This is a genomic window from Burkholderia sp. YHN3-13, assembly GCF_055810675.1.
Genome location: NZ_JBVVNQ010000008.1, coordinates 1 through 54811, shown reverse-complemented (window position 1 = coordinate 54811; position 54811 = coordinate 1). Strand labels below are relative to the sequence as shown.

Here is a 54811-nt window from a genome sequence, read left to right as displayed (position 1 = left end):
CGACGTCGACCATCCCGCACGCATGGATCACGCGCACCGCGAGTTTCTCGAGGTCGGGCGGAACGCGCGACAGGTCGGCCTCGGCGCGGATCGTCGCGAACGACTGGCGGTAGATTTCCTGCCCGTCGCGAATGTAGTCAAGCATCGGTGGTGTCCTGGCTGTGCCGCGCGTCCGTCAAACGGGCCGCGGCCTGGTCAATCGTCAGATGGCGCGCGAGCGGGGCGCCAAGGCCCGCGGCCGCGTCGCGCCGGTAAAGGTCGTAGTGCGCGGGCGCCACCGCGACGAGCGTGTGCGCCGCGGGATGCGGCAGCGCGCAGTGGCGCTCGCAGCCGGTCAGGTGCACGTCGACCGGATGGCCGATGCGCGCGGCGAGGGCGAGCGCGTCGTGTTTCGTGTCGGCCCGCGCTTTCGCGCAGCCCGTGCTGCCGGTGCAGGCGACGAGGGTCGCCAGCGGGTCGGACGATGCGCAGACGAGGCCGAGCGACGCCAGTGCCGCCAACGTGGCCGGGGCGCGTTCGTTCGGCACGCCGTGGAGAAACACGCCTTGCCACGGCGTCATCGACAACGTGCCGTCGCCGTCGGCTTCGGCCAGCGCGGCGAGCCGTTCCAGTTGTGTCGCGTCGAGCCGCCCGAGCACGCATTGCGCGCCGACGCTGCAGCATGCCGCATCGCGCGACGCGCGCATGCCGAAACGCAGCGCCGGGTCGGTGCGCGTGCGCCGCCAGCCGGCGAGCGCGGGATCGGCCGTGAGCGGGAAGGGCAGGTAGTGCTGCGCGCGTGCGAGCAACGCGCATTCGCCGGCGGTCGCGAGCACGGCGCGCATCCGCGTGACGTCGGCCGGCGCGAGATCGAGGAACGCGAGCAGCAGTGCGCGAACCAGTGCGACGGCCTGATCGGGCGACACGTCGACCGATGCGGGCCGGTCGTCCCGCGCGGCCGGCGGGCAGCCGGCCAGCCCGGCCGCGACGCGTACCGCGCCGTCCGCGCGGCGCCAGGCGGCCAGCCAGATGTCGTGCGGGTGATCGAGCGCCGCAACCGCTTCGCCGCCGTCGAGCTGGATCGAGAATTTCGGCGACAGCTCGCCGCGGCGCGGCTCGCCGGCCAGCATGTCGAGCAGCGGCATCGCGAGCGCGCGGCTGTCGACGAGCGCGGCGGGATCGTGCCCGGCGAGCGGGCTGAGCAGGAGGTTGCGGACGTCGTCGCTCGCGGCGAGCGCGGCCGTCTCGTCGACCGCGCCTGCGGCTGCGTCGACGCGCGGGCCGAGCCCCGCCTCGAGCAATGCGCGCGTCAGCGCATCGGCGGCGCTGTCGCGAATGCCGCGCAGCTGGAGATTCGCGCGATTGGTCGCGTCGATCGCGCCGGAGCCGTACGCGCGGGCGGCGGCGGCAATCGCACGCGCCTGGCGCGCATCGAGCCGGCCGCCCGGCAGCTTGACCCGGCACAGCCCGCCATCGGCGGCCGCGACCACGCGCACGAGCCCCGGGCAGGCCGACGGGCGCACGACGGGCGACGCAGGAATCGAATCGGGGGCGGAACTCAACGGGATACCGGGACAGTGTCGCGCCGCGGCCAACGCATCGGTACACCCCGCCCGACGCCGACTGGCACGCACGCACTTTCTGGCCGGCAGGTCTCCTGGCTGACAGGTCGGCGCCGGCTCCCGGCCTTCCCGGTGAAACCAGTGGCATGAGGGGGAGATCGGCTCGCTGTCTACAGTTGCGGGGGCAGCCACAGCGGCGCGCGGCGCGCCCTGTGTTCCCTCTTCGGCCCCGAAGGGCACCGGCGAACGAACGGCCGTAGGATACCCGATTTCGGCACCGGCCCGACATCGGCCATGTGCGTCGCAACCGTGTCGCAGCATGGCTGCGACGACCTGCGCGCGGCAGCGCGGATGGTACGATTGGCGGCTCGGCACTGGATCGGCGACACGCCGGTGTCCGCGACGATGAAACTGGGCGGGGCCAGCTGTTCGCCATGCGGATCGCGCGGGCCTGGCCGACACCGCTGGCGCGTCCCGCGCCGGGCAGTCGGCGCCGACGGCAATCGCCGGATCGACGCGCGGCGGCGCAACGGCCGCGCATCGCAACACACTGGATGAAATCGAACGATGGGGAAGGGTGCATGACGGCGTGGCTGACGGTAGTGGGCATCGGCGACGACGGTTACGCGGGGCTCGGGCGCAATGCGCGACGCGCGCTGCTCGGCGCGACGCGCGTGGTCGGCGCGAAGCGGCATCTCGACATGCTGCCCGCGCGGTTGCCGGCCGCGCGCGAAGCGTGGCCGTCGCCGTTCGATCTCGCGGGCGTGCTCGCGCGGCGCGGCTCGCCCGTCTGCGTGCTCGCGAGCGGTGACCCGATGCTGTTCGGCGTCGGCGCGACGCTCGCGCGCCAGCTTTCTCCCGACGAATGGCGCGTGCTGCCCGCGCCGTCGTCGCTGTCCCTCGCGGCCGCACGCCTCGGCTGGGCGCTGCAGGACGTCGGCGCGGTGTCGCTCGTCGGCCGTCCGCTCGCGACGCTCGCGCGTCATCTGCTGCCGGGCCGGCGCCTGTTCGTGCTGAGCGCCGACGGCCGCACGCCGGCCGCCGTCGCGGCCGAACTCGCCGCACGCGGCTTCGGGCCGACGCGCATCAGCGTGTTCGAACATCTGGGCGGCCCGCTCGAACGGCGCGTCGACGGCCTCGCGCAGGACTGGAAAGTCACCGAAACGGCCGCGCTCAATCTCGTCGCGCTCGACTGCCGGGCCGGCCCCGACGCGCCGCGCCGCGCGCTCACGCCGGGCCTGCCCGACGATGCATACCGCCACGACGGCCAGCTCACCAAGCGCGACTTGCGCGCGATGACGCTCGGGCGCCTCGCGCCCGCACCCGGCGAGCTGCTGTGGGACGTCGGCGCGGGCAGTGGCTCGATCGGCATCGAATGGATGCGTGCGCATCCATCCTGCCAGGCGATCGCGGTCGAGGCGCATGCGGAACGGCAGCGCTTCATCGAACACAACCGCGACGCACTCGGCGTGCCGGGCCTGCAGCTCGTCGCGGGCCGCGCGCCCGACGCGCTGGCAGGACTCGCCACGCCCGACGCGATCTTCATCGGCGGCGGTGCGACGGCGCCCGGCGTGCTCGACGCGTGCTGGGCCGCGCTGAAACCCGGCGGCCGGCTCGTCGCGAATGCGGTCACGCTGCAGGGCGAGATGGCGCTCGCCGCGTGGCGCGACGCGCACGGCGGCACGCTCACGCGCGTGTCGCTCGCGCATGCGGAACCGCTCGGCCGCTTCGACACGTGGCGCCAGCCGCTGCCCGTCACGCTGTACGACGTGCGCAAGCCCGACGCGGCCGACAGGGTCGAGGCGGCCGATGCGATCGACATAGCCGGCGCATCGAACCCGGCGAACGCAACGGACGCGTGATGCGCGACGAAACCCCCGAACAGCCCGCGCCGCTGCGGTTCGGCTACACGACCGGCAGCTGCGCGACCGCGACGTCGCTCGCGGCCGCGCGGCTGCTGCTCGCGGGCCGGGCGGACGACGCGGTCGAGATCGTGCTGCCGAAAGGGCAGCGCGTGATGATGCGGCTCGAGTTCTGCCGCCTCACGGCCGACGGCGCGGAAGCCGGCACGATCAAGGATGCCGGCGACGATCCGGACGTCACGCACGGCGCGCTGATCTTCGCGCGTGTCGCGCTCGCGGCCGCGGCCGGCGTGCGCTTTCACGCGGGGCCGGGCGTCGGCACGGTCACGCGCGCGGGGCTGACGCTGCCGGTCGGCGAACCGGCGATCAACCCGGTGCCGCGCCAGATGATGACGACGCATCTGGAGGCCCTCGCAGCCGAGCACGGCTACGCAGGCGGCTTCGACGTGACGATCGGCGTCGAGGGCGGCGAGGCGCTCGCGCTGAAGACGATGAACCCGCGCCTCGGCATCGTCGGCGGGCTGTCGATCCTCGGCACGACGGGCATCGTGCGGCCGTTCTCGTGTTCGGCCTATATCGCATCGATCCACCAGGGGATCGATGTCGCGCGCGCCAACGGCATCGCGCATATCGCCGCGTGCACGGGCAACGCGAGCGAGGACGCGATGCGCGCACACTACGGCCTGCCCGACATGGCGCTGATCGAGATGGGCGATTTCGCGGGCGCGGTGCTCAAGCACCTGCGCCGCGCACCGGTCGCGCGGTTGTCGATGTGCGGCGGATTCGGCAAGCTCAGCAAGCTCGCGGCGGGCCATCTCGACCTGCACAGCCGCCATTCGAGCATCGACCTGCCGCTGCTCGCGCAATGGGCGGCAGAAGCCGGCGCGAGCGAGGCGCTGCAGGCCGCGATGCGCGCCGCGAACACGAGCCAGGAAGCGCTGAAGCTCGCCCTGGCCGACGGCGTGCCGCTCGGCGATCTCGTCTGCGCGCAGGCGCTGCGGGTCGCACGCGACATCGTGCCGCCGTCGGTCGCCGTCGAGATGTTCGCGATCGACCGGCAGGGCCGCTTCGTCGGGGAAGCGCGATGAGCATGCGCATCCTGCTGCTCGGCGGCACCGGCGACGCGCTGAAGATCGCACGCGCGCTCGGCCCGCATCACGTCTACAGCCTGGCCGGTCTCGGCAAGGTGCCGGACGACCTGCGCTGCGACGTGCGCGTCGGCGGCTTCGGCGGGGCCGCCGGCCTGGCCGCGTATCTTCGCGACGCCGAGATCAGCCTCGTGATCGACGCCACGCATCCGTATGCCGCGCAAATCAGCGCGAACGCCGCTGCCGCGACGCGCGACGCGGGCGTACCGCTATGGGCGCTGCGCCGCGCGCCCTGGACGCCGCAACCGGGCGACGACTGGCGGATGGTCGACGACTGGGCCGGCATCGAGGCCGCGCTCGCGCCGTTCAGGCGGCCGCTGTTCACGCTCGGCCGCGAACCGCTCGCGCACCTCGATACGATCCCGCCGCACCAGTTCTGGCTCGTGCGCTGCCTCGACGCGCATCCCGGCAATGCGCATGCGCAGGTCATCGCCGCGCGCGGGCCGTTCACGCTCGACGGCGAACGTGCGCTGTTCGCGCTGACGGACATCGACGTCGTCGTCAGCAAGAACAGTGGCGGAGCGGCCACCGAGGCCAAGCTCGATGTCGCGCGCGAACGCAGGGTGCCGGTCGTGATGCTGCGCCGGCCGTCGCTGCCCGATGCCGACCGGGCGTTCGATTCGGTCGCGGCACTGCTCGACGCACTCGATCCGGCCGCGCGCGTTTGACGCCGCGCAGCGGATCATCCAACGTATTGACGGAGAATTTTCGATGACGGTGTATTTCATCGGCGCGGGGCCCGGCGACCCCGAGCTGATCACGGTGAAGGGCCAGCGCCTCGTGCGCACGTGCCCGGTGATCCTGTATGCGGGCTCGCTGGTGCCCGCGGCCGTGCTCGACGGTCATCGCGCGGAGCAGGTCGTCAACACGGCCGAGCTCGACCTCGACGCGATCGTCGCGCTGCTCGCGGACGCGCATGCGCAAGGGCGGGACGTCGCACGCGTGCATTCGGGCGACCCGTCGCTGTACGGCGCGATCGGCGAGCAGATCCGCCGGCTGAAGGCGCTCGGGATTCCGTACGAAATCGTGCCGGGCGTGACGGCGACGGCCGCGTGCGCGGCGACGCTCGGCGTCGAGCTGACGTTGCCCGGCGTCGCGCAGACGGTGATCCTCACGCGCTTCGCGGGCAAGACCACGATGCCGGAAGGCGAGGCGCTCGGTTCGCTCGCCGCGCACCGCGCGACGCTCGCGATCCATCTCGGCGTGCGCCATCTCGCGCGCATCGTCGACGAAGTGCTGCCGCACTACGGCGCGGATTGCCCGGTCGCGGTGATCTATCGCGCGAGCTGGCCCGACGAGGAGCGCGTGACCGGCACGCTGGCGGACATCGTCGACAAGGTGCGCGGCACGCAGATCGAGCGCACCGCATTGATCCTGATCGGGCGCGTGCTCGATGCCGACGGGTTCGCGGATTCGACGCTGTACGCGAGCGCGGGCTGATCACGCCGGCCCGGCGGACGGGCCGCTCAGGCCTGCGCCGTCTGCCGCGCCAGCCGCGGCGCAAACCCGGCCGCCAGCGCGAACAGCGCGACACACAGGCACGCCATCGCGATCCACGCGGGCGTCAGGTCCGCGAGATGCTGGCGCACGAGCCCGGCCGCGAACGGGAACAACCCGGCGACCAGATAGCCGACACCCTGCACGAACCCTGTCAGCGATGCAGCGTCGGCCGGCGTTGCCGCATGGTCGACCGTGACGATCAGCGACAGCGGAAACAACGCGCCGATCCCCGCGCCGAGCAGCAGCGCGGCCGGCAGCGCGAACGCGTCGGGTGCGGCCAGCATCGCCAGCAACCCCGCGAACAGCGACGCGATCGCCGCATGCAGCGCGGGCCGGCGATCGGGCAGGCGGTCGATCGTTGCCGAGATCGTCAGCCCCGCGATAACTTCCGCGAGCGTCACGCCGCCGAGCAGGCTGCCGGCCGCCGTCGGCGACCAGCCGAGCCGCATGTAATACGGCGGCAGCCAAGCGAGCACGAGCGTGTAGGCGCCCGTCGCGATCCCGAAGAACAGCGCGAGCCGCCACGCACGCGCCGAACGCGACGGTCGTGCATTCGACGTCGAGACCGGCCCGGCGGCGAAGCCGTCGCCGCCGCGGCTGGCGAGCGGCCATGCGAGCGCGGCCACCGCGGCCGGCAGCGCCCAGCCGGCCAGCGCGGCGAGCCAGCCCCAGCGCGCCGCGGCGAACGGCGCGACCACGCTCGCCAGCACCGCGCCGCCCATGATCGACGTCGAATAGACGCCCATCGCGCCGCCGATGCGCGTCGCGAAATGCGCCTTCACGAAACCGGGCAGCAGCGCCTGCACCGTCGCGATCCCGACGCCCGCGCAGCAGGCGCTCGCGAGCAGCAGCCACGCGTGCCGCGCGCCGATGCGCGATGCGCAGGCCAGCCCGATCAGCGCGACGCCGAGCCAGACACCGCCCGCGATGCCGGTGACGCGCTGCAGGCGCCGCGCGCCCAGTGCGCCGAGCCCCATCAGCAGGATCGGAATCGTCGTCAGCAGGCTGGCCGCGCCGTCGCCGATACCGGTCGTGCGCTGGATCATGTCGAGCAGCGGGCCGACCGCGGCGAGCACGGGACGCAGGTTCAGCCCGACCAGCACGATGACGGCCAGCCGCCAACCCGGGGAAGTGAAGCGATTCATCGACGAGGCCCTCGATATCGGTGCGCGGCTGCCGTCGAGACGCCGCGCGTTTTTCAGGTAAAGTATCTCGACATCAAGATAAATACCGATTTATCTCGACGTCAAGATAACTGGTGAGCCGAGGAGGGTTAATGGATCGAGCCGCGCATGCGCTCGCGCAATGGCGCGCCGAGCGTCCGGATCTGGACGCGTCGTCGATGGTCGTGATGGGGCGGCTGCAGGAAGCCGCGCTCGTGATCGCGCGCGACCGTCTCAATCCGCTGTTTGCGCGCTACGGGATGCAGCCGGGCGAATTCGACGTGCTCGCGACGCTACGGCGCAGCGGCGCGCCGTTCGCGCTGACGCCGACCGCGTTGTACGACGCGCTGATGATGTCGTCGGGCGGCATGACCGCACGCATCGACCGTCTGCAGAAGGCCGGCTGGGTCGAGCGGCGGCCGAACCCGGCCGACGGGCGCGGCACGCTCGTCGCACTGACGGATACGGGTCGCGCGCTGATCGACGATGCGGTCGTTGCCCACATCGAGAACCAGCGCGCGCTGCTGGCCGCATTGTCGAAGGCGGAGCAGGCGCAGTTGTCGCACCTGCTGGGAAAGCTGCTGGCCGGTCTCGAAGGTGCGGCGCCGGAGGCTTGATGCGGGCGCCCGGTGCGGGCGACAAAGGCATCGTGGACGTCGCTTGCCGACCCGGAGCGGACAGCCGAACGGACATGAGGCCTGTGGCCGCTTTCGATGTGAGTGCGACATTCGGATCGATACCCCGAAAATGCGGCCGCACCATCCATCATAGCTGATCGTAGTAACGAATAAGATCTTCGCCCCTACTGCGGCCATAAGGATTGCCAGTCACGGTGTTGAAGTACTCACTAAAGTGCCGAGCCAGTTCGCGTCTAGTTCTAGGAACGGAGTCCAGAGAAGTACGCCATGTATGAAACAGTCGAATGACTTCGTATGAACCAACATACGCTGGTCCAAGGTGAGATTCGGTCGCTGTGGCGACCGATTCAGCCAACTCTAGATAACTCTGAATGTCCTTATCCTCAATATTCGGAAGTGGCTGCACGAGGCTACTTTCGGAAAATTTCATCACCTTTATATCACGACCGAATGAGTGACCGGCATCGTTTCGCAGCGACCGAAGACGCTCCAATCGGCTTAATTGTCCCGAGAATGGGCATGGGCCGAACAGGCGAGTATAGGCGGAAATACGTGCTTGCCAATCCCCTCGCACCAAAGGTTCAGTATGGACATAGAAATCATATTTGTTATTTGCTTTTAATAGGGTTGCGCCATCTATCTGAATCGTTCCCCCAAATACAAGTGCAGGGCGAGATTCCAATGCGGCAGTCGCTACCTGCGCAAGATATGTTTCAAGATAGCCGCAAATTGCAATTACCGCTGCCATCTGAGTCCACTTGTTAAAGCCGGCATAGTTGTCGGCCCACTCTCCTAGCGTGGTTGCCATGCGCTGAGGTTCATTCTGCAAAGAAAAAAGTACCGAAGCCTGATCTCCCCGCTGAAATGGGCGTGTAGACGCGTATGCGAATTTGGAAGCGGCCCGGTTAGCCCAGAAGATGTGGTTAAAGTGTGTATGGTGACGCTTGAAGAGTCTCCATGAAAGGGTTCGCTCAAAGAATGGGACTTGGCGATTGAATGTCATCTGTTGGATTATTTTAAGTTTTTCGCAAGATTAAACGTTCAGCATTCGCCAGTCCACTACCATAGGCGCGCGACTGGTTGCAAATGCCTCCGCGGCAAACGACAGAACGGCGGCCAAATACAACGCCATCTGACGGGTCGCCTTTCTCGAACTTCAAGCGTGGACTGTGTTTTTACAAGGCCTCGGCCGCGCTTTGCGCGGACATCTCCCGCTCCAAAACAGTCACGATCCCGCACTTCCCATGCCACAATATCTCAAGAACGATCCCGCTGCCTGAGTTTCGGTCACGGCAACTACCTTTGCGAGAGGCATGGAATGGAGAAAGAGCGACTGGAGGAGATTCTGGCGACCGTCTACGCCTTGCTGGAGGCAGAGGGGATGTCCGAAGCCGCCAACCTTGTACGAAAGCACCCCGCTCGGGCCGAGCAGACAGGTTACGACAACTGGAACGGCGGAACCGAGATTTGGGAAGTACAGATCGAGATCCCGACGCAGGAGTTCGCCCGACTCGGCACCAAACGAACACAGTTAGAGGAACAAATATCCGCAAGGTTAAAGACAATACTCGAGCAAGACACCCAGGACTGGTATTCGGCCAAAATCGTTCCAGAAAAGGTGCTCCGAAAGGATTGGAGGGTAGCGGGCCTCGATTTGCCAAGGCAAATCAGAGTCAACATTTTGGATGGGTTACGTCTCGATGACGTGGCTTGGTTTGGTAAGCTCGACGACGTGGAGTTTCTGAGTCGACTGTTCGATCTGCAGCAGCTGCCTTCTACGGATAGTCGCTTCAAAGACGCCGCCGGAGATATTTGGCAGCACTGCATCAACAATAATGACTGGGATCGCGACTGGCTATTTTCCGACACTCGCTTCAATCTTATCGATGGCCCGGCGGATGGCTTCTTACGGTTTTTGTGCGAGGTAGTGCATCCTCTTGTGCGGTCAGATAGAGAGGAAGTTGTTAAGCTGGTTTCTCATTTCAACGAGCAGTTGCGCCAAGCTGATTGGGAACTGTACGAAGAAGAGCGTATCGCCGGCCGCCCGCGATTTGCTTACCGTCAAATTTCCCATAGTGGCTCGCGGGCAGTATCACGTGCTCGAACTGTGGCTGATGCACTCGACGCGGGTTGGATGGCGAAAGAAATCGAACGCTTGGAACATGCCGTGGACCGCGACCCAGCGTTAGCAATTGGAACCGCGAAAGAACTTATCGAAACCTGCTGCAAAACGCTTTTGACGAAGCGGGGTGTTGAGTTCACAAAGTCAGAAGATCTTGGAGATCTGACCAAAAAGGTCGCGAAAGAACTACAACTCGTTCCCGAGGGGATCACTGATGAAACGAAGGGCGCCGATAACATTCGACTTATCTTACGCAATCTCACGCAACTCACAAACAATCTAGCCCAATTGCGAGGGCTGTACGGCACTGGCCACGGACGTGACGGTCAGCATCGAGGTCTACAACCGCGCCACGCCCGCCTTGCGGTAGCTTCGGCTGTTGCATTCATCGATTTCGTTGCCGAGACGTACCGTTATCGGGAATTTACGAAGCAATGACGCTACTAACCGCAGCTGAACGAACACAAACGACACAGAAAACCACCATTCGCTCTTCGAGGCATACGAATGTCCGTTCACTAACGTTGATCCGACATTCGATTGTCTGTGTGGTGACGTGGTCCACGGTCCGCTCCTGGCCGAACGCCGACATTCCTCCCCGACGTCCCCCCGGAACTCCACGAAGAACAAAAAAAGCCCGCCGCACAATGCGGCGGGCTTGAGCGACACAGCGGCCACCTGCAGCGGGCCGCCCAGATTCAGCCGCGTGCCGGGATATTGAGCCCGCGTGCGACGGCCGGGCGGGCAACGAACGCGTCGAGCGCGCGTGCCACATTCCGGAATTCACTGAAGCCGACCAGGTCGCCTGCTTCGTAGAAGCCGACGAGATTGCGCACCCACGGGAAGATCGCGATGTCGGCGATCGTATAGGTGTCGCCCATCACCCACTGGCGGTTCGCGAGATGCGCGTCGAGCACGGCGAGCAAGCGCTTCGACTCGGCGACGTAGCGATCGCGCGGACGCTTGTCCTCGTAGTCGCGGCCGGCGAACTTGTGGAAGAAGCCGAGCTGGCCGAACATCGGCCCGATGCCGCCCATCTGGAACATCACCCACTGGATCGTCTCGTAACGGCCGGCGGGATCCTTCGGGATCAACTGGCCGGTCTTGTCCGCGAGATAGATCAGGATCGCGCCCGATTCGAACAGCGGCAGCGGCTTGCCGTCGGGGCCGTTCGGGTCGATGATCGCCGGGATCTTGTTGTTCGGGTTCAGCGACAGGAATTCGGGCGAAAACTGGTCGTTCGTGTCGAAGCGCACGAGGTGCGGCTCGTATGGCAGGCCGGTTTCCTCGAGCATGATCGACACCTTGACGCCGTTCGGCGTCGGCAGCGAGTAGAGCTGGAGACGGTCGGGATGCTGGGCCGGCCACTTTTGCGTGATCGGGAAGGCGGACAGATCGGGCATGAAGGTTCGCTCGTCGAAGGGAATGTTCCGCGCTCCGTCCGTACTGCCGCGCGCTCCGATGGACCACGCACGGCGGCGGGCCGGGGCGCGCCGAAAACGCCCACTGTAGCCGATCCCCGGAATCGATGCAGGCGTCGGCCGACCCCGCACGCAGGCAGCCGTTAGCGTTCGATGACGCAAACACGCGCACCGGCCTCACTTGCGCGTCGACGGACATGGTGGGGCAGGGCATCTCGATTCCGCGCGTCGCCGACCTTGAAGACCTCATGGTCGACATGGCCGACGCGAGCGTCACGAGCGAGGAACGGGCCGAATATTTCCATGCGCTCCGGGAATTGTCGCGGCCGCGCTGAAAGCGTTCTCTACCGGATCATTCAGATGGCAGGCCCGTGGCGGTCGTCCAGCATGAGTCGATCCGCCGCGCGACATATGATGTCCTAACACGTATCGCGTCACGCGGCATGGCGATCCCCGAAATAGTCTCTTCCAGTCGGATCGTATCTCGGCGGAAGGGTTTTGTCAGGGAAAGTCCCGTCCCGCGCGCCACGGTTTTTTGTTGACCGACATCGTATAACGCCGTCATGATTTCCTGAAAAGAAAGGTCCCATCCACCGACCGAAGTGAGGAGACATGAACACCACCACGATCGCTCGCCGTGTCCGCCGGATCGCACTCGCACTGGGTTTCTCACTGTCTGCCGCGGCGGCCGTTGCGGCGCCCGTGTCGCTGAACATCGTCGACGTCGCGGGCAACCTCCAGCTCACGCAGAAGGCCATCGAGGCGTTCCGGGACAAGAACCCGACCCTCGTGTCGAACGTCACGTTCACGAATGCGCCGGCGCCGCAGCTGCCGGGCAAGATCAAGGCGATGCAGGCGGCGGGGCGCGCCGACATCGACCTCGTGCTGACGGGCACCGACGCGCTGGCCGCCGGCATCGAACAGAACCTGTGGCTCAAGCTCCTGCCCGACAATGCAGCCGCGTTCCCCGGCGTGCTCGACAGATACGCGCCCGGCCCGCGCAAGATGCAGGATCTCGCGCAAGGCTTCGGCCTCGAAGTCACCTACATGCCGGCCGGTCCGCTGCTCGAATACAACCCGGCGAAGGTCGGCAACCCGCCGAAGACGCCCGATCAACTGCTCGCCTGGTGCAAGGCGCACCCGAACAAGCTGATCTATGCGCGGCCGGCGAACTCCGGCCCGGGCCGCACGTTCCTGATGGGGCTGCCGTACGTGCTCGGCGACAAGAATCCGCAGGACCCGATCAACGGCTGGGACAAGACCTGGGCGTTCCTGAAGGCGCTGAACGACTGCGTGCCGTACTACCCGGGCGGCACGTCGGCGGTGATGAAGGAGCTCGGCGAAGGCACGCGCGACATGACCGTGACCGTCACGGGCTGGGACATCAACCCGCGCGCGCTCGGCATCGTGCCGACCGAGTTCCGGATCCAGGCATTCGACGACATGACGTGGGTCAACGACGCGCATTTCATGGTGATTCCGAAGGGCGTGCCGAAAGACAAGCTCGACGTGCTGTTCAAGCTGATGAACTTCCTGCTCGAACCGGCACAGCAGGCGATGACCTACGACGACGGCTATTTCTATCCGGGCCCGGCGGTGAAGGGCGTGACGCTCGAGATGGCGCCCGCGCACAGCCAGGACGTGGTCCGCAAGTTCGGCCGCCCCGAGTACGCGAAGCTGCTCGCCGATCGCCCGCACGTGCAGCCGCTCAGCGCACAGGCGATGGTCGCCGCGTTCCAGAAGTGGGATCGCGAGATCGGTTCGCAGAAATCGAAGTGACGCCTGAACCGGCGGGCGCCGCGGCGCCCGCGTCGAGGGAGTTCCCTGCAATGAAGCACAGTTTCGAACGGTTGCGGCTCGACGGCGTGTGCCGCAGTTTCACCAATGCGCAAGGGGCGCAGGTCGCCGCGCTGAACGGCCTCGATCTCGAGATCCGGCGCGGCGAGTTCATCGCGCTGCTCGGCCCGTCGGGCTGCGGCAAGTCGACCGCGCTGAACTGCATCGCGGGGCTGCAGCCGCTGACGCGCGGCGGCATCTGGCTCGACGACACGCGCATCGACGTGCTGCCGCCCGAGCGCCGCGGCTTCGGGATGGTGTTCCAGAACTACGCGCTGTTTCCGCACATGTCGGTGCTCGAGAACGTCGGCTTCGGCCTCAAGATGCGCGGCGTGCCGAAGCAGGAAACGCGGCGGCGCGCGCAGCAGGCGCTCGAACTCGTGCAGCTCGTCGGCCATGAGGGCAAGCTGCCCGGGCAGCTGTCGGGCGGCCAGCAGCAGCGCGTCGCGATCGCGCGCGCGATCGTGATCGAGCCGCCGCTCGTGCTGATGGACGAACCGCTGTCGAACCTCGACACGAAACTGCGCATCGAGATGCGCGCCGAGATCCGCCACATCCACACGCAGCTCGAGCGCGCGACGATCTATGTGACGCACGACCAGGACGAAGCGCTGTCGATGGCCGACCGCATCGTCGTGATGAAGGAGGGCGTCGTGCAGCAGGTCGCGTCGCCGAAGGACGTCTACACGCGCCCGCGCAACCTGCACGTCGCGCGCTTCATGGGCTACCGCAACGTACTGCCGTTCACGCTCGAGGGGATGGCCGGCGACGACGTCCGGGTCGCGGCCGGCGGCGTCAGCCTCACGGGCGTCCCGATGGCCGGCTTCGATACGAAGGACGTCGTGGTCGCGCTGCGCCCCGACGACATCGAGCGCGCGGACGAAGGCAGCCACAACGCGTTCGACGCGACCGTCGAAACGGTCGAATACGGCGGCCGCGACTCGCTGCTCCGTGCGGTCACGCCGTTCGGCGCGATCTGGGCGCGCGTCGCCGGCGATTTCGCGCAAGGCGAGCGGTTGCGGCTGCGCGTCGCGCCTGCCCGGACGCTCGTCTACGCGGCGGAGCGGGCATGAGCACGCTCGCGTCCGGCGCGCCGCGCGACGCGAAGGCGTGGCTCGTCACGCCCGCGCTCGCGTTCATCGCCGCGCTGTTCGTCTATCCGTTCGCGTACGGCCTCGTGCTGTCGTTCCAGCCGATGAACGGCGGCGGCGCGCTCGCGAACTACGTGCAGTTCTTCACCGACACCGCGATGTGGCCGACCGTGCTCGTCACGCTGAAGCTCGCGGTGCCGGCGACGCTGCTCAACGTCGGCATCGCGGTGCCCGTCGCGTTCGCGCTGCGCCGCCACTCGCCGTACCAGAAGCTCGTCACGACGCTGCTCGTGATTCCCGTCACGCTCGGCACGGTGCTCGTCGCCGACGGGATGCTCACGTATTTCGGGCCGAACGGCTGGTTCCCGCAGGCGCTGCAGGGGCTGCACCTGTACACCGACGAGGTGCGCCTGACGCACAACTACTGGGGCGTGCTGCTGTCGCTGATCGTGTCGGGCTTTCCGTTCGCGTTCCTGCTGATGCTGTCGTACATCAGCGGCATCGACCCGACGCTCGCGCGCGCCGCGGCCACGCTCGGCGCGAACCCGTGGCAGCAGTTCCGGCAGATCTACCTGCCGCTGCTCGTGCCGGGGCTCACGATGGCCGCGTGCCTGTCGTTCGTGCAGGCGTTCTCGGTATTTCCGTCGGCCGTGCTGCTCGGCGCGCCGGCCGGGCCGACGCGCGTGATCTCGATCGCGGCCGCCGAGGCTGCGTTCGAGAGCTACGACTATTCGCTCGCGTCGGCGATCGCCATCGTGATGGGTTTCGTCCAGCTGCTGGTGGTCGCGTCGATGCTCGGCGCGCGCCGCTTCTTCTACACGGGCGCGGTGACGGGAGGCAAGGGCTGATGGCGACCGACAATCATGCCGCGCGCGCATGGCCGCCGAAGCACGACGCGCCCGATGCACGGCCCGTCGACGCAAGGAAACCGCACCGGATGAAAGGCAACCTCGCCGGCCGCGCCTGGAAGGCGCTCGTCTGGGGGCTGATGGCGTTCTTCCTGCTGAACGTGCTGCTGCTGATCGCGACCGTCGCGGTGAACTCGGTCGCGACGCGCTGGTTCGGCACGCCGCTGCCGCAAGGCTTCACGCTGCACTGGTACGCGAAGGCCTGGGCGGACTTCCAGCTCGCGAGCGTGCTGTGGGTGACCGTCGAAGTCGTCGGCGCGGTCGTGCTGCTGTCGATCGCGCTCGGCGTGCCGGCGGCATATGCGCTCGCGCGCGTGCGGTTTCGCGGCAAGCGCTTCGCGCTGCTGGTGTTCCTGCTGCCGCTGATGGTGCCGCCCGTCACGTACGGGATCCCGATGGCGACCGTGATGTACAAGATCGGGCTCGCGGGCACGCTGCCGGGCGTGATCCTCGCGAACCTCGTGCCGGCGCTGCCGTTCGTGATCCTCGTGATGACGCCGTTCATCGAGCAGATCGATCCGAACCTCGAAGCCGCCGCGCGCATCTTCGGCGCGAACACGTGGCGCTATTTCCGCTACGTGCTGCTGCCGCTGCTGGTGCCCGGCATGCTCGCGGCCGGGCTGCTCGTGCTGGTGCGCACGATCGGGATGTTCGAGCTGACGTTCTTCACCGCGGGGCCGAGCACGCAGACGCTCGTCGTCGCGCTGTATTACGCGGTGTTCTCGACTGGCGTGCGCGCGCCGCAGTCGATCGACGCGATGGCGATGATCTACATGGCCATCACGCTCGTCTGGGTCGTGATCGCGCTGCAGTTCGTGAGCCCGACGCAACTGGTCAGCCGCGTGAAGCAGGAGCGTCAGTAGACGAGGGGGCAAGCGGTCGCGCGCGGCATCCGTGCAATTGGTTACAAATGGATACCGCGCCCGGAACGCGGACGTTGCAGACTACGCGGCGTTCCACTCGATCGACGGATCTCCATGAAGTTTCAAACGCTGCTGACACTCGCCGGCGCAACGACGCTGCTGGCCGCCTGCAACCTGCTCCACGACGGTCCCGGATCGAGCGACGTCGACGCGGCCGTGCGCCGCGCGCTCGAAGCGGAAAACCACGGCGGCCTGAACGCGCTGTTCGGCCAGCCGCTGCCTGTCTCGGCCGATGTCGTCTCGGCCAAACCCGACGGCGACTGCAAGAAGCTCGGCGATCGTACGTACGCGTGCGACGTCGTCGTCACGTGGCGCAATGCCGACTACTCGCCGTCGCGCGCGAACCTGACCTTCGTGAAGGCCGCCGACGGCTCGTGGCAGACGTCGGGCGTCGATGCGGCACTCGTGACGGGCACCGCGAAATCGCTGATCGACCATATCGGCAACGCGTGGCCCGGCAATGCGGCAAGCGGCGCGTCGGCGCCGCAGTGATGGGCCGGCGGCACGCCTTCGGCGCCCTCTGCCGGTACGCGGCCGCGTCCTGATCGGCCTCGCGGTCTCGCTGCTCCCCTCCCCAAAAAGGGCGCGAACACTGGCCCGATTCCGATCGAAGGCATCCTCGGTATGCGGGCCGGCTTATAGGGAAAACCCTTATTTCGAGATATAATGGCGGCCTAAGAGAAAGGTCGGACCATGCCTGAACGCTTCCAAACCCTTGAAAAATTTGTGTTTTCCCTCGTCGTGATGTCCGCCGTGGTGTGCTCGGCATTCCTCGCGTACGAGCGTCACCCCGAGATCAAGATCGCGCTGCACGAAGGCGAAGCGCTGATGCGCGAGAGCGCGAAGTACTCGGTGATCTGCTCGCCGTCCAAGGTCGATCCTTGCGTCGAGATGTCCGCGTACTGAGCGGTTTTGCGGGCGTGCCCTGCATCGTCGGCGGTCTGAATCCCTTGAAGCCGCGCTCACCGGGTATCCGGAAACCGGCCGCAAGACAGGGCGGATGCACGAACCCGCCACGAGCCGAGTCGCTGGCGTAAGCAGCCCCGAATCCAGCCGGCCCCGCTTCGAGCAATCGAGCGGGGCCGTTCCGTTTCTGCCCGCCTCACACGACATGCCGCGGCGCGCCGCCGGCGAACGCGGCCACGTTGTCGACCAGCTGGTCGGCGAGCGCCTGCATCGCCTCGTCGCTCGCCCACGCGACGTGCGGCGTCAGGATGAACGCCGGATGCGACAGGATCGCGTGGAACGGATGCGCGGCCGGCAGCGGCTCCTGTGTCACCACATCGAATCCCGCACCCGCGATCCGCCCCGACTGCAACGCGTCGACGAGCGCGCGTTCGTCCACGAGGCCGCCGCGCGCCGTGTTGATCAGCAGCGGCCGGCGCGCCATCCGGGCGAATGCTTGCGCATCGATCAGGTGGCGCGTCGCGGGTGTAAGCGGGCAGTGCAGCGTGATCACGTCGCTGTCGCGCAGCAGCGTGTCGAGCGGCACATGGTCACCATCCGCGGTATCGCCGTGCGCCGCGAACAGTACGCGCATGTCGAGCGCACGGGCGATCCCGGCCACCGCGCGGCCGAGCACCCCGTCGCCGACGATCCCGAGCGTCGCGCCCGCCAGGTCGCGGATCGGGTGATCGAAGAAGCAGAACTGCCCGCTGTCGAGCCAGCGCCCCGCGCGCACCGCATCGCGATACGCCAGGAGGCTGCGTCGCAGCGCGAAGATCAGCGCGAACGTGTGCTCCGGCACCGTGCGGACCGCATAACCGCGAATGTTGCTCACGACGATGCCGCGTGCCGCGCATGCAGCGAGATCGACGAGGTCCGTGCCGGTGGCGGCAATCGCGATCATCCGCAGGTTCCGCGCGTCGGCGAGCGCCGCCGCGTCGAGCCGCACCTTGTTGATCACGACGATGTCCGCGTCGTCGATGCGCGCGGCGACGTCGTGTGCGGCCGTCCGGTCGAACGTTCGCATCACGTGCGGAAACGGGAACGGCTTCAGCACGGTCTGCGGCGACAGCGTCGCACGGTCGAGAAACACGATCTTCGCGGGAGCGGAAACGGAAAACATGGCGGGTCTCGCTGACAGGCGCCCGGTGGCGCGGAACGGCTTCGATTCTGCCGGCGGCGCGCGCGCCGTCGTTTGACCGTTGCGCGAGCGCGCTTTCCCGGACGGAAAGGCCGGCGCACCGCACGGTGGCCGGCGCGACGCTCGTGCTGCCGCGCGCCTTTCCGTTTCGGAAAGCCTGGTTGAGCATCGATCGATTTTCGCGGTGCGCGAACGCCGTCATGATCGCCGTCATCGATTCCACGATCTGAACGGAGACAACCATGACACGACCGCTCGACGGCATTCGCGTGCTGGAACTCGGCCAACTGATCGCCGGGCCGTTCGCGGGCCGGATGCTTGCCGAATTCGGCGCGGACGTGATCAAGGTCGAACCGCCCGGCCTCGGCGATCCGCTGCGCAAGTGGCGGCTGCTGCACGACGGCACGTCGGTCTGGTGGGCCGTGCAGTCGCGCAACAAGACGTCGCTCACGCTCGACCTGCGCACGCCTGAAGGGCAGGACGTCGTGCGCCGCCTCGCCGCCGAGGCCGACGTGCTGATCGAGAATTTCCGGCCCGGCACGCTCGAAGGCTGGGGGCTCGGCTGGGACGTGCTGTCCGCGCTCAATCCGGGGCTCGTGATGCTGCGCGTGTCGGGCTTCGGGCAGACGGGCCCGTATCGCGACCGGCCGGGCTTCGGCGTGATCGCCGAGGCGATGGGCGGCTTGCGGCACCTGACCGGCGAGCCGGGCCGCACGCCAGTGCGCGTCGGCATCTCGCTCGGCGATTCGCTGTCGGCGTTGCACGGCGTGATCGGCGTGCTGCTCGCGCTGCGGCATCGCGAGCAGCAGGGCGGCAAGGGGCAGGTCGTCGACGTCGCGCTGTACGAATCGGTGTTCAACCTGATGGAAAGCCTGCTGCCCGAATACGCGGCGTTCGGCGCGGTGCGCGAGCCGGCCGGCAGCAGCCTGCCCGGCATCGCGCCGACCAACGCGTACCGTTGCCGCGACGGCAAGTACGCGCTGATCGCCGGCAACGGCGACAGCATCTTCCGGCGCCTGATGGACCTGATCGGCCGGCCCGACCTCGGCCACGATCCCGCGCTCGCGCACAACGACGGGCGCGTCGCGCAGGTCGAGCGCATCGACGCGGCGATCGGCGCGTGGAGCGCGCGCCACGATCTCGACGACGTGCTGGCGGCGCTGAACGAGGCGCGCATCCCGTCCGGGCGCATCTACGACGTGGCCGACATCGCGGCCGACCCGCATTACCGCGCACGCGACATGATCGTCGACGCCGCGCTGCCCGACGGCACGCCCGTGCTCGTGCCGGGCATCGTGCCGAAACTCGACGTCACGCCCGGGCGCATCGAGCGTCCGGCGCCCGCGCTTGGCGCCGATACCGACGCGGTGCTCGAATCGCTCGGCATCGATGCCGCGACGCGCGACGACTGGCGCACGCGCGGCGTGATCTGAACCGGACCCGGGAGAAGACGACATGAGCGGGCAACGCAAACGGCTCCATATCCACGAAGTCGCGACGCGCGACGGTTTCCAGAACGAAGCGGCCTTCGTCGACACCGACGACAAGATCGCGCTCGTCGACGCGCTGAGCGCATGCGGCTACGCGAAGATCGAGGTCACGTCGTTCACGTCGCCGAGGGCGATCCCCGCGCTGCGCGACGCGGAGGCGGTGATGCACGGCATCGTGCGCGCACCGGGCGTCGTCTACACGGTGCTCGTGCCGAACGTGCGCGGCGCCGAGCGCGCGCTGTCGTGCGGCGTCGACGAAGTGAACCTCGTGATGTCGATGAGCGAAAGCCACAACCGCGCGAACCTGCGGATGACGCGCGAGCAGTCGTTCGCGCAGCTGCGCGGCGTGATCGACGCGGTACGCGGCGCGCGGGTCGCGATCAACGTGTCGCTGTCGACCGCGATGGGGTGCCCGATGGAAGGCGACGTGCCGGCCGAAACGGTGCTCGCGTGGATGCAGCGCTTCGCGGATCTCGGCGTGCACGGCTTCACGCTGTGCGACACGACGGGCATGGCATTTCCGTCGCAGGTGCGCGCGTTGTCCGAACGCGCACGCGAACGCTTCCGCGCGCTGCCGCTCACGCTGCATTTCCACAATACGCGCGGGATGGCGCTCGCCAATACGCTCGCGGCGCTCGACGCCGGCATCGACCGCTTCGACGCATCGCTCGGCGGGCTCGGCGGCTGCCCGTATGCGCCGGGTGCGACCGGCAACGCATGCACCGAGGAACTCGTGCACATGCTCGAACTCGACGGCTACGATACGGGCGTCGACCTCGCGGCCGTGCTGGCCGCGTCGGCGCGACTGCCCGCGCTGATCGGGCACGACGTGCCGAGCCAGATCCTGAAGGCCGGCCGCCGCTCGGACCTGCATCCGCCGCCGCGCGCCGACGCGGGCGAGATGCCCGCGCAACGCGCTTTCTCATGAACGACAACCGGAGCGAATTCCATGGCGCTGATTGACCACCTCGACCATCTCGTGCTGACCTGCGTCGATCCGGACAAGACCCGGCATTTCTACACCGAGGTGCTGCAGATGCAGCTCGAAACGTTCGGTGCCGGCCGGCTCGCGTTCCGCTTCGGCAACCAGAAGATCAACCTGCACGTGCGCGGCGCGGAGTTCGAGCCGAAGGCGCATGTGCCGGTGCCCGGCGCGCTCGACCTGTGCTTCATCGCATCGGTGCCGCTCGACGACGTGATCGCGCACCTGCGGCGCGTCGCATGGCCGATCGTCGAAGGGCCCGTCGAGCGCACGGGCGCCACGCGGAAGATCCGCTCGGTCTACGTGCGCGATCCCGACCTGAACCTGATCGAGATCGCCGAGCCGATCTGAGCCGAGGCAGCCCGTCGCCGCGCGCACGCGGCGTTCGCAGTCCTTCGCCGAAAGCGGACAGGCGGGCGCCGCGCCCGCCGATTCCGGATAGCCGGACGCGGCCGCGCCGCGGATAATGGCGCAACGGCGTCGGCCCGGCCGTCGCCTGCTCAACGCGCACGGCGAACCTGCTTCCCGCGCATCCGCAACCCGATCCAGGCGCTCCCCGAATGACGATCCTCTATCGCGGCATGGACCGCGCGGCGCTCGATGCCGCGTACCTGAACACGAAGGCCGTTCCCGATTTCCCGGCGCTGCTCGCGTCATGCCAGGCGCGCAGCGCCGCGTTGTACGACGCGACGCCCGGCCGCCGCGACCTGCGCTACGGCGCGCAGCCCGCGCAACGCTTCGACTGGTTGTCGTGCGGGCAAGCCGGTGCGCCGCTGTTCGTGTTCATTCACGGCGGCTACTGGCAGCACTGCACGAAAGCGGATTTCGCGTATGCGGCGAGCGGGCCGCTCGCCTGCGGCTTCGACGTCATCCTGGCCGAATATACGCTCGCGCCCGTCGCGACGATGACCGGCATCGTCGCCGAAATCGGCATGCTGCTCGATCATCTCGCCACCGACCCCGACCGCCTCGGCACCGCGCGACGCCCGATCCACCTGAGCGGCCACTCGGCGGGCGGCCACCTGACGGCCATGCATCGCGCGCATCCGGCCGTCGTGTCGGCGCTCGCGATCAGCCCGCTCGTCGACCTCGAACCGATCTCGCTGTGCTGCCTGAACGACAAGCTGCAGCTCACCGCGCACGAAGTCGACGCGTGCAGTCCGCTGCGTCATGTCGGGCCCGGCGCGCCGACCGTCGTTGCGGTCGGCGATGCCGAACTGCCCGAACTCATCCGGCAGGCGGACGAATACGCGACGGCATGCGAAGCGGCCGGCGAACGGATCGCGCGCGTCTGGCTGCCCGGCATGCAGCACTTCGCGGTGCTCGACGATCTCGCGCGCCCGGACGGCGCGATGCTCGCCGCGCTGCGGTCGATCGCGCCGCGCTAGCCGCAGCGCTTCACACGCGCACGGCCGGGCGTATGATCGGCGTCAGGCCGTCGCGGCAACGTGTGCGCCGCACGGTTTTCCCAGGACCCACGACATGGTGAACCCGCTTCATTTCGATCTGCAGTCGCTGCGCGTGTTCGCGCTCGTCGCCGAGCACGGCAGCCTGACGAAGGCGGCCGAGCATGGCCAGCTCACGCTGTCCGCGGTCAGCAAGCGCATCGCCGAACTCGAAAGCGTGACCGGCAGCGCGCTGTTCGTCCGGCATGCGCGGGGCGTCGAGCTGACGCCCGCGGGCCGTGCGCTGCTCGACCATGCAGCGAAGGTGATCGAGCAGGTCAACCGGATGGCGCACGAGATGAGCGACTACGCCACCGGCGTGCGCGGCCACATCCACGTGTGGACCAACACGTCCGCGATCGTCCAGTTCCTGCCCGCCGATCTCGCCGCGTTCCTCACCGACAACCCGGGTATCAAGGTGAGTCTAGAGGAGCGGCTGAGCCACGAGATCGTCGACGCGCTTGCCTCCGGCAAGGCCGATCTCGGCGTGTTCGCCGACAACGTGCCGGCGCCCGGCATCGACCGGCGGCTGTACCGGCACGACGAGCTGGTGCTGCTCGTGCCGCGCACGCACCGGTTCGCCACGCGCGACAGCATCCGCTTCGCGGAGACGCTCGACGAGGACTACGTCGGCCTGAGCGACGGCAGTTCGCTGCTCGCGCGCATGACCGACGCCGCGTTCGCGGCCGAGCGCTCGCTGAAGCTGCGGATCCAGGTATCGAATTTCGACGGCGTGAGCCGGATGATCGAGGCCGGGCTCGGTATCGGCGTACTGCCGCGCGAGGCGGTGACGGGCGAACGCGCGGCCCGGCTCGGCGTCGTGAAACTCGACGACGCGTGGGCGACGCGCACGCTGTGGGTCGGCGTAAAGGCGGGCAGCGTGTTGACCACCGATATCGCGAAACTGTTCGATTTCATGTCGGCGCGGTAAATGCGCCGGCACGACGAAACACGGGGCGCGCGCCTGCCTACCCCGGCCCCGTCACCGCGTTACACCGGATTGATCTCGTCCTGGCTGCGCCGCGTGGTCAGCGGCCCGAGCACGCGCAGCGTCACCGCCACGATACCGAGCGCGACCGAAATCACACCGAACATCGCACCCGCGCCGTAGTTGCCGAGCACCGGCAGCAGCACGAACGGCAAGACGCCGCTGACGATGCGCGACAGCGCATAGGTACTGCCGATCGCCGTCGAGCGCACGCGTGCCGGGAAGATTTCCGCCTGGTACACGTGATACGCATTGCTGAACACGTTCGACGCGCAGGTCGTCAGGAACCCGAAGCCGACGATCAGCACGGTATGGCCGGAATACGCGAAGCACAGCCCGAATACCGCGATCGACAGGATCGACACGATCACGAGCGTGCGGCGCTCGATCCAGTTCAGCAGCGGAATCGACAGTAGCGAACCGATCGGGTAGCCGATGAACGACAGCGCGATGAACAGCGTGCTGTCCGTCACGTCGAAGCCGCGGCTCTTCACGACCGTGCCGGCCAGCGTACCGAACCCGTAGTAGCCGAAGCCCTGGAACAGGTGAAAGATCGCGAGCATCAGGTAGCGCGCGCCGTAGGGCTCACGACGCAGCAGCGCGATGCGCTCGCGGAGGCCGAGCGGCCGCTGCGGCTCGACCGGCTCCGCGAACTGCTCGGGCACGCGCACGCCGGCGCCGTCCGCGAAACGCCGTAACGCCGCGTGAGCGTCGGCGGTGCGGCCCTGCGCGAGCAGCCAGCGCGGGCTCTCGGGCAAGCGGTGCTGGACGAGCAGCACGTACACGGCGCCGAGACTGCCGATCGCGAGGATGATGCGCCAGCCGGCCACACCGGCCACATGCAGCGGGTTCAGCCACAGCGCGAGGAAGCCGACGAGCGGCACCGCGACGTAGGAAGTCGTATAGGCCCACGCGGCGAGCCGCCCGCGTTTTTCCTTCGGCAGGATCTCGGACAGGAAGCTGTCGGCGACCGGATAGATCGCGCCGACGCCGATGCCCGTCAGGAACCGGCATGCGACGAGCATGTCGGCGTTCACCGAAAACGCGCCGACCAGCGAAAACGCGCTGTACCACGCGAGCGTCAGCAGGAACGCCTTGCGCCGGCCGATGCGGTCGGCGAGGCTGCCCAGGCACATCGCGCCGACGAACATGCCGATGAAGGCCGACGCCAGCAGCAGCTTGAAATCGGCGCTTTGCCGGCTCAGCCCGTATTCGTTCTGCAGCGCGGAGCCGATCGTGCTGACGAGGAAGATCTCGTACATGTCGAAGAACAGCCCGATGCCGATCACCCAGACGACGAACCGGTGCAATGCGCCGACCGGCAGGTCGTCCATGAAATCGCCGAGCGTGACGCGACGGGCGGCAAGGGCCGCCGCATCGGCGCCGACGCCGGAGGAAGCGGCCGGCAGTCGGGCGGACGCGGGGCCGCCCGTGCGGCCGCCGAGATCGAGGGATGGGCTGTTCATCGTGTCTCCTGATTGTCGATATGCCGTGGCGCGCGGCCCGGCCGTTCGCAGCCGGCGTGACGCGCCCGGCCGCACGACGCGGCGACAGGCATCGCAAGGCCCTCAAAGGGCCGGACATGCGCGCTGCGCCGATCGTCCGACACATGGTGGGCATATCGGCGGCGCGTGATAATTGCGGATGCTTCAAGCATCCTTTCCCGGGCAGAAAGGGTAGGGCGCGTGCGGCGGCCCGGATTCGCGCAGCGGGCCGCTGCGGCTTGCGCGGCACGTGATGCCGCGCCGGCAACGGTGTGCCCGCGCAGTCGAGCGGACCGGGAAAACCATGAGGCTTCGGCCGTCAGACCGCGCCGCGCATGGCTGCGAAAATCATGCTCGCGGAAAACACGACGGAGCGGTCGCGCGCCGGTGCGCCGCATGTCTGCGCGGCACACCGGCGACGTACATCATTTCTCAACTCGCGATGACGATGAATGCCGTCAGCGCGATCGAGAACAACGCGAGGCCCAGCAGGCCGGCCGCCGCCGCCGCGGGCAGCGCGAGAAATCTTCTTCTTTTCATAGGTGCTGTAGTTGTGTCGTGGGTCATTCAGCGCAACTGCTTGAATGTCGGGCCCGGCGTTCGAGGAACGCGGTGCCCTGACGGCCGTCCGTGCGGTTTCTTCGCTCGCGCATTGCAGGGCCAAATCAGCGATACGGCATCCCCGCGGCCGGACGGCTTGCCCGCGTGCGGTAGACTGCACGCTCGCTTGCCCGCCGCCCATTACACGACCGCCCGCGCCCTGCACACACGCCATGGATCGAATCGATGCGATGAAGGTGTTCGTCGCCACGCTGGACGAGGGCAGCCTCGCGGGCGCGGGCCGACGGCTTGGCCGGTCGCCGGCGGCAGTCAGCCGCGCGATCGCGTTTCTCGAGGAACACACCGGCACCGCGCTGCTGTACCGCACCACCCGGACGATCCGACTGAGCGAGGCCGGCGAACGCTACGCGGCCGCGTGCCGCCGCATCCTGTCGGATCTGGAAGAGGCCGACATGCTGGTTGCCGACGAACGCGCCGCGCCGCGCGGCATGCTGACGGTCACCGCGCCGGTCGCCGCCGGCGAGGACGTGCTGCGTGCGCTGCTCGATGCATTCATCGAACGCCATCCGGCCGTGTCGATCCGCCTGCAACTGCTCGACCGTCCCGTCAGCCTCGTCGACGAAGGGATGGACGTCGCGCTGCGCATCGCGCACCTGTCCGATTCGACGCTCGTCGCGATTCCGGTCGGCTCCGTGCGGCGGGTCGTCGTTGCATCCCCCGCTTACCTCGCGAAGCATCCGGCCATCGACGCACCGGCCGATCTCGCGCGGCACCGGATCATCTCGATGACGCACTTCGGGCTCGACTCGTGGAGCTTCCCGCCGGCGGCGCCGTCGGCACTGCCGCAGGTCGTCCAGTTCGCGCCGCGCTTCATCATCAACACGATCCGCGGCGCGGTCGCGTCGGCCGTCGCCGGCCACGGCGTCACGCGGCTCTTTTCGTATCACGTCGCCGAACAGGTACGCGACGGCACGCTGCGAATCGTGCTGCGCGACAGCGAGCATGCGCCGCTACCCATCCATCTCGTGACGCCGTACGGGCGGCTGTCGGTCCCCAAGGTACGTGCGTTCGTCGATTTCGCGGCGCCGTGCCTGCGGGAGCATTTCTCGCGGCTGGCGGCCATCACCGACGGCGATTGAACCGCCATGCGGAAGAATGACTTTCGCACGACGGCGATTCTCCCGGCATTCGACTCAATCTAGACTTTCCTCGACCGACGGACGCGCCTGGCGTCCGTCCAGCGAATGGAGGTCGACATGCATCGGGCACTTCCGGATCAACCGCGCGGGCGCGCAGTCCACGCGTCGCCCGGCACGGCGGGCGCGACGCCTGCGGCGAGGGCGCGATGAGCACGACCGTTCACGCACCGGCCGCCGCGCGCGCCGAGCGTCCGGCCGTCAGCTATGCCGAACGCAACCTGCGCTACTGGCGGCGCAATCTCGCCGTCTGCGTGTTCGGGTCGTTCACGACGCTCGTCAGCCTGAGCATGCTGCTGCCGTTCTTGCCGCTGTACGTGCGGCAGCTCGGCGTCGACGCGCAGTCGGCCGTCATCCAGTGGTCGGGCGTCGCGTTCGGTGCGACGTTTCTCGGCACGGCCGTCACCGCGCCGCTGTGGGGCCGCCTCGCGGACCGCTTCGGCCGCAAGCCGATGCTCGTGCGCGCGGCGATCGGGATGGCGATCGTGATGTCGCTGATCGGCGTCGCGCACAACGTGGTCGAACTGGTCGCGCTGCGGTTGATCGCAGGGCTCGTCGGCGGCTACGCGTCGGCGTCGACCGTGATGGTCGGCACGCAGGCGCCGCGCGAACGCGCGGGCTGGGCGCTCGGCATGCTGTCGACCGGTGCGCTCGCGGGCAATCTGGTCGGCCCGCTCGTCGGCGGATTGCTGCCCGGCTGGGTTGGCATTCGCGGCACCTTCTTCGCCGGCGGCGCGATGATCGCCGTCGCCGCGCTGCTGACGATCTTCGTCGTGAAGGAGGACTTCCACGCGGGCACCGACGCGCAAGCCCGCAGCGCCGGCACGGCCACCGGCACGACGCACCGGACGAATCGCGCAGCGGTCGCCGCCTTGCTGGTGACGGCGATGATGGTGCTGCTCGCGAACATGTCGATCGAGCCGATCATCACGGTCTATATCGGCGGACTCGGCGTCGCCGGTGCCTCTCTCGCGCGGGTCGCCGGCGTCGTCATGGCGTGTTCGGCGCTCGGCAGCATGCTGACCGCCGCGCGGCTCGGCGCGCTCGCCGACCGGATCGGCAGCTGGAACGTGATCGTCGGCTGCCTGCTGCTGACCGCGCTCGCGATGGTGCCGCAAGCGTTCGTCACGCACTGGTGGCAACTTGCCACGCTGCGCGGACTGATGGGCATGACGCTCGCGGGGCTGCTGCCGTCGATCGGCAAGCTCGTGCGGCAATCGGTCGACGAGCGCTCGACGGGGCAGATGCTCGGCTACCTGCAGTCCGCACAGTTCAGCGGGCAGGTGATTGGCCCCGTGATCGGCGGGCAGATCGGCGTCGCATTCGGCCTGCATTCGGTGTTCTTCGTGACAGGCGCGCTGCTGGCCGCTTGCGCCGGGCTCGCGCACTGGGCACGCGGCCGCTAGCCGCCGGCCCGCGGGCCGACGTCTGGCGTAGGATGGATAGCGTTGCCGGTACCGCATCCGGACGCAGGCAGCACCGCACGGGCGCCCACCTTTTTCTCGTGACCGGTGCGCGCGAAGCACGACTTGCACGCGCCGGGCCGAACCGGACTCACGCGCGTCGGCGCGCAGGCGACCGGCGCCTTTCGATCACGGCTATGGGGAGACAAGCGACATGAATCAACCGACCGACAACCGGGCGCTATTGCGCACGCTCGGTATCCGCGCACCGATCGTCCAGGCGCCGATGGCCGGCGTCAGCACGCCGGCGCTGGCCGCCGCCGTGTCGAACGCCGGCGGGCTCGGCTCGCTCGGTGTCGGCGCGACGCATGCCGACGGCGCACGCAAGATGATCCGCGAGACACGCGCGCTGACCGACCGCCCATTCAACATCAACGTGTTCTGCCATGCCCCGGCCCGCGCGGACGCAGCCGTCGAACGCGCGTGGCTCGACTGGCTCGCGCCGGCGTTCCGCGAATACGGCGCGACGCCGCCCGCGTCGCTGTCGGAGATCTATACGAGCTTCGTCGCGGACGATGCGATGCAGGCGATGCTCGTCGAGGAGAAACCGGCCGTCGTCAGCTTCCATTTCGGGCTGCCGCCAGCGAACGTGATCGCTGCGCTGAAACGCGCGGGCATCACGCTGTTCGCGACCGCGACGCATCTCGACGAGGCACGGCAGATCGCCGCCGCCGGCATCGATGCGATCGTCGCGCAGGGCATCGAAGCCGGCGGGCATCGCGGCGTGTTCGATTCGACCGCGCATGACGATCACCTCGGCACGTTCGCGCTGACCCGCCTGATCGTGCGCGAATGCGCGCTGCCCGTGATCGCCGCCGGCGGCATCATGGACGGCGCAGGCATTGCCGCCGCGCTCGCGCTCGGCGCGCAGGCCGCGCAGCTCGGCACCGCGTTCGTCGCGTGCCCGGAGACGTCGATCGACGACGGCTATCGCCGCGCGATCCTCGGCGACGCGGCGCGCCGCACGACGTTGACGGCCGCGATCTCGGGCCGGGCCGCACGCGGCATCGCGAACCGGCTGACCGCGCTCGGCGACGATCCGCACGCGCCGGCCACGCCCGCGTATCCGATCGCCTACGACGCGGGCAAGGCGTTGCATGCGGCCGCGAAGGCGAAGGGCGAATTCGGCTACGGCGCGCAGTGGGCCGGGCAGGCGGCGCCGCTCGTGCGCACGCTGCCGGCCGCCGAGTTGTTCGCCGCACTCGAAAGCGAAGCGCGGGCGGCGATCGAGCGGCTTCGGCACGCGCTGGCCTGATCGCGCGCACCACGGATTTGCAAGGCTTTGTATCGGCACGAACTGCAGATACAGAGCGATACAACGGCCCCGCGCGGCTTCGCTATAAAGCAGGCATGACCGCTTCCGGAGTCCATCATGTCTGCAACGTGGTTCAAGGGATCCTGCCATTGCGGGGCCGTCAAATTCGAAGTCAGGGCGGCCATTACGCCGGCCGTTCGCTGCAACTGCAGCCTGTGCCGCCGCCGCGGCGCGCTGATGAGCCCGATGTTCGCCGCCGCCTGTCTGACCATCGTCGAAGGCGAGGACGTGCTGACGTGCTACCGCTTCAACACGCGCACGGCCCGTCACTATTTCTGCAGCCGGTGCGGCGTCTATCCGTTCCATCAGACGCGCAAGGACCCGGCATGCTGGCGCGTCAATCTCGGCTGCCTCGACGGCATCGATCCGTATGCGCTCGACGCGACGGTCGCCAACGGGGCAAGCCTGTCGGTCGTGGAGGACGCGTGAAACGCTGGCTGATGATCCTGCTGTTTGCCGCAGGCGGGCTCGCGACTGAAATCGCGCATCCGGTGCAATGCTCGCTGCTGTCGGTCAGCCGTCAGCAGACCGGCAAGCGCCGCGGGCACGGCTGAGGCCGCACCGGTTCATCGAGACCGATTATCATGCTTCCGATAAGATCGCATGCGATATATAATGCGGTTGTCTGCGACCGTTCGCGTCGCTGGAGGAAGCCCGTGAAACCGACCGAAGCCTCATCGCCCGCCACGCCGAAGCTGTCCGAGTTCCTTTGCTTTGCGATCTACTCGGCGAATCTCGCGTTCGGCAAGGCCTACAAGCCGATCCTCGACGAGCTCGGCCTCACGTATACGCAATACATCACGATCATCGCACTGTGGGAGCAGGACAACCAGACCGTCGGCCAGCTCGGCGAGAAGCTGTTCCTCGAATCCAATACGCTGACGCCGATCCTGAAGAAGCTCGAAGCGATGGGCTACCTGGAGCGGCACCGCGACCCGTCCGACGAACGCCAGGTGCTCGTCAGCCTGACGAAAAGCGGCCGCCGCGTGCGCGAGAAGGGGCTCGACATGAATCTGGTCGAAGCCACCGGGTTGAAGCCGGACGAATTCGCGAAGGTGCAGAAGGCGATCGTCACGCTGCGCGGCAACCTGATCCGTTCGACCGAAGAAGCATGAGCCGATGAACCGCCGGCGGCCGGCGCGTGCATCGCGCCGGCCGCGTCGTCATGCGTGCGCGTCGCCCAGCACCAGCAGGCGCATCTCGCGGCGCACGACGAAACCGAGCGCGACATAGCGCTCGATCGCCACCTGGTTCGTCGTGAGGACGTGCAGGAAAGGCGTTTCCGCGCGCGCACCGATCGACGCGATCAACGACCGGATCAGGCGCGCCGCAAGGCCTTGCCGCCGAAACGCGGCATCCACGCACACGGCGCTGATCTCCGTATACCCGTCGACCCGCATCCGCTCGCCAGCCATCGCGGCGAGCCGGCCTGCGCTGCGCACGCCGATGTAGCGGCCAAGCTCGACCGTGCGCGGGCCGAACGGGCCCGGCTGCGCCGCCGTGGTCAGCGCGAGCATGTCCGGCACATCGGCTTCGCCGAGCGTCACATGCTCCGATTCGTCGGCCGGATCGGGCGCGCCTTGCCAGACCATTTGCAGCAGTGTCGCGCGCCGGACGACCGCCCATTCCGCCGGCGGCTCGATTTCGTCCGGCGTGACGAGGGCCGCTGGCCCGTGCGCGGCGACCAGTTCGCGCAGCGCGTCGAACGAAGCCGCGCTCGTGTCGGCGATCGCGGCGAATGGCGCAATGGCCGACGGAAACCGCCACGCGCGGTCATTGCCGAGCGCCAGGTGGCGCTGCTTGCCCGTCAGTGCGTTCCAGGCGACCCGATCGAGCACGTGTGTATCGCCTGTCGCGTTTCCGGTCGTGGCATCCGGCATCGGCTGCTCCTCGAATGAAGATGGGGGACGCACAGCATAGACCGGATGCGCGGGGCAGGTAGCAGCGTCGATCCAGACACCGGCTTCCCCATAATAAAAGCGCATGCGATTACATCGTATGCGCTTTATAAGGCGATAGAGGGCGACCGTTTTCGTCGTGCCGCGCTCAATGGCCGAAATAAACCGAGCGCCCGGCCATGCGAACCCCGTCGCGGCTGCCCGACTGCGCCGCGCCGCTCGCGTCGCTGCCGTATCCGGCTGCCTGCGTGTCGGCCGCATCGGCGCCATTGTCGTGAATCCGGTTCAGCGCCGCCTGGATATTGTCCGGATAGTTCGGGTCGTTGGGGCGGTTCGGCAGGTAGCCGGCCGTTTGCAGCGCGACCAGTTCCGCACGCACCTGCGCGCGCGTGACGGTGCTTTCGCTGGCGAACGCCGGCGCGGCGGCGGAGGCCGACACGGCGACGAGAAGGGCTGCGATCAGTTGGGTCTTCATCATTTACCTCGACAGGGAAACAGGCATTCAGGGGTTGCGTGCCGTACGCCGGCCATCGGCGCCGTTCGCGGTTTCATTCAGTGACCGAAGTAGATCGAACGTTCGGCGATGCGCGTCGCGGGCCGGCTGCCCGACTGCGTCGCGGCGGCAGCGTCGGGGCCATAACCCGACGACGCGGACGTGTCGGCCGCCACGGCGTCGTTCGCGTGAACGCGCGTCAATGCGGCCTGCAAGTCGTCCGGGTAATGCGGATCGTTCGCCCGGCCGGGACGGTAACCGGCCTGTTCGAGCTGGACGAGTTCGGCGCGCACCTGCGCGCGGGACACGGCGGCCTGGTCGGCGAACGCCGGGGCGGCGGCGGAAGCGGAAACGGCGACGAGCAGCGCAGCGATCAATTGGGTTTTCATCATTCACCTCGACAATCTGGAAACGGGAAAGGATTCAGGGTTCGCACACCGGCGCGCCGCTCAATGACCGAAGTACACCGAGCGCGCGGCCACGCTGAGCGCGGGCCGGCGGCCGGATTGCGTCGCGGCGTCGCCGTTGCTGCCGTAGCCGGACGCCGGCACGTGGGCAACGACGGCATCGTCGGCATGGATCTGCGTGAGCGCGGCCTGCAGATCGTTCGGATAGGTCGCGTCGGACGCACGGTTCAGCGGATAGCCGGCCTGTTGAAGCTGGGCAAGCTCGGCGCGTACCTGTGCACGCGTCACGGCGGTTTCGTTGGCGAACGCCGGGGCGGCAACGGTGGCCGAGACGGCGACGAGCAGGGCAGCGATCAATTGGACTTTCATCATTCACCTCGATAGAAAAGAAATCGGAAATTCGGGCGGGCCGCGTTCGGCCGCCCGATACAACGTTCAGGCGATGCGGATGTCGACGTCGATGTTGCCGCGCGTCGCCTTCGAGTACGGGCAGGTCTGGTGCGCGGCGTCGACGATCCGTTGCGCGACGTCGCGGTCGAGCCCCGGCACGCTCACGTTCAGCCGGGCCTGCAGGAAATACGCGTTGCCGCCGGTGCCGAGATCCACTTCGGCGTCGACCGCGAGATCGGCCGGCAGCGTCACCTTCGCGGCACGCGCCGCAAGCTGCATCGCGCCGATGAAACAGGCCGACCAGCCGGCGGCGAACAGCTGTTCCGGGTTGGTGCCGGTGCCGGCGCTGCCCGGCGACGACAGCTGGATGTCGAGGCGGCCGTCGGAACTGCGCGCCGCGCCGTCGCGGCCGCCGGAAGTCGTATGCGTCTTGCCCGTGTACAGCACTGTTTCGATCTTGCTCATCATTGGCTCCGTCAGTGGGGTTTGTTTCAGATGCGATTCGATCGCATGCGATGCAGTTTGGTCGAGATGATTTCCCTAGTCAAGCGCATTCGATTAAATCGCATGCGATATTTTGTATTTCAATGTATCTGGCACGTGTCGCGCCTTTCCGGACAAGGCTTTCCGACGATCGCGCCCTGATATCGAGCAGATCGGCAAACGTGCCGGATTCCGGGCAGGGCACACGAAAACGCCCGGGAGACGGGATGACCGCCCCGCAGGGCGGCCGCTCCATCACGTTGCGGCGATCTCGGCGATCGCGACGAGGATGACGGCCGCATCGGCCGGCAACTGGCGCGGGGAGAACGCCGAACGCGCGTGTCGCAGGGAAGGCTGCTTGCCGCGCCGGCATCGGAAACGCGCCGATCTGCCTGCCTCGAAACCCGCAGTTGGATAAAACCATCGACCTATCCGGATAACTTTTCTTATCACAACACCACGATTAAATATCCAAACTCGTCACTTCAAAAACGCTTCCGACATCGAACAGGGAGGCGCCTCGCAGGGCAGGGCAGCGAACACGCGCCGTCAATCCGGCGCGTCCAGCCGCGCCAGCAGCACCGTCAGCACGTCCGCCGTCGCCCGCGCGACACCGTGAGCGGTCGTGTCGACCAGCGCATGCGCGCATTCGCGATACAGCGGGTCGCGCATCCGGTATTGCGCGGCGAGCGTTTGCCGCGGTTCGGCCACCTGCAGCAGCGGCCGCCGCGTGTCGTCGCGGGTCCGGCGCCACAACGCATCGGGATCCGCATGCAGGTAGACCACGCAGCCGCGTTCGTTCAGGCGCGCGCGGGTGCGCGGATTCAGGATCGCGCCCCCGCCGGTCGCCACGATCACGTTCGCGCGCTGCGTCAGTTCGTCGACGATATGCGTTTCGAGCAGCCGGAAACCGCGTTCGCCGACGCTGTCGAACAGCGCGGCGACCGAGCGGCCCGTGCGCCGCTCGATCTCGTCGTCGCTGTCGGCGAACGCCCAGCCGAGCGATGCCGCCAGTGCACGGCCGAGCGTCGACTTGCCCGCGCCCATCATGCCGACCAGGAACGCGCGCGCGGGCAGCGCACGCGCACCGGCCGTCACGACGACGGCGCTCATAGCCGCCGGGCGAGCGGCCAGCCGGCCCGCGTCGCCAGGCAGATCCGCCGCGTGCGCACCGCGTCCGACAGGGTATCGAGCGCCGCGCCGGTCGACGCGTCGTCGGCGTCCAGCAGCGCGCCGAGCACCTGTTCGTCGGGATTGCCCGCTGCGAGGTGTTCGGCCGCCTCCGCCGCAATGGTGCGCGGCGTGCGGTCCGGCCCCGCGTCGCCCGCCGGCCGCCGCCACCGCCCGTGCCGGTCGCGCCATCGCACGACCAGCCCGTAGAGCAGCGCACCGCCAGGCACGACCGTGTCGTCACGTGCCGCCGCCGGGCCGTCCGGCGTCGTACACCGTGTGACCCAGCTCGCGAACTCGAGCAGCGACGCATCGTGCGCGAGCGTCGCCGCGTCGAGCGCGACGGCCACGCCGGCGTCCCGCAACCGGCCGAGCAGCGGCCGCACGCCGTCGTGCGCGCCGCCGCACGGCTGCAGCAGCACCTCCAGCTCGTCCTCGTGGCGGTACGCGAGCACACGGTGCCGCTCGAGCGCAGCCGGCTCGAGCAGCGCCTGCGCCGCCTGACGGACGATCACGATCGCACGATCGTCACGCCGCTCGACGATCGCGCCGATCCGGCGCCGGGCGCGCGCCACCGGGCAGTTCACGTGTCGCTCCCGACCGCGTGAGCGCGGCTCACAGCGAACCCTGGAATTCGAGCACGCGCGTCTTGAATTCGTCGGGCACGGCCAGCGTCGTGTTGTTCGCGTAATCGAACATCACGTGCGTCGACACGCCGCGCGCGACGATGGTCTGGTCGTCGCGCTCCATCAGGTGTTCGAGATCGAAGCTCTTGCTGCCGAAGCGCACGATGCTCGAGCGGATCGTCAGGTTGTCGCCGAATTGCGCCGGTGCGAGGTACTCGCATTGCGTCTTCACCATGATGTGCGGCAGCTTCTCGCTGCGCGGCAGGCCGAGCAGGTCGAACATGTAGCAGAGGTACGAATGCTGCAGATAGTCGTAATAGACGGGACTGCTCACATGCCCCATCGAATCCGTATCGCGATACTTGACGTGAATGGGCGTTTCGTAATGTCGCTTCGCCATGGTGATTCTCCGCAATGACTGGGTTGATTTATATTTTCTTGCCCGAGTGGCCTGTCGGGCATCCGAAAATTAATCGAACGACTATCGGGCCGCCACTATCAGAACGAATAGCAACCCCGCGTGGAGCCCCGGAAAATCAAGACTTCCCTTCAACCGGATCGTTCCCCTGATTTCCAAATGAAAATCGAATGACCGACCGCATTCGCCTCCTTCAACCCGGCACGACAGATGCCGGAATTATCGAATTCGACGCTTATTTCCCTCATTCATAAGGTTATGAATTAGAAACTGATAAATGTGTTAGTTGCGCACCAAAAGCGCCATTCAATACAGTCGCGCTGTAGTAAAAAGTCCCGTTCATTATCGACAGGAGGGCAGTCCCCATGCATGCAAACGCCTGGACGACAAACCGCGACGCCGTGCTGCGCTTGCCGTCCCCTGCGGATCTGGCCCGCGCGCTGCCGCCGGCCTTGCGCGCGTCGCGCACCGTTCATACGACCCGCCGTGCGATCGTCGACGTGCTCGACGGCACGGACGACCGGCTCGTGGTCATCGCCGGTCCGTGCTCGGTGCACGATCCGGCCGCCGCGCGCGACTACGCGGCACGGCTCGCGCTGCAACGCGCGCGCTTCGCCGACGAGCTGGAAATCGTGATGCGCGTGTACTTCGAGAAGCCGCGCACGACCATCGGCTGGAAAGGGCTGATCAACGATCCGCTGCTGGACGGCAGCGACCGGATCGATGCCGGGCTGCAGGCGGCCCGCGCGCTGCTGTGCGACATCAACGGTGCGGAGATGCCGGCGGCGACCGAGTTTCTCGATCCGCTGTCGCCGCGCTACCTCGCGGATCTGGTTGCGTGGGGCGCGATCGGCGCGCGCACCGTGGAGTCGCAGGTGCATCGCGAGCTGGCGTCGTCGCTGCCGATCCCGATCGGCTTCAAGAACGGCACCGACGGCAACGTCCAGGTGGCCGTCGATGCGATGCGCGCGGCGGCGCATCCGCACCGGTTCCTGTCGATCGATGCGGATGGCCGGTTATGCGCGGCCGCGTCGCCCGGCAATCCGCACACGCACGTCGTGCTGCGCGGCGGGCGCGAGCCGAATTTCGACGCGGCCGCCGTGAATGCGGCATGCGAGCGCATGACGGGCGCGCAGGTCGCGCCGCGCGTGATGATCGACGTCAGTCACGGCAACAGCCGCCGCCAATACCGCAACCAGCTCGGTGTCGGCGCGGAAGTCGCCGCGCAGGTGGCGGCCGGCGATACGCGCATCGTCGGCGTGCTGATCGAGTCGAACCTGATCGAAGGGCGGCAGGACCTCGTGCCCGGCGTGCCGCTGCGCTACGGGCAGAGCATCACCGACGCGTGCCTGTCGTTCGCCGATACCGCGCGGCTCTTCGAGACGCTCGCTCACGCCGTGCGTACGCGGCGACGCGGCCATGCGCTGCCGCCCGGCGTCGAGTTCGCACACGAGCCGCTGCTCGCGTGCTGCGCGTGAGCGGCCCGGCGCGCTGCGCTCAGACGGCGGCTTCGTCATGAATCCGCGTCGCGTCGCCGGCCCATGCGTCGCGATAGCGGGCCAGCCAGTGCTCGGCCTGGGTCGGCGCGCCGGCGACGATCGCGTCGAGCGGGGCGAGATACCTCGATTCGTCGTGGCCGGCCGCGTCCCGGCGCGCCCGCGCACGCAGGCCGCGATGCGCGATCGCAAGCGCGTCGGCCGCCAGCGCGCGCAATGAACGGCCGTCGACGCGCGTGTCGAGCCCGGTACGCGGCACGTCGCGACGCAGCGTGAGCAGCGTGCCGCGGTCGATCCCGGCCGCCAGCGTCTCGGCCTCCGACAGCGCGGCCGGATCGTACAGCAGGCCGGTCCAGAACGCGGACAACGCGACCATCATGTCGGGCGAGCCGGCATCGGCGCCGCGCATCTCGAGATAGCGCTTGAGCCGGACCTCGGTAAACACCGTCGTCAGGTGGTCCGCGAAATCCCCCAGTGTCGGCGTCTCGCCTTCGAGATGCGGAATGCGCCGTCGCATGAAATCGCGGAACGTGTGCCCGGTCGCCTCCGCATAACGATCGCCGCGCCGCACGAAATACATCGGCACGTTGTCGAGCAGCCAGCTCACGTAGCGCTCGAAGCCGAAGCTGCGCGACAGGAACAGGGCCGGCGCGCCGCAACGATCCTCGTCGGTGTCGAGCCACGTGTGCGCACGCGTCGACAGCAGGCCCGACGGGCGGCCGTCGCGAAACGGCGAATTCGCGAACAGCGCGGTCGCGACCGGCTGCAGCGCGAGCGACACGCGCATCTTGCGCGCCATGTCGCTTTCCGACGCGAAATCGAGGTTGACCTGCACGGTGCAGGTGCGCTGCATCATGTCGAGCCCGCGCGTGCCGACGCGCGGCATGTAGCGCCGCATGATCCCGTAGCGCTGCTTCGGCATCCACGGCAGCGCTTCGCGCGACAGGTGAGGGTGAAAACCGAGCGGCACGCAGCGCAGGCCGAGCGGATCGCATGCCGCGCGGGCCGCGGCGAGGTGCGCATGCAGTTCGGCGTGCGTGTCGTGCAGCGTATCGAGCGGCGCGCCCGACAGTTCGAGCTGGCCGGCCGGCTCGAGCGAGATCGCCGCGCCGTCGCGCTGGATCACGCCGACGACCTGGCCGGCATCGACGATCGGCGTTCCGTCGCCGCGCAGCCGCTCGAGCACCGCGGCAATGCCGGACGATCCCTCGTAACGCGCGGCCGCGTGCGTCGCGCGGGCCACGACGAACTTCTCGTGCTCGGTGCCGATCCGGAACCGCGCGGCCGGCTTGCAGCCGGCGGCCAGATGATCGGCGAGCTGCTGCTCGGAGACGATCGGCGTGTTGTCCGATCCGACGGCATTCGACATCGACATCCTCCACAGGTCACATTGAGCGACCGACCGGCCGGTCGCACGGCGACTATAGCGACGTCGCCGCGCGCGCAGTACTGGCAGGGGTGATAGGGCGTCGTGCGATTCCGCGCCGCGTTACGGCTGCTTGCGCTTCGCGAAGTAGTGCGCGGGCGAATCGCCGAACGCGCGGCGGAACATCGCGATGAAATTGCTCGGCGTCGCATAGCCGAGCGCGTCGGCGATGTTGGCAACGCTGTCGCCGTTCGCCAGCCGTTCGAGCGCGTGCGTGAGCCGCGCCTGCTGCCGCCACTGCGCGAAGCTCGTGCCGGTTTCCGCGACGAACAGCCGGCTCAGCGTCCGGGCGGACAACCCGGCCCATTCGGCCCACGCGTCGAGCGTGCGGCTGTCGTGCGGCTGCCCGAGGATCGCGTTCGCGATGCGCAGCAACCGCCGGTCGTGCGGCATCGGCAAGTGCAGCGGTTCGTGCGGCGCGCGCCGCATCTCGTCGAGCAGCACGACGCTGATGCGTGCCTGTTCGATGTCGAGCCGGTCCTGGTCGGCCCACGACACCGCGCGCCGCACGAGCGCGCGCATCAGGTCGGTGATCGCGATCACGCACGGTTGATCCGGCATCCGGCGGCTCGCGGCCGGCGCGATCACGACGCTCCAGCCGCTCAACGCACCGCTGATGCTGACCTTGTGCTGCTCGCCCGGCGGAATCCAGCCCGCGCGATGCGGCGGCAGCAGCCACGAACCGTGCGGCGTGCGCACGTGCGCGAAACCGCTTTCCACGCAGAACACCTGGCCGCGCAGATGGCTGTGCCAGTCGACCTCGCGCGTGCCGAGCTGATACGCGTTGCTGCCGTCGTCCTCGCCCCAGACGGCGATCAGCGACGGGCCGTCCGCGCGTTCGCTCGGATCGGCGTCGGCGCGTGGCATGGCAGGGGAGGGAGAAGCTTCTCGGATGGGCATGGCCGGAATTCATTATTTTTTGTCTAAACAACATTATCAGCTTTGCCCGGGAGCGTCCAACAATGCGTGTCGTGTTCAAACCCAATCGAAGCAGAGGAATGCGATGCATGCAGCACTTGCTCCCTCGCCACGCGATGCCGTCGCGCTGCGCGTCCTGTCGCGAACGGCCGTTGCCGTGGCGCTCGCCCTGCTCGGCGCCTGCGCGAGCCGCGACGGGCTCGCGCCCGCCGGCACGCTGCGCGGCGCCGATACGCTCGCCGCGTCGCGCAGCCTCGCGCATGCGCCGATCGCCGACTGGCCGGCCGCCGACTGGTGGCTTGCGTTGCACGATGCGCAGCTGGATGCATTGATCGACGAAGCGCTGGCCGGCAATCCCGATCTCGCGACCGCCGATGCGCGTGCGCGCGAGGCGCAGGCGCTGGTGATCGAAGCGCAGGCCGCGCGACTGCCGCACCTCGTCGGCCGCGCGAGCGCGAAGGGCGAACGCACGTCCGGCACGCAGTTTTCGACGGACCAGGGCGGCGGTGTCTTCAGCCACACACGCGAGATCAATCTCGGTCTGAGCTGGGATCTCGATCTGTGGGGCGGCCGCCGGGCGACGTGGGAAGCCGCGCTCGGCGAAGCGCGCGCGGCGCGGATCGATGCGCAGGCCGCGCGCGTGCTGCTGTCCGTCAACGTCGCGCGCGCCTACGTGAATCTTGCCTATGCGTTCGATCAGCAGGATGTCGCGCAGGCCGAATTCGACCGCGCCGACGAAGCGCTGTCGCTGACGCGCCAGCGCGTCACGAAAGGCATCGACAACGTCGCGCAGCAGCGCCAGGCGGAAAGCGAAGTCGCGGCGGCGACGCGCGAGCAGGCCCGCGCGGCGCAGGCGATCGACAGCGCGCGCATCGCGCTCGCGATCCTGCTCGGCGCAGGCCCCGATCGCGGCCTCGCGCTCGCGCGGCCCGCGCCACTGCCGACCGCCGCGCTCGCGGTGCCGGCCGACCTGCCGGCCGCGCTGCTCGGCCGGCGCGCCGACCTCGTCGCCGCGCGCTGGCGCGTGGAGGCCGCGAGCCGCAACGTCGCGGCCGCCCGCGCGGATTTCCTGCCCGACGTCAGTCTCACCGCGCTGATCGGGCTCGCGACGCGCGGCGGCGCATCGCTGTTCCAGGCCGCCTCGCGCACCTACAACGTCAACCCGGCCGTGAGCCTGCCGATCTTCGACGGCGGCGAACGGCGCGGTGTGCTGCGCAAGCGCGACGCGCAATACGACCTCGCGGTCGCCGGCTACAACAAAACGCTGATCGGCGCGATCGGCGAGGTGGCGGACGATCTGCACCGGCTGCGTTCGCTCGCCCAGCAGGCCGATGCGCAGCAACGTGCGTTCGACTCCGCCGCCGATGCATGGCGGCTCGCGGACGCGCGCTACCGGGCCGGCGTCGGCAGCTATCTCGATGCGCTCGTCGTGCGCCAGCAGCTGCTGATCGCGAGCCGCGAGGTCGCCGCGCTGCGCGCCCAGCGCGCGGACCAGTCGCTGCAGCTCGTCGCGGCGCTCGGCGGCGGCTTTCGCGCCGAGCCGGACGACGTCGCGCTCGCCGCCACTCCTTCCCACCGTCCTTGACATCGAACCATGAGCAGCGACAACACCTTGCAGACTCCCGCGCGACCGGCAGCCGCCGATTCCGCCAGTGCCCGCCAGCAACCCGCGGCCGACCACACCGGTGCGCCGCGCGCGCCGGGCGCATCGGACGCCCGCGCGCAACCGTCGCCGGGCGGCGCCGCACCGGCGACGCCGCCGCCCGCGCGACGCAAGCACCTCGTGCGCGCGCTCGTCGGCGTGTTCGCGTTCGGCATCGTCGGCTGGGGCATCTGGTACGCGCTCGTCGGCCGCTGGTACGAAGCCACCGACAACGCCTACGCGCAAGGCAACGTCGTCGAGCTGACGCCGCAGGTAACGGGCACCGTCGTGTCGATCGACGCGGACGACGGCAACCTCGTGCGTGCCGGCACGCCGCTCGTCCGTCTCGACGCGAGCGACGCGCAGATCGCGCTCGCGGCCGCGCAGGCCGATCTCGCGGCCACGGTCCGCAAGGTGCGCGGCCTGTACAGCAATGAACGCGGGCTCGCGAACAGCATCGACGGCGCACGCGCCGACCTCGACGCGCGACGTACCGCGCTCGACAAGGCGAAGGCCGATTACCGGCGCCGCGAGGACCTCGGCCGCTCCGGCGCGATCTCGCGCGAGGAGCTCGCGCACGCGCTCGACACGCTGACGTCCGCGCAAAGCGCATATGCCGCCGCGCAAAGCGCGCTCGCCACGTTGAGCGAACAGCACCAGACGAGCAAGGCGCTCGTCGACGATACCGCGGTCGCGTCGCATCCCGATGTCCAGGCCGCGGCCTCGCGGCTGCGCGCCGCGTATCTCGCCCGCGCGCGCACCGATATCGTCGCGCCCGTCACCGGCTATGTCGCGAAACGCACGGTACAGGTCGGGCAGCGCGTGTCGCCCGGCGTGCCGTTGCTTGCGGTCGTGCCGCTGCGCGAGCTGTGGGTCGACGCGAACTTCACCGAGAAGCAGCTCGAACACATGCGGATCGGGCAACCGGTCGAGCTGACGGCCGACCTGTACGGCGACGCGGTGCGCTACACGGGCCGCGTGCAGAGCCTCGGCGTCGGCACCGGCAGCGCGTTCTCGCTGCTGCCCGCGCAGAACGCGACCGGCAACTGGATCAAGATCGTCCAGCGGCTGCCGGTGCGCATCGAACTGACGGATCCGGCACAGCTCGACGCGCATCCGTTGCGCATCGGCCTGTCGATGCACGCGCGCGTCGACCAGCACGACCGCAGCGGCGCGATGCTGTCGCGCCGCGAGCAGCGTTCGCCGGTGTTCCGCACCGACGTGTACCGCGACGAACTCGCGCGCGCCGACAGCCTGATCGCCGACGTCGTGCACGCGAACCTCCCGGCGGCGGTACGCACGGAGCGTGCGCAATGAGCGGCCCGATGCCGGCCGCCGATGCCGGTTTTCGTCCGTCGAGCGTCGCGCTGACGACGTTCGGCCTCGCGCTCGCGGTCTTCATGCAGGTGCTCGACGGCACCGTCGCGAACGTGTCGCTGCCGACCATCGCCGGCAACTTCGGCGTGAGCACGACGCAGAGCGCCTGGGTCGTCACGACGTTCTCGGTCAGCAATGCGATCGCGCTGCCGCTGACCGGGTTTCTCGTCAAGCGCGTCGGCCAGGTGAGGCTGTTCGTATGGGCGACGCTGGCGTTTACGTTCGCGTCGCTCCTGTGCGGCCTCGCGCAGAACCTGCCGCAGCTCGTCGCGTTCCGCGCGCTGCAGGGCCTCGTGGCCGGGCCGATGATTCCGACCACGCAAGCGCTGATGTTGTCGATCTACCCGCCGCAGCGGCGCGGCTTCGCGCTGTCGATGATCGCGATGGTCACCGTCGTCGCGCCGATCGCGGGCCCCGTGTTCGGCGGCTGGGTGACGGAACATTACTCGTGGCGCTGGGCGTTCCTGATCAATCTGCCGATCGGCGTGTTCGCCGCGATGTGCGTGTTCGCGCAGATGCGGGCGCGCGTCGAGACGACGGTCGCCGCGCGCGTCGACTACGTCGGACTGGCCGCGCTCATCGTCGGCGTCGGCGCGCTGCAGATCGTGCTCGACAAGGGCAACGAGGCCGACTGGTTCAACTCGACGTTCATCGTCGTGATGTCGGTGGTCGCCGCGTTCGGGATCGCGCTGTTCCTGATCTGGGAGCTCAACGAACCGAATCCGATCGTGAACCTGCGGCTGTTCGCGCATCGCAACTTCGCGGCCGGCACGCTGACGCTCGTGCTCGCGTACTCGGCCTTCTTCGCGGTCAACGTGATCGTGCCGCAGTGGCTGCAGCGCACGCTCGGCTACACGGCGTTCTGGGCCGGGCTGGCGGTCGCGCCGATGGGCGTGATCCCCGTGCTGATGACGCCGTTCATGGGCAAGTACGCGCCGCGCTTCAACATGCGCGTGCTCGTGTGCTGCGCGTTCGCGATCCTCGGCACGTCGTCGTTCCTGCGCGCGGGCTTCGTGCCCGACATCGACTTCACGCACATCGCGCTGATCCAGCTGCTGCAGGGCCTCGGCCTCGCGCTGTTCATCATGCCGATCAACAGCATCCTGCTGTCCGACCTGAAGCCGGACGAAATCGCCGCGGGCTCCGGCCTGTCGACGTTCCTGCGCACGCTCGGCGCGAGCTTCGCGGTGTCGATCACGTCGTTCCTGTGGGACCGGCGCGCCATCCTGCATCACGCGCAGCTCAGCGAACACCTGAGCGGTTTCGATCCGGCCGTGCGTGCCGAAGTCGCGCGGCTCGGCGGCGGCGATCCGCAACGCGCGGCGACGCTGCTCGGCAACCTGGTCGACGCGCAGGCGTACCAGATCTCGTTCAACGACGTGTCTTTCGCGCTCGGCTGCGTGTATCTCGCCGTGATCGCGGTGGTGTGGCTCGCCCGCCCGCCGTTCGGCCCCGGCGCGGCCGCGAAACGATGAAGCGGGCGCTGCGCGGCCCGTTCCGACCCATGCTGTTCAATTCGATGGAGATTGACCCGATGCCTACCTCCCACGCTGGAAACACGCCGCCCGAACTGGCGACGCTCGCCGTGTTCGACGTCACGGAATTTCCGCTCGTCGTCGTGCGCAACGACGCGATCGCATCCGGCGGCTACGCGCAGCGCTGGCTCGACGACATGCACGCGCTGATGCGGCACGGCGAGCCGTTTGTCATGATCTTTCCGCCGGCCCGCCCGGACGAGCCGCACGACGACCGCAAGGAACGCGGCATGTGGCTCAAGCAGAACCGTGCCGCGCTTGCCGCGGTCTGCCGCGCGCTCGTGTCGGTCGAACCGGACCCGACCGAGCGCGAAGCGGCCATCGCGAACGCGTCCGGCATCGAAAAGGCGTTCGGGATTCCGTTCGACGTGACGGCTTCGCTCGACGACGCGAAGCACGCGGGTCGGCGACGTCTGACCGAGGCGCTCTAGCGCGGCCCGTTCGCGCGCAACGCCTCGAACCGGTTGCGCAAGTCCGCCTGACTGCAGATTCCAACTAATAAACGGGGTGGCTTGTATGAAAGGACTGGATTGTCTGAAATGGTTGGTACCCGGCGACACGGACGCGTCATGGCAGCGGATGACCGACGCGGCCGCCGGAATGGGATTCGACAAGGTCGTGCTGATCGTGTTGCCGTTTACCGGCGCGTCGTTCGATCTCGCGCGCAAGTGGAGCAGCGGCGTGCCGGGCTGGACGGCGCTGTACCGGCAGCGCCAGTTCGACCGCGTCGACCCGATGCTGCGGCATTGCTTCCGTTCGGCACTGCCGCTCGTATGGGACGACGCGCTGTTCGCGCAGCCCGGGCAGCGGCCGTGCTACGAAGCGGCGGCCGCGTACGGCATGCGCAGCGGCGTCGTGCTGCCCGTGCGCGGCGCGAAAGGGGAGGTCGGCATGCTGTCGTGCGCGAGCGCGGACGATCTTGCCGCCACGCGCGAGCGCTGCGACCGTCACCTCGCGGCGCTGACGCTGCTGCGCGACGTCGCGTGCGAAGCGATCGCCGGCACGCCGTGCCACGCACCGCCCGACAGCGTGCCGCGGCTGAGCCGGCGGGAAGTCGAGTGCCTGCGCTGGCATGCGGCCGGCAAGACGTCGTGGGAAATCGGCCACATCCTGAACGTGACCGAGTCGTGCATCAATTTCCACTTCATGAACATCCGCCGCAAGTTCAACGTGTCACGTCGGCATGAAGCCGTGCTGCGCGCGGTCGAGTGGGGGCTGATCAGTATCTCCGACGTGACGGTGCCGACCTGATGCCGGCGCATCGTCGAGCCAGCGGTCGAGAAACGCGCTGAGCCACGCAGCCGTCGCGCGGTCGTGCCGCCGGCCTTCGCTCGCCTGCGTCGCGAGATCCTGCGCGCCGGGCGCCGCCAGCTTGTGCGCGGCGGCCGTGCTCCAGCGCCGCATCATCGGAAAGCTGACTTCCGGATGGAACTGGACGCCGTACGCGCGCGGCCCGTAGCGCACGGCCTGGTTCTCGAAGTGCTCGCCGGTCGCGAGGATCTCGAGCCCGGCAACGCGCTCGAAACCCTCGCGATGCCACTGGTACACGTGCGACGGCCATGAACCGAGTCGCCGGCCGGCGTGCGTCGCGGCGATCGGCCAGTAGCCGATTTCCGCGCGCCCGTCGCGGTGCGCCGTCACGCGGCCGCCCAGATGACGGATCATCATCTGCGCGCCGAGGCAAACGCCGAGAAACGGTGCCGACTCGCGCAGCGGCACGCCGATCCAGTCGATCTCGTCGCGGATCCAGCGATCGCCGTCGTTGGCGCTCATCGGGCCGCCGAACACCACGGCGCCCGCATGCCCGGCAAGCGTCGCCGGCAGCGGGTCGCCGAGCGGCGGGCGGCGGATGTCGAGCGGATGGCCGCGCGCGGCCAGCAGCCGCCCGATCCGGCCGGGGCTCGACTGTTCGCGATGCAGTACGATCAGGATCGGACGAAGTGCGGAGTGCGTCATGTCGTGTGGTCGGATAGAAGGTCAGCCCGGCTGGCCGCGCAGCGCGTCGAACGACACCATCACCTGTTCGCGGTAGGCAGGCCGTCGGCACAGGCGGGCGTACCAGGCCTCGACGTGCGGCAACGGCGGCCGCTCGACGTCGAGCGAGAAGTAGCGGAACAGCGTCGCGCCGGCCGGAATGTCGGCCAGGCCCGGCGTCGCACCGCCGAGAAACGGCTGGGTCGACAGCAGCCGGTCGAGCAGCCGGTAATGCGTCGCGCTGCGCGCGGCCTTGTCGAGCACGATCGCGTCGTCGCGCCTCTCCGGCGGCGTTCGCACGAGTGCCCAGAACAGCCCGGTCATCACGTCGGGTTCGAGCGCGGTCTGCGACCAGTCCATCCAGCGCTCCGCGCGCGAACGCGCGTACGTGTCGCGGCACCAGAACGGATTGTTCGGCACGCGCGCGGCAAGATAGCGCAGGATCGTGTGCGACTCCCACACGACGTCGCCGTCCCAGTCGATCACCGGAATCCGGCAGGTCGGATTCAGCGCCGCGAACGCGGGCGTCTGCAGCGTGCCGTGTTCGCCGCCGGCCGCGATATGCCGATACGGCAGGCCCAGCTCGCCGATGAGCCACAGCACCTTCTGCACGTTGAACGACGTGCGGCGCCCCCAGACGGTCAGCATCGCGCGGCATCCTCGCGGGCAGCGGATCGCGCGCATGCCGCATAGCGGTCGAGACCGGCGGCAAGATCCGCGATCAGGTCGTCCGGATCCTCGAGTCCGATGTGCAGGCGCACGCCGCGGCTGCCGGGCGGCCAGCGTTGCGCGAGGCCGTGCGCGTCCAGTTCGAACGGGAGCGCGAGGCTCTCGTAGCCGCCCCACGAATAGCCGAGCCCGAACAGCGCCAGGTGGTCGAGAAACGCGTCGATCGCGTGCGGCGGCGCCGGTTGCAGCACGACCGAGAACAACCCGGACGCGCCACGGAAATCGCGTCGCCACAGTGCGTGCCCGTCGTCGCCGGGCAGCGCCGGATACAGCACGCGCTGCACCTCGGCGCGCGTCGAGAGCCAGGTCGCGACCGCGAGCGCGTTGCGCTGATGCTGCCGCAGCCGCACGCCGAGCGTGCGCAGTCCGCGCAGCGCGAGATACACGTCGTCGGGGCCGGCGCACAGGCCGAGATCGCCATGCAGTTGCTTCAACGCCGGCCATGCGCGTTCGTTGGCCGACACCGTGCCGAGCATGGCATCCGAGTGCCCGACCAGATATTTGGTGCCCGCCTGGATCGACAGGTCGATACCGAGCGCATGCGGCTGCAAGAAGAGCGGCGTGGCCCAGCTGTTGTCCGCGATGACCCGTGCGCCGTGCGCATGGGCGAGCCGCACGAGTGCGGGGACGTCGTGCATGTCGAACGTGTAGGAGCCGGGCACCTCGACGTACAACGCACGCGTGTTCGACCGGAACGCGGCCGCGACCGGCGTGCTGCCGTCGTACCACGTCGTCTCGACGCCGAGTCGCGCGAGTACGCCTTCGCACGCATGACGCACCGGGCCGTAGACCGATGCGGTCATCAGCAGGTGATCGCCGGGCTTCAGGCACGACAGCAGCGCGAGCGTGCACGCGGACAGGCCCGACGGGCACAGCACCGTACCGGCGCCGCCTTCGAGGCTCGTCACCGCGCGTTCGAGCGCATCCGTCGTCGGCGTGCCGCGGCGGCCGTAGATATACGGCTGCGTGCGGTTCAGCAGATCCGACACCGTCGGGCTGAGCACGGTCGACGCATGGTAGACGGGCGGGTTGACGAAACCGTGCCATGCGGCGCTGTCGCGGCCCGCGTGCGCGAGCCGCGTGTCGTCTTGCAGGCGGTCATGCGGGCCGTCGCGCGGCGGCGACGGCGGTTCGACGGACTTCACGGCCATAGCGCGCACCGCTCCCAATGCTGGCCGGCACGCCGGTAAGCCTGCCGCGCGAAGCGGCGCGCACTGTCAGCCCGCCAGAATTCGGCTTCGTCGGGCGCCAGCGTGTACAGGTGCCAGTCGTCCGACACGAGCGCCGGATCGGCGGCCAGCCGCTCGAGCTGCGCGTCGATCGCGCGCGTCAGGTCGGCCGGATCGTCGAGCCGTTCGCTTTGCCGTCCGGCCAGGATGCTCGCGCGCGATCGTTCGGGGCGGCCCGCGAAATCGGCGCGGCCTTCGGCGGCCGGCAGCCGCTCGACCGGGCCGCTCAGCCGGATCTGGCTCGCGATCGCGGGCCAGTAGAACGTCATCGCCGCGTACGGCCGGTTCGCGAGCTGGCGCCCCTTGGGGCTGCGCGCATTCGCCGCGAAATGCCAGCCGCGCGCGTCGACGTTGAGCAGAACGACGGAGCGTGCATCGGGCCGTCCGTCCGGGTGGACCGTCGACAGCGTCATCACCTGCGGCTCCAGTGCGCCGGCGGTCACGGCTTCGTCGAGCCAGCGTTCGAACTGCGCGTGCGGCGTGTCCGCCCAGTTTTCGGGCGGTACGTGCGGCGCGGCATGCGCGAGGGTTTTCAGCGCCTTCAGGCGCGTTGCGATCGTATCCATGGCGACACTCATGCGATGCCGAATTGCGTCGCGCGGGCGATCAGCCGATGCGCGGCGAGATAGTCGGGGACTTCCGCGAGGAAACCGTCGACGACGGCGGCCGCCACGCGCCGGCCGCCGGACGCGCGCCGCGCGGTGTCGAACGCGTCGATCACGCGGCGGGCGAGGGCGACTTCGTCGGCCGTCGGCGTCAGCACGCGATTGACGACCGGCACGAACTGCGCGTTGACGATCGCTTTCGCCTGGTACCCGAGGCCGCGCGACACGCGCATGTCGAGTTCCGCGCCTTCGTTGTCGGCATAGCTGTACGGACAATCGATCGCGGTGACGCCGACGGCCGCGCATTCGACGCGAAAACGCGAGCGCACGTAGTCGAGCTCGCGGCCCGCACGCGTGCGCTCGGCCCCCATGTCGGCCACCATGTCCTCGGTCGCGACGAGCACCGCCGACACACGCGGGCTCGACCGCGCGATCGCCATCGTGTTCACGAGGCCGAGCGTCGTCTCGACGTTCGGCACCAGCTCGGTCGAACCGGGTGCGATGTCGTATTCGCGTTCAAAGCGCGTGACGGCGTCGTCGAGCGCGACGACCTGCTCGGGCGTCGCGACGTACGACATCATCACGATGTCCGGACGGCCGCGCATCGCGGCGCGCAGGTCGTCGATGCCGCCCGCGTCGAGCGGGTTCACGCGCACGGACGCCAGCGCGCCGGCATCGCGCCAGCCCGCGAGCACGCGCTCGCTCAGTTCGCGCGCGGCCGGGCGCCGGTCGGGCGGCGTAAAGGTTTCGAGTTCCTGGATCAGCACGTCCGCACCGCTCGCGGTGCCGTCAACGAGCGCATCGTGATCGGCGCCGGCGAGAAAGAGCCAGGAGCGGCGCAGGCGGGAAGGGCGTCGGTTCGTCGGTGTCATGCGTGGTTTCCTGTAGGTCGCGTGGTACGCGGGGCGATGGCGCGGGCCGTCAGCCGGCGCGCATCATCTGGTTGAAGATGTTCTTGCGATGCATTTCCTCGGTACCGCCGACGCTCATGAAGCCCAGCGCGTCCGACGCGAACGCGGCCACCGGCCCGGCCTGGTAGCCGAGGCTGCCGTACAGCCGCACGAGGCCGAGCGCGCTGTCGACGAGATCCTGCGCGCCGACCAGCTTCGCGATCGAGCAGGTCATCAGCGCCTGCGGGTGATCCGTCAGCAACTGCGCGAGTGCGCCGCGCGCGAGCCACGTGCCGCGCTCGATGCCGATCTGCAGGTCGACGAGGCGGCGCTGCACGTACTGGTGTGCATCGATCGTGCTGTCGAAGCTGCGTCGTTCGCGGCAGTAGCCGATCGCATCGCGCAGGTACGGCGCCGTCACCTGGGCGGCGACGAGGCCGTAGTAGAGCCGGCCGAGCGAGATGATGTCGATCAGGTTGCCGAGCCCCGCGCCCGGTTCGCCGAGCAGCTGGCCGCGCGTGATCGGGCAATCGTCGAAATGCAGCGCGCCGGTGGGCAGGTCGTCGAGGCCGAGCTTGCGGTCGGGCGCGGCCACCGTCATGCCCGGCTGGTCGCGATCAACGATCACGAGCGCGGTGTTGCGCCGGCCCGGCGTTTCGATGCGCGTGACGACGAGGATGAAACGCGCGAGCGGCGCGTGCGCGATATTGAATTTGCTGCCGGTCAGGCGGTAGCCGTCGCCGTGCTCGGCGAGCGTCGTCGCGATGCTGCGCACGTCGGTGCCGGTGCCCGGTTCGGCGATCGCGGTCGCACTCAGTTCGCCGCGCAGGATCGCGCCGAAATAGCGGTCCTGCTGCGTCGCCGTGCCGTATCGCTCGAGTGCGCGCACCATGCCGGCCTGCGCGATCACCGACAGCAGCAGCGCCGGGCGGCGGATCGACGATGCAAGCCCTTCGAGCGCCGCGGAAAAATGCCACCAGCCGTGACCGTCGCCGCCGTATGTCTCCGGCACGATCATGTCCCACAGTCCCTCGTGCCCGAGCCGCGCCCAGCCGGCTTCGTCGAATCCGGCGGGCGCGCGGCCGTCGTGCGCCGCGGCCGCGGCGATCTCCGCGCCGATGTCGCGAAAGCGCGCCAGCGTCGCGTGCTGTTCCTGCGTCCAGTCAAATGGCATCTGTCGTGTCTCCGGTCGAAGCGGCGCGGCCTGCGACGGCGCGCCAGCGATGCCGACAAGGTTAAGGGGGCACGGACAGCGGAGGTACTGGCAGTAGTGGTAGTTGCCGCGCCAGTGACGGCGATGACACCCGGCACATGGCGCGCCGGTTTCGCGTTGCCGGCCCATTGTTTCCGCGCGGCCAACTGTGAAGTCTTCCGCCAGGCATCGATCGGGCGGGCGTCCGTTCCGATAATCGATGCACAAGGTCAGGGCAGGGTACGCGGCGATCCGGTCGCGACACGCCCGACCCGCGGGAAAAGGCGGAGGGCATGATGGATACGATGGCGCCCGAACGGAAGGCCTGCATCACGGCCGGGCAGGACGCGCCGGCGCTCGGCATTCGGCGCATCTGGGGCGCGAAGGACGGAACGCCGATCCTCCTGCGCGCGATCGAGCCCGGCGATCTCGACATCGAACGCGAGCTGGTCGACCGTCTGTCGAGCCGCAGCCGCTACATGCGGTTGATGTCCGCGCGCAAGCCGACCGAAGACGAGTTGATCCGATGGACCCGCATCGATCGCCGGCGGGAAGGCGCGGTGATTGCGACGATCCGCGCCGGCGGCCGCGAGCGGTTGATCGGCGTTGCGCGTTATGCGACGGACGACGGAGCAACCGAGGTCGTCGAATGCGCGATCGTGATCGACGACGTATGGCAGCGGCAAGGGCTCGGCCGTGTGCTGCTGTCGAGCCTGATCGATCTGGCGCGGCGCTCGGGCATGCGGCAGATGGTCGGCACGATGCTGACCGAGAACAGTGCGATGAAACGCCTTGCGCGTTCCGTCGGCTTCACGCTGTCACGCCAGCCGGGGCGCGCATTCGTGACGGATCTGCGGCTCGACCTGGATACCCGTTGGGGAGCTTGATGCCGTGGCACTCCGAGAGCTTCTCGCAGGCCATGGTCGAAGAGCTGTTTGGTTCGCGCGGTACCTACGGTTTCTCGGGCGGTGCAGAGGAAGCGAGGATTGCGCAGCGATATCGTGACCAGGCAGCAGCCGTGGCCACTGCGGGGTTTAACAGGCTGGCGAGCCACCTGCGACAACTAGCGGACTCGTATGCCTTGCAAGCGGAGCGTGATGAGAAGCAAGGTCCATACAGGGCGGAGTAGAGCTGCAAAGCCGTCCAGCTGGCGAAAAACAATTGTCGCCCCGTGCACGCGTATGAAGTGGGACACGTGTAACACTATTGGAGTGCGCAGCCCCATAAGGGGAGACAGAAGTTGCTGGCAACCTTGCGCCCCCTGATGGTCGACGTTGCACATGGGAGAGGGCCGGTCGGCCCATCACTCACAGGGTTGGAAGCGGAAGCGATCACCGTCATGTATGGCGTGACTACCGCATCGATCCGGGAGTACTGGACCCGAAAGGCGTTCCTCAACGAAGCCGGCAGCATTACAGCGCACGGGTGTTAAGTACGAGCCCTTCTTCCCACACTGAAGTCTCATCCGGGCAGGGTGACCAGGAAAAGCACATATGACGTGGGATGGTTTCGCAGAGGACCATTACTTTCCCGGCGACTACCTCCCTTACTCTGCGATAAACGTGCCTTTGACCAGCACGTTCGGTGCACCCTCAGCCCTCGTCAGCACGAGCTTCGCTCCGTGCACGCTGACTTCGAATTTTGCCTGTTCGGGGGTAAATGTTGGCGGGTAGAGGGTACCGTTCCGAACCGTGATCAGATCGCGATCATTCGATGATGTCCATGAGGCTGTACTGCCTTCACCAAACAGTACATCGGGGTCCTCGCCAGGTATGTGAGGGGCCATCGTGAAATTCGTCTCGACCCGTCCATCCTCGTGGAATCGAATCCACAGCGCTTCGCTGATGTCTCGCTGCTGCGTGCGGACGTCGCCCGACTTCATGATCTTGCTTGTCAGTTCAACCGTCTGCGGTGGATGTTTTTTCTGGTCAACGACCGCACCTTCGTACTGCGCTTCCTGCAGATACCACTGTCTGCCGACAAGACCTGCCACCGGAGAAGCGGCCGGCCGCCCATCGCGGATGCGCTTGTCGACTTCCAGCGCACACTTGGTAAAGATATCGAACGCCTTGATCCTGTCTTCACTCTTCAGCGTCCCATCGCTTATCAGACTTGCGCGGACGGACGACAGGGTTTCAGCGCTGAGCTCGCCCCCGTGGCCCAGCTCAGCCTTCGCTTTGGCCGCGGTGGACTCGTCAAGGCCGCCGCCACATGTCGCAAGTACGGTGACGGTGTGATCTTGCGCTTCGGTCCCAAGTGAGGCCGTTTTTGTGGCGCAACCTGCGGTCAGTCCCAACGCAAGACATGCAACTATGCTTACCAGATCAAGTTTCATCTTTGAGTTCAGTTACCCTTCGAGTTACCTGAAACGGATATCGGACGGATCTCGCCGAAACTTTAGCGTTTGCCGAAGTGCCTGCGCTGCACGCGAAGATCCTCCTTTATCTTTCCGAAAAGTCTCAAAGCCTCATTCCTACCGACCCGATTGGGTGGGCGGCAACCCTGGCTTCTGACACCCGACGACGAGGGTCCGTCAAGGGCGGCAAGCCTGAATCTCGAGCGCGTGGAGGGCTTACTCGAGCTGGGCTATTTCACGGAGCACCTTGGGCGAAGAAGTTTTGCGCACTCAAACGAACCGAGGTCGAGATACCCAGCGTCTTTCCAGGGGTAGTGAGGGACACTGGCGACGGCTGGAAACTGGCGTCGGGGCGCGAGCTTGAGGCAATTTGTGAATATCGAAGGTAAACCTGCCCGCATTCACACTTTTGCTGCGAAGCACTCAAACAGCCTGAATTACCACGCACATTTCTGTTCCGTCGATATTCACGATCTTGCTCCAAAGCACTTTGCTTCGGAGCAAATATGTGAGTGTCGAATCGGCCAGAACGGCCGTGCAGCAAACTTGTGAATGTGCGATTCATGGGGGCAAATCTGTGAATATCCAAGGGAAACCTGCCCGCATTCACGCTTTTGCTGCGAAGCACTCGAAGCACTCTGACGTACAGAAATGAGGAGGGAAATGTCGGCAGATTCATTGATGGACAGAAATCCTTATGGAAAGAGACGAAACTGCTTCTTTCTGTCATTTTCACCCTGATTTCTGTACAAACAGCCTGGATTACCGCCCACATTTCTGTTCCGTCGATATGCGCTCCGGCAGTTCAAACCGCCGCCAGCATGCGCCGAAACCCCCAAACGCGACATTAGGATATGGCTGCTACACACAATGTCATACCCGGATTCAGATGTCGTAGCGCCAGCTAAATACAGATGTCGCATGTTTCATCGGTTTTCCGTCATGCCGTGTTGAAGCGCCGAGCCTGAAGCAGCAGGGCGCTTACGCTCATCCGCGGGCCTTGACGGACCGCCGGTTCGATTCCGCTTGAGATGTAACCTGCAGAATTGCTGCATCCATGTCTGCCGCCGTGAACCGGCGTGGCTTCTTCGTGCCGGGTTGCGCTTCGTTCGCCCGCACTGGCAGCCCTCGATGGGTTCGCGACGGCGCGGTTCCGATCCGCCGGCTGTCGCGCTGCGCCTGAAACGCTTGTGCGACCTGCAACGCATGGCTCAAGCGCTTGTGATCCACGATCGCGCCTTGATCCACCTCGGCCAGCCGGTCATAGGCTCGGGCCGACAGAATCTGGGCCGCCGCTCGAAGCTCGATGCGCCCATCCGGGTACTCCCACACCTCGATGTCGCGATGTATCCACGCCCGATTCTCCGGCGTGTCGTCCAGCAGGTAGAGCACCCGGTCGTATTGCACCGTCAGCGCCTTCGTGACCCGACGCGTTTCGCGCCAAGTCAGCTAGACATCCAGATCCTCGTCGTCCCGCAGCGGCCGGTGCGCGTCGAAGTCGCTGCGCGGCGGCTTCGCGAAGCGGGCGTTATATGTAGCGATGAAGGAGGGCGCATAAGCGTTGGCGTCGGCTACCGTGCTGATGCCGCGCAGTCTCAACTCCTTGACCAGCCGGTCCTGCAACGTCAGGTGTGCACGCTCGACGCGCCCCTTGGCCGAGCTGCTGTTCGCGCAGAACGTGTCGATGTTCAGCTCGTACATCGCGCGGCCGAACGGTGTCACACGGTTACCGGTCTTGCCTGGCTTCACGTTGCGGAACACGCTGGCCTTGTCGCTGTAGAACGCCCCAGGTTTGCCGTGCCGTTCGATGTACGCGCGCGTCGCTTCGAAGTAGCTGAAGGTCGATTCGGTCTGAGTGAAGTGCAGCATCATCAACCGGCTCGTCGCGTCGTCCACGTACACCAGCAGCGTGCAGGCCGGCGCCCGTTCCTCGAACCACCGATGATCACTGCCGTCGATCTGGATCAGTTCGCCCAAGCACGCCCGGCGCGCTCTCGGCTGATAAACCTTCGGCGGCCGCTGCCGGCGCGGAATCCACAAGCCAGCCTCCGTCATCAGCTTCCGGACCGTCTCCTTGGCCAGCCGGATGCCGTGACATTCCCAGAGCTTCTCGCAGGCCAGCGTCGGCCCGAAATCGGCGTAGCGATCACGGATGACCGATAGCGCCTGGTCGGCGGCTCCTGGGTCCAGCCGACGGTTGCCGGGCTTCGATCGGTGTCCCGATACCAAACCCGCCGCGCCATGTTCCCGAAGTCGGGCGGCCAGCCGGCGAATCTGTCGTGTCGTCAGTTCCAGCCGTTCCGCTGCACGCCACGGCTTGAGCTTGCCATCCGCCACGTCCTGAATGACCTTGAATCGGTCCAGCTCGCGCATCGTCATCGTGATCCGCTCCGT

The 54811-nt window shown here is 68.0% G+C and carries 55 protein-coding genes, 1 pseudogene and 1 riboswitch (1 of these 57 cut by a window edge); of the genes and pseudogenes, 31 read left to right on the top strand and 25 right to left on the bottom strand.

Annotated elements, in window-relative coordinates; translation table 11 throughout:
- Positions 1–145, bottom strand: the 5' portion of a protein-coding gene (locus AC0KUR_RS19350) for a precorrin-8X methylmutase (RefSeq protein WP_034186893.1). Its footprint begins 482 nt before the window's first position; the window shows 145 of its 627 coding nt (coding positions 1–145); the start codon lies at positions 143–145; its stop codon lies beyond the left edge, outside the window.
- Positions 138–1502 (bottom strand): precorrin-3B synthase, encoded by a 1365-nt coding sequence (gene cobG, locus AC0KUR_RS19345; RefSeq protein ID WP_473376355.1) that lies wholly within the window; start codon positions 1500–1502, stop codon positions 138–140. Before cobG ends, AC0KUR_RS19350 begins: the two co-directional genes overlap by 8 nt.
- A 107-nt stretch (positions 1503–1609) precedes the next feature.
- A riboswitch (cobalamin riboswitch) is annotated at positions 1610–1800 on the bottom strand.
- A gap of 322 nt (positions 1801–2122) precedes the next feature.
- On the opposite strand from cobG, the gene cbiE reads away from it, so the two are divergent.
- The 4 genes from cbiE to cobM are packed head-to-tail and all read left to right on the top strand — an operon-like array spanning position 2123 to position 5991.
- Entirely contained in the window at positions 2123–3403 is a 1281-nt protein-coding gene (gene cbiE, locus AC0KUR_RS19340; RefSeq protein WP_473376310.1) for a precorrin-6y C5,15-methyltransferase (decarboxylating) subunit CbiE, read from the top strand.
- Entirely contained in the window at positions 3403–4491 is a 1089-nt protein-coding gene (locus tag AC0KUR_RS19335; protein ID WP_226253646.1) for a cobalt-precorrin-5B (C(1))-methyltransferase, read from the top strand. The genes cbiE and AC0KUR_RS19335 overlap by 1 nt, the downstream gene beginning before the upstream one ends.
- Positions 4488–5219: a cobalt-precorrin-6A reductase gene (locus AC0KUR_RS19330; protein ID WP_473376309.1), complete on the top strand. Its 732-nt coding sequence runs from the start codon at positions 4488–4490 to the stop codon at positions 5217–5219. The genes AC0KUR_RS19335 and AC0KUR_RS19330 overlap by 4 nt, the downstream gene beginning before the upstream one ends.
- Before the next feature lie 43 nt (positions 5220–5262).
- The gene (gene cobM / locus AC0KUR_RS19325; RefSeq protein WP_034186888.1) at positions 5263–5991 is read left to right on the top strand and encodes a precorrin-4 C(11)-methyltransferase; all 729 of its coding nucleotides are present in this window, start codon (positions 5263–5265) and stop codon (positions 5989–5991) included.
- Positions 5992–6017: 26 nt separating this feature from the next.
- On the opposite strand, the gene AC0KUR_RS19320 is transcribed toward cobM, so the two are convergent.
- Positions 6018–7196, bottom strand: a complete 1179-nt coding sequence (locus AC0KUR_RS19320; RefSeq protein ID WP_473376308.1) for an MFS transporter — start codon at positions 7194–7196, stop codon at positions 6018–6020.
- A gap of 131 nt (positions 7197–7327) precedes the next feature.
- Between AC0KUR_RS19320 and AC0KUR_RS19315 the strand changes: the two genes are divergently transcribed.
- Positions 7328–7831, top strand: coding sequence for a MarR family winged helix-turn-helix transcriptional regulator (locus tag AC0KUR_RS19315; protein WP_069705137.1), 504 nt, complete (start codon positions 7328–7330; stop codon positions 7829–7831).
- 148 nt (positions 7832–7979) lie between these two features.
- On the opposite strand, the gene AC0KUR_RS19310 is transcribed toward AC0KUR_RS19315, so the two are convergent.
- On the bottom strand, positions 7980–8660 hold the full coding sequence (locus AC0KUR_RS19310) for a hypothetical protein (protein ID WP_473376307.1): 681 nt from the start codon (positions 8658–8660) through the stop codon (positions 7980–7982).
- A gap of 510 nt (positions 8661–9170) precedes the next feature.
- On the opposite strand from AC0KUR_RS19310, the gene AC0KUR_RS19305 reads away from it, so the two are divergent.
- The gene (locus AC0KUR_RS19305; RefSeq protein ID WP_473376306.1) at positions 9171–10412 is read left to right on the top strand and encodes an abortive infection family protein; all 1242 of its coding nucleotides are present in this window, start codon (positions 9171–9173) and stop codon (positions 10410–10412) included.
- Between the two features lie 260 nt (positions 10413–10672).
- Here the strand turns inward: AC0KUR_RS19305 and AC0KUR_RS19300 are convergent, their stop codons facing one another.
- Entirely contained in the window at positions 10673–11377 is a 705-nt protein-coding gene (locus tag AC0KUR_RS19300) for a glutathione S-transferase N-terminal domain-containing protein (RefSeq protein WP_473376305.1), read from the bottom strand.
- A 125-nt stretch (positions 11378–11502) separates the two neighbouring features.
- On the opposite strand from AC0KUR_RS19300, the gene AC0KUR_RS19295 reads away from it, so the two are divergent.
- The 7 genes from AC0KUR_RS19295 (at position 11503) to AC0KUR_RS19265 (ending at position 17059) form a co-directional block, all read left to right on the top strand.
- The gene (locus AC0KUR_RS19295; protein ID WP_473376304.1) at positions 11503–11730 is read left to right on the top strand and encodes a hypothetical protein; all 228 of its coding nucleotides are present in this window, start codon (positions 11503–11505) and stop codon (positions 11728–11730) included.
- A gap of 277 nt (positions 11731–12007) precedes the next feature.
- On the top strand, positions 12008–13174 hold the full coding sequence (locus AC0KUR_RS19290; protein WP_059557681.1) for an ABC transporter substrate-binding protein: 1167 nt from the start codon (positions 12008–12010) through the stop codon (positions 13172–13174).
- Positions 13175–13224: 50 nt separating this feature from the next.
- A complete protein-coding gene (locus tag AC0KUR_RS19285) occupies positions 13225–14304 on the top strand; it encodes an ABC transporter ATP-binding protein (RefSeq protein ID WP_473376303.1) in 1080 nt (359 codons plus the stop codon).
- The gene (locus AC0KUR_RS19280; protein WP_034186878.1) at positions 14301–15170 is read left to right on the top strand and encodes an ABC transporter permease; all 870 of its coding nucleotides are present in this window, start codon (positions 14301–14303) and stop codon (positions 15168–15170) included. The genes AC0KUR_RS19285 and AC0KUR_RS19280 overlap by 4 nt, the downstream gene beginning before the upstream one ends.
- Positions 15170–16093 carry an ABC transporter permease gene (locus tag AC0KUR_RS19275; RefSeq protein WP_059557678.1) on the top strand — a complete coding sequence of 308 codons (924 nt, stop codon included), beginning with the start codon at positions 15170–15172 and terminating at the stop codon, positions 16091–16093. The genes AC0KUR_RS19280 and AC0KUR_RS19275 overlap by 1 nt, the downstream gene beginning before the upstream one ends.
- Positions 16094–16207: 114 nt before the next feature.
- Positions 16208–16645, top strand: coding sequence for a hypothetical protein (locus AC0KUR_RS19270; RefSeq protein WP_034186876.1), 438 nt, complete (start codon positions 16208–16210; stop codon positions 16643–16645).
- Positions 16646–16846: 201 nt separating this feature from the next.
- Complete coding sequence (locus AC0KUR_RS19265; RefSeq protein ID WP_006497261.1) at positions 16847–17059, top strand: hypothetical protein; 213 nt, start codon at positions 16847–16849, stop codon at positions 17057–17059.
- Positions 17060–17255: 196 nt separating this feature from the next.
- Here AC0KUR_RS19265 and AC0KUR_RS19260 read toward each other — a convergent pair whose 3' ends face one another.
- Positions 17256–18221 (bottom strand): D-2-hydroxyacid dehydrogenase, encoded by a 966-nt coding sequence (locus AC0KUR_RS19260; protein ID WP_059557855.1) that lies wholly within the window; start codon positions 18219–18221, stop codon positions 17256–17258.
- 260 nt (positions 18222–18481) lie between these two features.
- Here AC0KUR_RS19260 and AC0KUR_RS19255 point away from each other — a divergent pair, with 260 nt between their 5' ends.
- The 5 genes from AC0KUR_RS19255 (at position 18482) to AC0KUR_RS19235 (ending at position 23087) form a co-directional block, all read left to right on the top strand.
- A complete protein-coding gene (locus AC0KUR_RS19255) occupies positions 18482–19672 on the top strand; it encodes a CaiB/BaiF CoA transferase family protein (RefSeq protein ID WP_034186874.1) in 1191 nt (396 codons plus the stop codon).
- A 22-nt stretch (positions 19673–19694) separates the two neighbouring features.
- Positions 19695–20657, top strand: coding sequence for a hydroxymethylglutaryl-CoA lyase (locus AC0KUR_RS19250; RefSeq protein ID WP_124607927.1), 963 nt, complete (start codon positions 19695–19697; stop codon positions 20655–20657).
- 21 nt (positions 20658–20678) lie between these two features.
- Positions 20679–21062 (top strand): VOC family protein, encoded by a 384-nt coding sequence (locus tag AC0KUR_RS19245; RefSeq protein ID WP_034186872.1) that lies wholly within the window; start codon positions 20679–20681, stop codon positions 21060–21062.
- 209 nt (positions 21063–21271) lie between these two features.
- Positions 21272–22099, top strand: a complete 828-nt coding sequence (locus tag AC0KUR_RS19240) for an alpha/beta hydrolase (RefSeq protein WP_175028592.1) — start codon at positions 21272–21274, stop codon at positions 22097–22099.
- 94 nt (positions 22100–22193) lie between these two features.
- Positions 22194–23087, top strand: a complete 894-nt coding sequence (locus tag AC0KUR_RS19235; protein WP_034186870.1) for a LysR family transcriptional regulator — start codon at positions 22194–22196, stop codon at positions 23085–23087.
- Between the two features lie 59 nt (positions 23088–23146).
- Here AC0KUR_RS19235 and AC0KUR_RS19230 read toward each other — a convergent pair whose 3' ends face one another.
- Entirely contained in the window at positions 23147–24610 is a 1464-nt protein-coding gene (locus tag AC0KUR_RS19230; RefSeq protein ID WP_473376302.1) for an MFS transporter, read from the bottom strand.
- 791 nt (positions 24611–25401) lie between these two features.
- Here AC0KUR_RS19230 and AC0KUR_RS19225 point away from each other — a divergent pair.
- From AC0KUR_RS19225 to AC0KUR_RS19200, 6 genes are all read left to right on the top strand, one after another.
- Positions 25402–26328 carry a LysR family transcriptional regulator gene (locus AC0KUR_RS19225; RefSeq protein ID WP_473376301.1) on the top strand — a complete coding sequence of 309 codons (927 nt, stop codon included), beginning with the start codon at positions 25402–25404 and terminating at the stop codon, positions 26326–26328.
- Between the two features lie 206 nt (positions 26329–26534).
- Positions 26535–27791, top strand: a complete 1257-nt coding sequence (locus tag AC0KUR_RS19220; protein WP_473376300.1) for an MFS transporter — start codon at positions 26535–26537, stop codon at positions 27789–27791.
- Positions 27792–28002: 211 nt separating this feature from the next.
- A complete protein-coding gene (locus AC0KUR_RS19215) occupies positions 28003–29103 on the top strand; it encodes an NAD(P)H-dependent flavin oxidoreductase (protein WP_473376299.1) in 1101 nt (366 codons plus the stop codon).
- A 117-nt stretch (positions 29104–29220) separates the two neighbouring features.
- Positions 29221–29592 carry a GFA family protein gene (locus AC0KUR_RS19210; protein WP_034186864.1) on the top strand — a complete coding sequence of 124 codons (372 nt, stop codon included), beginning with the start codon at positions 29221–29223 and terminating at the stop codon, positions 29590–29592.
- A complete protein-coding gene (locus AC0KUR_RS19205) occupies positions 29589–29717 on the top strand; it encodes a hypothetical protein (protein ID WP_257786206.1) in 129 nt (42 codons plus the stop codon). The genes AC0KUR_RS19210 and AC0KUR_RS19205 overlap by 4 nt, the downstream gene beginning before the upstream one ends.
- Before the next feature lie 102 nt (positions 29718–29819).
- Complete coding sequence (locus AC0KUR_RS19200; RefSeq protein ID WP_034186863.1) at positions 29820–30278, top strand: MarR family winged helix-turn-helix transcriptional regulator; 459 nt, start codon at positions 29820–29822, stop codon at positions 30276–30278.
- A 48-nt stretch (positions 30279–30326) separates the two neighbouring features.
- On the opposite strand, the gene AC0KUR_RS19195 is transcribed toward AC0KUR_RS19200, so the two are convergent.
- From AC0KUR_RS19195 to AC0KUR_RS19160, 8 genes are all read right to left on the bottom strand, one after another.
- Positions 30327–31043: a GNAT family N-acetyltransferase gene (locus AC0KUR_RS19195; protein ID WP_473376354.1), complete on the bottom strand. Its 717-nt coding sequence runs from the start codon at positions 31041–31043 to the stop codon at positions 30327–30329.
- Between the two features lie 166 nt (positions 31044–31209).
- A complete protein-coding gene (locus AC0KUR_RS19190; protein WP_049035551.1) occupies positions 31210–31539 on the bottom strand; it encodes a DUF4148 domain-containing protein in 330 nt (109 codons plus the stop codon).
- 74 nt (positions 31540–31613) lie between these two features.
- A complete protein-coding gene (locus AC0KUR_RS19185; protein ID WP_034187022.1) occupies positions 31614–31943 on the bottom strand; it encodes a DUF4148 domain-containing protein in 330 nt (109 codons plus the stop codon).
- Positions 31944–32003: 60 nt separating this feature from the next.
- A complete protein-coding gene (locus tag AC0KUR_RS19180; protein ID WP_059557853.1) occupies positions 32004–32330 on the bottom strand; it encodes a DUF4148 domain-containing protein in 327 nt (108 codons plus the stop codon).
- Positions 32331–32396: 66 nt separating this feature from the next.
- Entirely contained in the window at positions 32397–32816 is a 420-nt protein-coding gene (locus tag AC0KUR_RS19175; RefSeq protein WP_034187020.1) for an organic hydroperoxide resistance protein, read from the bottom strand.
- Between the two features lie 567 nt (positions 32817–33383).
- The gene (locus tag AC0KUR_RS19170; RefSeq protein ID WP_233622851.1) at positions 33384–33947 is read right to left on the bottom strand and encodes a shikimate kinase; all 564 of its coding nucleotides are present in this window, start codon (positions 33945–33947) and stop codon (positions 33384–33386) included.
- Positions 33944–34591 carry a hypothetical protein gene (locus tag AC0KUR_RS19165; protein ID WP_069705117.1) on the bottom strand — a complete coding sequence of 216 codons (648 nt, stop codon included), beginning with the start codon at positions 34589–34591 and terminating at the stop codon, positions 33944–33946. Before AC0KUR_RS19165 ends, AC0KUR_RS19170 begins: the two co-directional genes overlap by 4 nt.
- 28 nt (positions 34592–34619) lie before the next feature.
- Positions 34620–35030: an acyl-CoA thioesterase gene (locus tag AC0KUR_RS19160; RefSeq protein ID WP_034186859.1), complete on the bottom strand. Its 411-nt coding sequence runs from the start codon at positions 35028–35030 to the stop codon at positions 34620–34622.
- A 383-nt stretch (positions 35031–35413) separates the two neighbouring features.
- Here AC0KUR_RS19160 and AC0KUR_RS19155 point away from each other — a divergent pair, with 383 nt between their 5' ends.
- Positions 35414–36526 carry a 3-deoxy-7-phosphoheptulonate synthase gene (locus AC0KUR_RS19155; protein ID WP_063896725.1) on the top strand — a complete coding sequence of 371 codons (1113 nt, stop codon included), beginning with the start codon at positions 35414–35416 and terminating at the stop codon, positions 36524–36526.
- A gap of 19 nt (positions 36527–36545) precedes the next feature.
- Here AC0KUR_RS19155 and AC0KUR_RS19150 read toward each other — a convergent pair whose 3' ends face one another.
- Together AC0KUR_RS19150 and AC0KUR_RS19145 are read right to left on the bottom strand one after the other, a co-directional pair.
- Entirely contained in the window at positions 36546–37913 is a 1368-nt protein-coding gene (locus tag AC0KUR_RS19150; protein WP_059557851.1) for a glutamate--cysteine ligase, read from the bottom strand.
- A 120-nt stretch (positions 37914–38033) separates the two neighbouring features.
- Positions 38034–38870 (bottom strand): AraC family transcriptional regulator, encoded by an 837-nt coding sequence (locus AC0KUR_RS19145; protein ID WP_034186858.1) that lies wholly within the window; start codon positions 38868–38870, stop codon positions 38034–38036.
- A gap of 103 nt (positions 38871–38973) precedes the next feature.
- On the opposite strand from AC0KUR_RS19145, the gene AC0KUR_RS19140 reads away from it, so the two are divergent.
- From AC0KUR_RS19140 to AC0KUR_RS19120, 5 genes are all read left to right on the top strand, one after another.
- Entirely contained in the window at positions 38974–40473 is a 1500-nt protein-coding gene (locus tag AC0KUR_RS19140; protein ID WP_051700916.1) for an efflux transporter outer membrane subunit, read from the top strand.
- Between the two features lie 9 nt (positions 40474–40482).
- Positions 40483–41847, top strand: a complete 1365-nt coding sequence (locus AC0KUR_RS19135) for an EmrA/EmrK family multidrug efflux transporter periplasmic adaptor subunit (protein ID WP_473376298.1) — start codon at positions 40483–40485, stop codon at positions 41845–41847.
- Positions 41844–43382: a DHA2 family efflux MFS transporter permease subunit gene (locus AC0KUR_RS19130; protein WP_069706256.1), complete on the top strand. Its 1539-nt coding sequence runs from the start codon at positions 41844–41846 to the stop codon at positions 43380–43382. Before AC0KUR_RS19135 ends, AC0KUR_RS19130 begins: the two co-directional genes overlap by 4 nt.
- A 59-nt stretch (positions 43383–43441) precedes the next feature.
- A complete protein-coding gene (locus AC0KUR_RS19125) occupies positions 43442–43873 on the top strand; it encodes a hypothetical protein (protein WP_049034540.1) in 432 nt (143 codons plus the stop codon).
- 85 nt (positions 43874–43958) lie between these two features.
- Complete coding sequence (locus AC0KUR_RS19120; protein ID WP_059557651.1) at positions 43959–44693, top strand: autoinducer binding domain-containing protein; 735 nt, start codon at positions 43959–43961, stop codon at positions 44691–44693.
- Here AC0KUR_RS19120 and AC0KUR_RS19115 read toward each other — a convergent pair.
- The 6 genes from AC0KUR_RS19115 to AC0KUR_RS19090 are packed head-to-tail and all read right to left on the bottom strand — an operon-like array spanning position 44616 to position 50043.
- Positions 44616–45398 carry a glutamine amidotransferase gene (locus AC0KUR_RS19115; RefSeq protein WP_069706255.1) on the bottom strand — a complete coding sequence of 261 codons (783 nt, stop codon included), beginning with the start codon at positions 45396–45398 and terminating at the stop codon, positions 44616–44618. The two genes, AC0KUR_RS19120 and AC0KUR_RS19115, sit on opposite strands and share 78 nt — an antisense overlap.
- 21 nt (positions 45399–45419) lie before the next feature.
- Positions 45420–46064 (bottom strand): glutathione S-transferase family protein, encoded by a 645-nt coding sequence (locus AC0KUR_RS19110; RefSeq protein ID WP_034187012.1) that lies wholly within the window; start codon positions 46062–46064, stop codon positions 45420–45422.
- Positions 46058–47296, bottom strand: coding sequence for a cystathionine beta-lyase (gene metC, locus AC0KUR_RS19105; RefSeq protein WP_051700913.1), 1239 nt, complete (start codon positions 47294–47296; stop codon positions 46058–46060). Before metC ends, AC0KUR_RS19110 begins: the two co-directional genes overlap by 7 nt.
- Positions 47287–47940: a pyridoxine/pyridoxamine 5'-phosphate oxidase gene (locus tag AC0KUR_RS19100; protein ID WP_175029065.1), complete on the bottom strand. Its 654-nt coding sequence runs from the start codon at positions 47938–47940 to the stop codon at positions 47287–47289. The genes metC and AC0KUR_RS19100 overlap by 10 nt, the downstream gene beginning before the upstream one ends.
- A gap of 8 nt (positions 47941–47948) precedes the next feature.
- Positions 47949–48851 carry an HpcH/HpaI aldolase/citrate lyase family protein gene (locus AC0KUR_RS19095; protein ID WP_034186854.1) on the bottom strand — a complete coding sequence of 301 codons (903 nt, stop codon included), beginning with the start codon at positions 48849–48851 and terminating at the stop codon, positions 47949–47951.
- Positions 48852–48900: 49 nt separating this feature from the next.
- Complete coding sequence (locus tag AC0KUR_RS19090; RefSeq protein WP_034186853.1) at positions 48901–50043, bottom strand: acyl-CoA dehydrogenase family protein; 1143 nt, start codon at positions 50041–50043, stop codon at positions 48901–48903.
- Positions 50044–50354: 311 nt separating this feature from the next.
- Here AC0KUR_RS19090 and AC0KUR_RS19085 point away from each other — a divergent pair, with 311 nt between their 5' ends.
- Positions 50355–50948 (top strand): GNAT family N-acetyltransferase, encoded by a 594-nt coding sequence (locus AC0KUR_RS19085; RefSeq protein WP_473376297.1) that lies wholly within the window; start codon positions 50355–50357, stop codon positions 50946–50948.
- Between the two features lie 659 nt (positions 50949–51607).
- On the opposite strand, the gene AC0KUR_RS19080 is transcribed toward AC0KUR_RS19085, so the two are convergent.
- Positions 51608–52396 (bottom strand): hypothetical protein, encoded by a 789-nt coding sequence (locus AC0KUR_RS19080; RefSeq protein ID WP_154233713.1) that lies wholly within the window; start codon positions 52394–52396, stop codon positions 51608–51610.
- A gap of 1008 nt (positions 52397–53404) precedes the next feature.
- Positions 53405–54796 (bottom strand): annotated as a pseudogene (locus AC0KUR_RS19075) (ISNCY family transposase).
- Positions 54797–54811 lie beyond the last annotated feature (15 nt).

Excerpts from the sequence above, each read along its gene's own strand:
- cbiE (WP_473376310.1), top strand. The coding sequence starts at position 2,123 with ATGACGGCGTGGCTGACGGTAGTGGGCATCGGCGACGACGGTTACGCG.
- AC0KUR_RS19335 (WP_226253646.1), top strand. The coding sequence starts at position 3,403 with ATGCGCGACGAAACCCCCGAACAGCCCGCGCCGCTGCGGTTCGGCTAC.
- AC0KUR_RS19330 (WP_473376309.1), top strand. The coding sequence starts at position 4,488 with ATGAGCATGCGCATCCTGCTGCTCGGCGGCACCGGCGACGCGCTGAAG.
- cobM (WP_034186888.1), top strand. The coding sequence starts at position 5,263 with ATGACGGTGTATTTCATCGGCGCGGGGCCCGGCGACCCCGAGCTGATC.
- AC0KUR_RS19320 (WP_473376308.1), bottom strand. The coding sequence starts at position 7,196 with ATGAATCGCTTCACTTCCCCGGGTTGGCGGCTGGCCGTCATCGTGCTG.
- AC0KUR_RS19315 (WP_069705137.1), top strand. The coding sequence starts at position 7,328 with ATGGATCGAGCCGCGCATGCGCTCGCGCAATGGCGCGCCGAGCGTCCG.
- AC0KUR_RS19310 (WP_473376307.1), bottom strand. The coding sequence starts at position 8,660 with ATGGCAACCACGCTAGGAGAGTGGGCCGACAACTATGCCGGCTTTAAC.
- AC0KUR_RS19305 (WP_473376306.1), top strand. The coding sequence starts at position 9,171 with ATGGAGAAAGAGCGACTGGAGGAGATTCTGGCGACCGTCTACGCCTTG.
- AC0KUR_RS19300 (WP_473376305.1), bottom strand. The coding sequence starts at position 11,377 with ATGCCCGATCTGTCCGCCTTCCCGATCACGCAAAAGTGGCCGGCCCAG.
- AC0KUR_RS19295 (WP_473376304.1), top strand. The coding sequence starts at position 11,503 with ATGCAGGCGTCGGCCGACCCCGCACGCAGGCAGCCGTTAGCGTTCGAT.
- AC0KUR_RS19290 (WP_059557681.1), top strand. The coding sequence starts at position 12,008 with ATGAACACCACCACGATCGCTCGCCGTGTCCGCCGGATCGCACTCGCA.
- AC0KUR_RS19285 (WP_473376303.1), top strand. The coding sequence starts at position 13,225 with ATGAAGCACAGTTTCGAACGGTTGCGGCTCGACGGCGTGTGCCGCAGT.
- AC0KUR_RS19280 (WP_034186878.1), top strand. The coding sequence starts at position 14,301 with ATGAGCACGCTCGCGTCCGGCGCGCCGCGCGACGCGAAGGCGTGGCTC.
- AC0KUR_RS19275 (WP_059557678.1), top strand. The coding sequence starts at position 15,170 with ATGGCGACCGACAATCATGCCGCGCGCGCATGGCCGCCGAAGCACGAC.
- AC0KUR_RS19270 (WP_034186876.1), top strand. The coding sequence starts at position 16,208 with ATGAAGTTTCAAACGCTGCTGACACTCGCCGGCGCAACGACGCTGCTG.
- AC0KUR_RS19265 (WP_006497261.1), top strand. The coding sequence starts at position 16,847 with ATGCCTGAACGCTTCCAAACCCTTGAAAAATTTGTGTTTTCCCTCGTC.
- AC0KUR_RS19260 (WP_059557855.1), bottom strand. The coding sequence starts at position 18,221 with ATGTTTTCCGTTTCCGCTCCCGCGAAGATCGTGTTTCTCGACCGTGCG.
- AC0KUR_RS19255 (WP_034186874.1), top strand. The coding sequence starts at position 18,482 with ATGACACGACCGCTCGACGGCATTCGCGTGCTGGAACTCGGCCAACTG.
- AC0KUR_RS19250 (WP_124607927.1), top strand. The coding sequence starts at position 19,695 with ATGAGCGGGCAACGCAAACGGCTCCATATCCACGAAGTCGCGACGCGC.
- AC0KUR_RS19245 (WP_034186872.1), top strand. The coding sequence starts at position 20,679 with ATGGCGCTGATTGACCACCTCGACCATCTCGTGCTGACCTGCGTCGAT.
- AC0KUR_RS19240 (WP_175028592.1), top strand. The coding sequence starts at position 21,272 with ATGACGATCCTCTATCGCGGCATGGACCGCGCGGCGCTCGATGCCGCG.
- AC0KUR_RS19235 (WP_034186870.1), top strand. The coding sequence starts at position 22,194 with ATGGTGAACCCGCTTCATTTCGATCTGCAGTCGCTGCGCGTGTTCGCG.
- AC0KUR_RS19230 (WP_473376302.1), bottom strand. The coding sequence starts at position 24,610 with ATGAACAGCCCATCCCTCGATCTCGGCGGCCGCACGGGCGGCCCCGCG.
- AC0KUR_RS19225 (WP_473376301.1), top strand. The coding sequence starts at position 25,402 with ATGGATCGAATCGATGCGATGAAGGTGTTCGTCGCCACGCTGGACGAG.
- AC0KUR_RS19220 (WP_473376300.1), top strand. The coding sequence starts at position 26,535 with ATGAGCACGACCGTTCACGCACCGGCCGCCGCGCGCGCCGAGCGTCCG.
- AC0KUR_RS19215 (WP_473376299.1), top strand. The coding sequence starts at position 28,003 with ATGAATCAACCGACCGACAACCGGGCGCTATTGCGCACGCTCGGTATC.
- AC0KUR_RS19210 (WP_034186864.1), top strand. The coding sequence starts at position 29,221 with ATGTCTGCAACGTGGTTCAAGGGATCCTGCCATTGCGGGGCCGTCAAA.
- AC0KUR_RS19195 (WP_473376354.1), bottom strand. The coding sequence starts at position 31,043 with ATGCCGGATGCCACGACCGGAAACGCGACAGGCGATACACACGTGCTC.
- AC0KUR_RS19190 (WP_049035551.1), bottom strand. The coding sequence starts at position 31,539 with ATGATGAAGACCCAACTGATCGCAGCCCTTCTCGTCGCCGTGTCGGCC.
- AC0KUR_RS19185 (WP_034187022.1), bottom strand. The coding sequence starts at position 31,943 with ATGAAAACCCAATTGATCGCTGCGCTGCTCGTCGCCGTTTCCGCTTCC.
- AC0KUR_RS19180 (WP_059557853.1), bottom strand. The coding sequence starts at position 32,330 with ATGAAAGTCCAATTGATCGCTGCCCTGCTCGTCGCCGTCTCGGCCACC.
- AC0KUR_RS19175 (WP_034187020.1), bottom strand. The coding sequence starts at position 32,816 with ATGAGCAAGATCGAAACAGTGCTGTACACGGGCAAGACGCATACGACT.
- AC0KUR_RS19170 (WP_233622851.1), bottom strand. The coding sequence starts at position 33,947 with ATGAGCGCCGTCGTCGTGACGGCCGGTGCGCGTGCGCTGCCCGCGCGC.
- AC0KUR_RS19160 (WP_034186859.1), bottom strand. The coding sequence starts at position 35,030 with ATGGCGAAGCGACATTACGAAACGCCCATTCACGTCAAGTATCGCGAT.
- AC0KUR_RS19155 (WP_063896725.1), top strand. The coding sequence starts at position 35,414 with ATGCATGCAAACGCCTGGACGACAAACCGCGACGCCGTGCTGCGCTTG.
- AC0KUR_RS19150 (WP_059557851.1), bottom strand. The coding sequence starts at position 37,913 with ATGTCGAATGCCGTCGGATCGGACAACACGCCGATCGTCTCCGAGCAG.
- AC0KUR_RS19145 (WP_034186858.1), bottom strand. The coding sequence starts at position 38,870 with ATGCCCATCCGAGAAGCTTCTCCCTCCCCTGCCATGCCACGCGCCGAC.
- AC0KUR_RS19140 (WP_051700916.1), top strand. The coding sequence starts at position 38,974 with ATGCATGCAGCACTTGCTCCCTCGCCACGCGATGCCGTCGCGCTGCGC.
- AC0KUR_RS19135 (WP_473376298.1), top strand. The coding sequence starts at position 40,483 with ATGAGCAGCGACAACACCTTGCAGACTCCCGCGCGACCGGCAGCCGCC.
- AC0KUR_RS19130 (WP_069706256.1), top strand. The coding sequence starts at position 41,844 with ATGAGCGGCCCGATGCCGGCCGCCGATGCCGGTTTTCGTCCGTCGAGC.
- AC0KUR_RS19125 (WP_049034540.1), top strand. The coding sequence starts at position 43,442 with ATGCCTACCTCCCACGCTGGAAACACGCCGCCCGAACTGGCGACGCTC.
- AC0KUR_RS19120 (WP_059557651.1), top strand. The coding sequence starts at position 43,959 with ATGAAAGGACTGGATTGTCTGAAATGGTTGGTACCCGGCGACACGGAC.
- AC0KUR_RS19115 (WP_069706255.1), bottom strand. The coding sequence starts at position 45,398 with ATGACGCACTCCGCACTTCGTCCGATCCTGATCGTACTGCATCGCGAA.
- AC0KUR_RS19110 (WP_034187012.1), bottom strand. The coding sequence starts at position 46,064 with ATGCTGACCGTCTGGGGGCGCCGCACGTCGTTCAACGTGCAGAAGGTG.
- metC (WP_051700913.1), bottom strand. The coding sequence starts at position 47,296 with ATGGCCGTGAAGTCCGTCGAACCGCCGTCGCCGCCGCGCGACGGCCCG.
- AC0KUR_RS19100 (WP_175029065.1), bottom strand. The coding sequence starts at position 47,940 with ATGGATACGATCGCAACGCGCCTGAAGGCGCTGAAAACCCTCGCGCAT.
- AC0KUR_RS19095 (WP_034186854.1), bottom strand. The coding sequence starts at position 48,851 with ATGACACCGACGAACCGACGCCCTTCCCGCCTGCGCCGCTCCTGGCTC.
- AC0KUR_RS19090 (WP_034186853.1), bottom strand. The coding sequence starts at position 50,043 with ATGCCATTTGACTGGACGCAGGAACAGCACGCGACGCTGGCGCGCTTT.
- AC0KUR_RS19085 (WP_473376297.1), top strand. The coding sequence starts at position 50,355 with ATGATGGATACGATGGCGCCCGAACGGAAGGCCTGCATCACGGCCGGG.
- AC0KUR_RS19080 (WP_154233713.1), bottom strand. The coding sequence starts at position 52,396 with ATGAAACTTGATCTGGTAAGCATAGTTGCATGTCTTGCGTTGGGACTG.